General features: G+C 77.1%; 49 protein-coding genes and 2 pseudogenes (1 of these 51 running past the window's edge). 19 read left to right on the top strand and 32 right to left on the bottom strand.

Annotated elements, in window-relative coordinates:
* The 4 genes in view from D5H78_RS16490 to D5H78_RS16475 are tightly spaced (at most 1 nt apart) and all read right to left on the bottom strand, a layout consistent with a single transcriptional unit that may run on beyond the window.
* On the bottom strand, window positions 1–445 hold the start of the coding sequence (locus tag D5H78_RS16490; RefSeq protein ID WP_119951606.1) for a complex I subunit 1/NuoH family protein. 515 nt of this gene lie to the left of the window's left edge; the window shows 445 of its 960 coding nt (coding positions 1–445); its start codon is at window positions 443–445; its stop codon lies beyond the left edge, outside the window.
* On the bottom strand, window positions 438–1103 hold the full coding sequence (locus D5H78_RS16485) for an NADH-quinone oxidoreductase subunit C (RefSeq protein ID WP_119951605.1): 666 nt from the start codon (window positions 1101–1103) through the stop codon (window positions 438–440). The genes D5H78_RS16490 and D5H78_RS16485 overlap by 8 nt, the downstream gene beginning before the upstream one ends.
* 1 nt (window position 1104) lies before the next feature.
* The gene (locus D5H78_RS16480) at window positions 1105–1674 is read right to left on the bottom strand and encodes an NADH-quinone oxidoreductase subunit B (protein ID WP_342782495.1); all 570 of its coding nucleotides are present in this window, start codon (window positions 1672–1674) and stop codon (window positions 1105–1107) included.
* Complete coding sequence (locus D5H78_RS16475) at window positions 1671–2117, bottom strand: NADH-quinone oxidoreductase subunit A (RefSeq protein WP_119951603.1); 447 nt, start codon at window positions 2115–2117, stop codon at window positions 1671–1673. Before D5H78_RS16475 ends, D5H78_RS16480 begins: the two co-directional genes overlap by 4 nt.
* Window positions 2118–2174: 57 nt before the next feature.
* Here D5H78_RS16475 and D5H78_RS16470 point away from each other — a divergent pair.
* The 4 genes and pseudogenes from D5H78_RS16470 to D5H78_RS16455 form a co-directional block, all read left to right on the top strand.
* Window positions 2175–3995: pseudogene (locus D5H78_RS16470) on the top strand (2-oxoacid:acceptor oxidoreductase subunit alpha); the annotation flags it as partial.
* 140 nt (window positions 3996–4135) lie between these two features.
* Window positions 4136–5209 (top strand): 2-oxoacid:ferredoxin oxidoreductase subunit beta, encoded by a 1074-nt coding sequence (locus D5H78_RS16465; RefSeq protein WP_119951601.1) that lies wholly within the window; start codon window positions 4136–4138, stop codon window positions 5207–5209.
* 68 nt (window positions 5210–5277) lie between these two features.
* Window positions 5278–6138: an EamA family transporter RarD gene (gene rarD, locus D5H78_RS16460; RefSeq protein WP_119951600.1), complete on the top strand. Its 861-nt coding sequence runs from the start codon at window positions 5278–5280 to the stop codon at window positions 6136–6138.
* A 132-nt stretch (window positions 6139–6270) separates the two neighbouring features.
* On the top strand, window positions 6271–8397 hold the full coding sequence (locus D5H78_RS16455) for a PhoX family protein (protein ID WP_218566719.1): 2127 nt from the start codon (window positions 6271–6273) through the stop codon (window positions 8395–8397).
* Window positions 8398–9595: 1198 nt separating this feature from the next.
* On the opposite strand, the gene D5H78_RS16450 is transcribed toward D5H78_RS16455, so the two are convergent.
* The 20 genes from D5H78_RS16450 to D5H78_RS16355 form a co-directional block, all read right to left on the bottom strand.
* Window positions 9596–10609 (bottom strand): polyprenyl synthetase family protein, encoded by a 1014-nt coding sequence (locus tag D5H78_RS16450; RefSeq protein WP_119951599.1) that lies wholly within the window; start codon window positions 10607–10609, stop codon window positions 9596–9598.
* 52 nt (window positions 10610–10661) lie between these two features.
* Window positions 10662–12212, bottom strand: coding sequence for an NADH-quinone oxidoreductase subunit NuoN (gene nuoN / locus D5H78_RS16445; protein ID WP_119951598.1), 1551 nt, complete (start codon window positions 12210–12212; stop codon window positions 10662–10664).
* A complete protein-coding gene (locus tag D5H78_RS16440; RefSeq protein WP_218566718.1) occupies window positions 12209–13795 on the bottom strand; it encodes an NADH-quinone oxidoreductase subunit M in 1587 nt (528 codons plus the stop codon). The genes nuoN and D5H78_RS16440 overlap by 4 nt, the downstream gene beginning before the upstream one ends.
* A 1-nt stretch (window position 13796) precedes the next feature.
* Entirely contained in the window at window positions 13797–15731 is a 1935-nt protein-coding gene (gene nuoL / locus D5H78_RS16435) for an NADH-quinone oxidoreductase subunit L (RefSeq protein WP_119951685.1), read from the bottom strand.
* 15 nt (window positions 15732–15746) lie between these two features.
* Complete coding sequence (nuoK, locus tag D5H78_RS16430; protein WP_119951597.1) at window positions 15747–16046, bottom strand: NADH-quinone oxidoreductase subunit NuoK; 300 nt, start codon at window positions 16044–16046, stop codon at window positions 15747–15749.
* 1 nt (window position 16047) lies between these two features.
* Window positions 16048–16905 carry an NADH-quinone oxidoreductase subunit J gene (locus tag D5H78_RS16425; RefSeq protein WP_218566717.1) on the bottom strand — a complete coding sequence of 286 codons (858 nt, stop codon included), beginning with the start codon at window positions 16903–16905 and terminating at the stop codon, window positions 16048–16050.
* Window positions 16902–17474 (bottom strand): NADH-quinone oxidoreductase subunit NuoI, encoded by a 573-nt coding sequence (gene nuoI, locus D5H78_RS16420; protein WP_218566729.1) that lies wholly within the window; start codon window positions 17472–17474, stop codon window positions 16902–16904. Before nuoI ends, D5H78_RS16425 begins: the two co-directional genes overlap by 4 nt.
* Window positions 17475–17517: 43 nt before the next feature.
* On the bottom strand, window positions 17518–18879 hold the full coding sequence (gene nuoH / locus D5H78_RS16415; RefSeq protein ID WP_177891305.1) for an NADH-quinone oxidoreductase subunit NuoH: 1362 nt from the start codon (window positions 18877–18879) through the stop codon (window positions 17518–17520).
* Window positions 18876–21380, bottom strand: a complete 2505-nt coding sequence (locus tag D5H78_RS16410) for an NADH-quinone oxidoreductase subunit G (RefSeq protein ID WP_119951595.1) — start codon at window positions 21378–21380, stop codon at window positions 18876–18878. The genes nuoH and D5H78_RS16410 overlap by 4 nt, the downstream gene beginning before the upstream one ends.
* Window positions 21377–22684, bottom strand: coding sequence for an NADH-quinone oxidoreductase subunit NuoF (nuoF, locus tag D5H78_RS16405; RefSeq protein WP_119951682.1), 1308 nt, complete (start codon window positions 22682–22684; stop codon window positions 21377–21379). Before nuoF ends, D5H78_RS16410 begins: the two co-directional genes overlap by 4 nt.
* A complete protein-coding gene (gene nuoE / locus D5H78_RS16400; protein WP_119951594.1) occupies window positions 22684–23532 on the bottom strand; it encodes an NADH-quinone oxidoreductase subunit NuoE in 849 nt (282 codons plus the stop codon). The genes nuoF and nuoE overlap by 1 nt, the downstream gene beginning before the upstream one ends.
* A complete protein-coding gene (locus D5H78_RS16395; RefSeq protein ID WP_119951593.1) occupies window positions 23529–24890 on the bottom strand; it encodes an NADH-quinone oxidoreductase subunit D in 1362 nt (453 codons plus the stop codon). The genes nuoE and D5H78_RS16395 overlap by 4 nt, the downstream gene beginning before the upstream one ends.
* Window positions 24890–25510 carry an NADH-quinone oxidoreductase subunit C gene (locus D5H78_RS16390; protein WP_425472971.1) on the bottom strand — a complete coding sequence of 207 codons (621 nt, stop codon included), beginning with the start codon at window positions 25508–25510 and terminating at the stop codon, window positions 24890–24892. The genes D5H78_RS16395 and D5H78_RS16390 overlap by 1 nt, the downstream gene beginning before the upstream one ends.
* A 185-nt stretch (window positions 25511–25695) precedes the next feature.
* On the bottom strand, window positions 25696–26289 hold the full coding sequence (locus D5H78_RS16385; RefSeq protein ID WP_119951592.1) for a NuoB/complex I 20 kDa subunit family protein: 594 nt from the start codon (window positions 26287–26289) through the stop codon (window positions 25696–25698).
* A 25-nt stretch (window positions 26290–26314) separates the two neighbouring features.
* On the bottom strand, window positions 26315–26671 hold the full coding sequence (locus D5H78_RS16380) for an NADH-quinone oxidoreductase subunit A (RefSeq protein ID WP_119951591.1): 357 nt from the start codon (window positions 26669–26671) through the stop codon (window positions 26315–26317).
* A 76-nt stretch (window positions 26672–26747) separates the two neighbouring features.
* Window positions 26748–28034 carry a geranylgeranyl reductase family protein gene (locus tag D5H78_RS16375; protein WP_119951590.1) on the bottom strand — a complete coding sequence of 429 codons (1287 nt, stop codon included), beginning with the start codon at window positions 28032–28034 and terminating at the stop codon, window positions 26748–26750.
* Between the two features lie 183 nt (window positions 28035–28217).
* Window positions 28218–28388 (bottom strand): CsbD family protein, encoded by a 171-nt coding sequence (locus D5H78_RS16370; protein ID WP_119951589.1) that lies wholly within the window; start codon window positions 28386–28388, stop codon window positions 28218–28220.
* Between the two features lie 59 nt (window positions 28389–28447).
* On the bottom strand, window positions 28448–29140 hold the full coding sequence (locus D5H78_RS16365; RefSeq protein ID WP_119951588.1) for a VOC family protein: 693 nt from the start codon (window positions 29138–29140) through the stop codon (window positions 28448–28450).
* A 10-nt stretch (window positions 29141–29150) separates the two neighbouring features.
* The gene (locus D5H78_RS16360) at window positions 29151–29846 is read right to left on the bottom strand and encodes a demethylmenaquinone methyltransferase (protein WP_119951587.1); all 696 of its coding nucleotides are present in this window, start codon (window positions 29844–29846) and stop codon (window positions 29151–29153) included.
* Between the two features lie 39 nt (window positions 29847–29885).
* Window positions 29886–30404, bottom strand: coding sequence for a beta-class carbonic anhydrase (locus tag D5H78_RS16355; RefSeq protein WP_119951586.1), 519 nt, complete (start codon window positions 30402–30404; stop codon window positions 29886–29888).
* 94 nt (window positions 30405–30498) lie between these two features.
* On the opposite strand from D5H78_RS16355, the gene D5H78_RS16350 reads away from it, so the two are divergent.
* Both D5H78_RS16350 and D5H78_RS19610 read left to right on the top strand, forming a co-directional pair.
* Entirely contained in the window at window positions 30499–31728 is a 1230-nt protein-coding gene (locus tag D5H78_RS16350; protein WP_425472970.1) for an isochorismate synthase, read from the top strand.
* Window positions 31729–31769: 41 nt separating this feature from the next.
* Window positions 31770–33671 (top strand): serine/threonine-protein kinase, encoded by a 1902-nt coding sequence (locus tag D5H78_RS19610; protein ID WP_119951584.1) that lies wholly within the window; start codon window positions 31770–31772, stop codon window positions 33669–33671.
* A gap of 47 nt (window positions 33672–33718) precedes the next feature.
* On the opposite strand, the gene D5H78_RS16340 is transcribed toward D5H78_RS19610, so the two are convergent.
* Entirely contained in the window at window positions 33719–35230 is a 1512-nt protein-coding gene (locus tag D5H78_RS16340; protein WP_133412084.1) for a PRC-barrel domain-containing protein, read from the bottom strand.
* An 88-nt stretch (window positions 35231–35318) separates the two neighbouring features.
* Here D5H78_RS16340 and D5H78_RS16335 point away from each other — a divergent pair, with 88 nt between their 5' ends.
* Complete coding sequence (locus D5H78_RS16335; protein WP_119951582.1) at window positions 35319–36890, top strand: GGDEF domain-containing protein; 1572 nt, start codon at window positions 35319–35321, stop codon at window positions 36888–36890.
* Between the two features lie 25 nt (window positions 36891–36915).
* Here D5H78_RS16335 and D5H78_RS16330 read toward each other — a convergent pair whose 3' ends face one another.
* On the bottom strand, window positions 36916–37272 hold the full coding sequence (locus D5H78_RS16330) for a GNAT family N-acetyltransferase (RefSeq protein WP_218566715.1): 357 nt from the start codon (window positions 37270–37272) through the stop codon (window positions 36916–36918).
* Window positions 37273–37440: 168 nt separating this feature from the next.
* Here D5H78_RS16330 and D5H78_RS16325 point away from each other — a divergent pair, with 168 nt between their 5' ends.
* The 3 genes from D5H78_RS16325 to D5H78_RS16315 all read left to right on the top strand — a co-directional run bounded on the left by D5H78_RS16325 (window position 37441) and on the right by D5H78_RS16315 (window position 41070).
* Window positions 37441–38991, top strand: a complete 1551-nt coding sequence (locus tag D5H78_RS16325; RefSeq protein ID WP_119951580.1) for an ATP-binding protein — start codon at window positions 37441–37443, stop codon at window positions 38989–38991.
* A gap of 311 nt (window positions 38992–39302) precedes the next feature.
* Window positions 39303–39710 carry a Fe-S oxidoreductase gene (locus D5H78_RS16320; RefSeq protein WP_119951579.1) on the top strand — a complete coding sequence of 136 codons (408 nt, stop codon included), beginning with the start codon at window positions 39303–39305 and terminating at the stop codon, window positions 39708–39710.
* Between the two features lie 67 nt (window positions 39711–39777).
* Window positions 39778–41070: a sensor domain-containing phosphodiesterase gene (locus D5H78_RS16315; RefSeq protein ID WP_119951578.1), complete on the top strand. Its 1293-nt coding sequence runs from the start codon at window positions 39778–39780 to the stop codon at window positions 41068–41070.
* 15 nt (window positions 41071–41085) lie between these two features.
* Here the strand turns inward: D5H78_RS16315 and D5H78_RS16310 are convergent, their stop codons facing one another.
* Complete coding sequence (locus D5H78_RS16310; protein ID WP_133412083.1) at window positions 41086–42354, bottom strand: PP2C family protein-serine/threonine phosphatase; 1269 nt, start codon at window positions 42352–42354, stop codon at window positions 41086–41088.
* Entirely contained in the window at window positions 42351–43271 is a 921-nt protein-coding gene (locus tag D5H78_RS16305; protein ID WP_119951576.1) for an aldose 1-epimerase family protein, read from the bottom strand. The genes D5H78_RS16310 and D5H78_RS16305 overlap by 4 nt, the downstream gene beginning before the upstream one ends.
* Before the next feature lie 92 nt (window positions 43272–43363).
* Here D5H78_RS16305 and D5H78_RS16300 point away from each other — a divergent pair, with 92 nt between their 5' ends.
* Window positions 43364–44365, top strand: a complete 1002-nt coding sequence (locus D5H78_RS16300; protein ID WP_119951575.1) for an ABC transporter substrate-binding protein — start codon at window positions 43364–43366, stop codon at window positions 44363–44365.
* A 52-nt stretch (window positions 44366–44417) separates the two neighbouring features.
* On the opposite strand, the gene D5H78_RS16295 is transcribed toward D5H78_RS16300, so the two are convergent.
* Window positions 44418–44606, bottom strand: coding sequence for a hypothetical protein (locus D5H78_RS16295; RefSeq protein ID WP_119951574.1), 189 nt, complete (start codon window positions 44604–44606; stop codon window positions 44418–44420).
* Between the two features lie 361 nt (window positions 44607–44967).
* Here D5H78_RS16295 and D5H78_RS16290 point away from each other — a divergent pair, with 361 nt between their 5' ends.
* Entirely contained in the window at window positions 44968–45201 is a 234-nt protein-coding gene (locus D5H78_RS16290; RefSeq protein ID WP_119951573.1) for a hypothetical protein, read from the top strand.
* 127 nt (window positions 45202–45328) lie between these two features.
* Here the strand turns inward: D5H78_RS16290 and menD are convergent, their stop codons facing one another.
* Together menD and D5H78_RS16280 are read right to left on the bottom strand one after the other, a co-directional pair.
* A complete protein-coding gene (menD, locus tag D5H78_RS16285) occupies window positions 45329–47095 on the bottom strand; it encodes a 2-succinyl-5-enolpyruvyl-6-hydroxy-3-cyclohexene-1-carboxylic-acid synthase (RefSeq protein ID WP_119951572.1) in 1767 nt (588 codons plus the stop codon).
* Window positions 47092–48075, bottom strand: coding sequence for an o-succinylbenzoate synthase (locus D5H78_RS16280; protein WP_218566714.1), 984 nt, complete (start codon window positions 48073–48075; stop codon window positions 47092–47094). The genes menD and D5H78_RS16280 overlap by 4 nt, the downstream gene beginning before the upstream one ends.
* 17 nt (window positions 48076–48092) lie before the next feature.
* Between D5H78_RS16280 and D5H78_RS16275 the strand changes: the two genes are divergently transcribed.
* Together D5H78_RS16275 and D5H78_RS16270 are read left to right on the top strand one after the other, a co-directional pair.
* The gene (locus D5H78_RS16275; protein WP_119951571.1) at window positions 48093–48992 is read left to right on the top strand and encodes a 1,4-dihydroxy-2-naphthoyl-CoA synthase; all 900 of its coding nucleotides are present in this window, start codon (window positions 48093–48095) and stop codon (window positions 48990–48992) included.
* A 16-nt stretch (window positions 48993–49008) separates the two neighbouring features.
* Window positions 49009–50013, top strand: coding sequence for a flavin-containing monooxygenase (locus D5H78_RS16270; RefSeq protein ID WP_218566713.1), 1005 nt, complete (start codon window positions 49009–49011; stop codon window positions 50011–50013).
* A 16-nt stretch (window positions 50014–50029) separates the two neighbouring features.
* On the opposite strand, the gene D5H78_RS16265 is transcribed toward D5H78_RS16270, so the two are convergent.
* Window positions 50030–50716 carry a dienelactone hydrolase family protein gene (locus D5H78_RS16265; RefSeq protein ID WP_119951569.1) on the bottom strand — a complete coding sequence of 229 codons (687 nt, stop codon included), beginning with the start codon at window positions 50714–50716 and terminating at the stop codon, window positions 50030–50032.
* A gap of 68 nt (window positions 50717–50784) precedes the next feature.
* Between D5H78_RS16265 and menE the strand changes: the two genes are divergently transcribed.
* The 5 genes and pseudogenes from menE to D5H78_RS19865 all read left to right on the top strand — a co-directional run.
* On the top strand, window positions 50785–51960 hold the full coding sequence (menE, locus tag D5H78_RS16260; protein WP_119951568.1) for an o-succinylbenzoate--CoA ligase: 1176 nt from the start codon (window positions 50785–50787) through the stop codon (window positions 51958–51960).
* A complete protein-coding gene (locus tag D5H78_RS16255) occupies window positions 51953–53083 on the top strand; it encodes an amidohydrolase family protein (protein WP_119951567.1) in 1131 nt (376 codons plus the stop codon). The genes menE and D5H78_RS16255 overlap by 8 nt, the downstream gene beginning before the upstream one ends.
* A 59-nt stretch (window positions 53084–53142) precedes the next feature.
* On the top strand, window positions 53143–54015 hold the full coding sequence (locus tag D5H78_RS16250; protein ID WP_119951566.1) for a 1,4-dihydroxy-2-naphthoate polyprenyltransferase: 873 nt from the start codon (window positions 53143–53145) through the stop codon (window positions 54013–54015).
* 110 nt (window positions 54016–54125) lie between these two features.
* Window positions 54126–57119, top strand: a complete 2994-nt coding sequence (locus tag D5H78_RS16245) for a helix-turn-helix transcriptional regulator (protein ID WP_218566712.1) — start codon at window positions 54126–54128, stop codon at window positions 57117–57119.
* 132 nt (window positions 57120–57251) lie between these two features.
* A pseudogene (locus D5H78_RS19865) lies at window positions 57252–57437 on the top strand (alkaline phosphatase D family protein); the annotation flags it as partial.

The raw sequence follows: 57437 nt of genomic DNA, 5'->3' as shown, positions 1-57437 counted from the left end.
CCATGAGCTGGGCGGCGGTCCGCACCCCGCCGAGCAGGCTGTACTTGTTGGCGCTCGCCCAGCCGCCCATGAGGGCGCCGAGCACCCCGACGCCCATGACCGCGAGCACGAAGAACAGCCCCGCGTCGAGGTCCTGGCCCACCAGCCCCGGGCCGAGCGGGATCGCGACGAGCACCACGAGGTAGGGCACCAGGGCGACGCCCGGCGCGAGCTGGAAGACCGCCCGGTCCGCGCCCGCGGGGACCACGTCCTCCTTCTGCGCGAACTTCACCCCGTCCGCCACGAGCTGGGCCCAGCCGTGGAAGCCGCCGGCGTACATCGGCCCGAGCCGGCCCTGCATGTGCGCCATGACCTTGTGCTCGGCCTGGCCCACGAGCAGCGGCAGGGTGAGGAAGGCGCCGAGCACGAGGACGAGGCGCAGCAGGACCTCGAGGGCCTCAGCCATGCGGCTGCCCCGGCCCGTCGCCCGCGCCGAGGGCGGGGTCGCTGGGCGGCCGGGGGCCCCACGACGGGTCGGGGACGCCGGGCGGCAGGGTGCGCCGGCGCCGGGAGGCGCCCCCGCGCCCCGGCCCGGGCGCGCCGGACGCGGCCACGTCGGCGTCGGACTCGCCGGGCTCCTTGGCGCCGGGCCACGCCTTGGCCGCCCGGCTGGCCAGCACGAACTCCTTGCGCAGCGGGTGCCCCTCGAAGCCGTCGGGCAGCAGCAGCGGCCCGGGCGAGGGGTGGCCGTCGAACGCGATGCCGAACATCTCCGCCGTCTCGCGCTCGTGCCACCCGGCGCCGCGGAAGAGGTGCGTCACCGTGGGCAGGCGCGCGGCGTCGCGCGGCACGCGGGTGCGCAGCAGCACCCGGCGCAGGCCCCCGCCCCCGTCGCCGCAGCCGGAGACGTCCCAGAGGCAGGCGACGACCGCGAAGCCCTCCTCCAGCTCGTCGGCGGCCGAGAGCCAGTCGAGGTACGTGCAGCCGAGCTCGTCGCGCGCCCAGGCCAGCAGGTCGGTCCAGGAGCCCGGGTCGACGTGGACGAGCTCGTCGCCGTACGACTCCTCGACCTGCGCCTGCGGGAAGCGCACGAGGACCCGCTCGGCCAGCCGCTCCGGGCCCACCTCAGGGGCCCTCGGGCGGCGGGACGAGCCCGCGGGTCACCGCGCGGGCGTCGGCCCGGGGGTAGCGCTGCGCCAGCGACTCCCCGCCGATCTTCTCCTGGAGCTTGAGGATGCCCTGCAGCAGCGCCTCGGGCCGGGGCGGGCAGCCGGGCACGTAGACGTCCACCGGCACGATCTGGTCGACGCCCTTGGTCACGCTGTACGAGTCCCAGTACGGCCCGCCGCTGTTCGAGCAGGCGCCGAAGGAGATGACGTACTTGGGTTCGGGCATCTGCTCGTAGAGCCGCCGCACCGCCGGCGCCATCTTGTCCGTCACCGTGCCCGAGACGACCATGAGGTCGGCCTGGCGGGGGCTGGGCGCGAAGGGGATGACCCCGAGGCGCATGAAGTCGTGCCGGCTCATCGAGGCGGCGATGAACTCGATCGCGCAGCAGGCCAGGCCGAAGTTGAAGACCCACAGGCTGTAGCGCCGACCCCAGTTGAGCACCACCCGCAGCGGCTCGGGCGCCAGGCGCTGCAGCGGCCCGACGCTGCCGGTGTCGCGCACCTGCGGCAGGGGCAGGTCGGTCAGTCCCACGTCAGGACCCCCCGCCGCCACGCGTAGAGCAGGCCCACCGCGAGGAACCCGAGGAAGACGAACATCTCCACGAGGGTCACCGCGCCGAAGCCGGGGCCGGCGAAGACCGTGGCCCAGGGGAAGAGGTAGACCGCGTCGACGGCGAAGACCACGTAGAGGTACGCGTACACGTAGTAGCGGACGTGGGTCTGCGCCCAGCCCTCGCCGACGGGGTCGACCCCGCACTCGTACGCGAGGACCTTCTCGGCGCTCGCCACGCGGGGCGAGAGCAGCCGCGCGCCGAGGAAGGCGGTGGCCACGAAGGCCGCGCCCGCGAGCACCACGAGGGCGACGAGCCCGTACCCCGCGTAGTAGCCGTCCACAGGCCGCAGGGTAGCCCCGGTCGTCCCCAGGGTGACCTGCGCAACCCCGGGGAAGGACCTACGCCGCCGTAGCATTGGACCCTGGTGGGCGGCGCCCCCGCTCCCCCGCAGGCAGCGACGAGAGGCAGCACGGTGGCCAAGCAGGTCAAGCAGCTCGACCGGGTGATCATCCGCTTCGCGGGGGACTCCGGCGACGGCATGCAGCTGACCGGTGACCGGTTCACGTCCGAGACGGCGTCCTTCGGCAACGACCTGTCGACGCTGCCCAACTTCCCCGCGGAGATCCGCGCCCCGGCCGGCACGCTGCCGGGCGTCTCCTCCTTCCAGGTCCACTTCGCGGACTACGACATCCTCACGCCCGGCGACGCGCCGGACGTGCTGGTGGCGATGAACCCGGCCGCGCTCAAGGCGAACCTGCCCGACCTGCCGCGCGGCGCCGACGTCATCGTCGACACCGCCGACTTCACCAAGCGCAACCTCGCCCGGGTGGGCTACGCGGCGAACCCGCTCGAGGACGGCTCGCTCGAGCCGTGGAACGTGCACGCGGTGGACCTCACCGGCATGACCGTGGAGGCCGTCAAGGAGTTCGGCCTCTCGCGCAAGGACTCCTCGCGGGCGAAGAACATGTTCGCGCTGGGGCTCGTGTCGTGGCTCTACCACCGCCCGGTCGAGGGCACGGAGCGCTTCCTGCGCCAGAAGTTCGCCAGGAAGCCCGAGATCCTCGGCGCCAACCTCGCCGCGCTCAAGGCCGGCTGGAACTACGGCGAGACCACCGAGGGCTTCAGCGTCCGCTACGAGGTCAAGCCGGCCAAGCTCCCCGGCGGCACCTACCGGAACATCTCGGGCAACCTCGCGCTGTCGTACGGCCTCGTCGCGGCGGCCGGGCGCGCCGGGCTGCCGCTGTTCCTCGGGGCGTACCCGATCACCCCGGCCTCGGACATCCTCCACGAGCTGAGCCGGCACAAGCGCTTCGGCGTGACGACCTTCCAGGCCGAGGACGAGATCGCCGGCATCGGCGCGGCGCTCGGCGCGTCCTTCGGCGGCGCCCTCGGCGTCACCTCGACGTCCGGGCCGGGCGTGGCGCTGAAGTCGGAGACCATCGGCCTGGCGGTGTCGCTGGAGCTGCCGCTGGTCATCGTCGACGTGCAGCGCGGCGGCCCCTCGACCGGCCTGCCCACCAAGACCGAGCAGTCCGACCTGCTCATGGCCATGTTCGGCCGCAACGGCGAGGCGCCGGTCCCGATCGTCGCCCCGCGCTCGCCCGGCGACTGCTTCGACGCGGCCATCGAGGCGTGCCGCATCGCGCTGACCTACCGCACGCCGGTGTTCCTGCTCTCCGACGGCTACCTCGCGAACGGCTCGGAGCCGTGGCGGGTCCCGGCCACCGACGAGCTGCCCGACCTGCGCACGGAGTTCGCGACGGCGCCCAACCACGTCGCCGAGGACGGCACCGAGGCGTTCTGGCCGTACAAGCGCGACCCGCAGACCCTGGCCCGCCCCTGGGCCGTGCCCGGCACCCCGGGCCTCGCGCACCGCATCGGCGGCATCGAGAAGGCCGACGGGACCGGGTCGATCTCGTACGACCCGGCCAACCACGACCGGATGGTCCGCCTGCGCCAGGCGAAGGTCGACGGCATCGACGTCCCGCCGGTGCAGGTCGAGGACCCGTCCGGCGACGCGCGCGTGCTCGTCCTGGGCTGGGGCTCGACGTACGGCCCCATCGGCGCCGCCTGCCGCCGGGTCCGCCGCCGCGGCGGCCGGGTGGCCCAGGCGCACCTGACCCACCTCAACCCGTTCCCGCCGGGCCTCGGCGAGGTGCTGCGCTCGTACGACAAGGTGCTCGTGCCCGAGATGAACCTCGGCCAGCTCGCGCTCCTGCTGCGCGGCACCTACCTCGTCGACGCGATCAGCTACACGCAGGTCCGCGGCCTGCCGTTCAAGGCGTCCGAGCTGGAGGGCGTCGTCGCCGGCCTGCTGGAGGAGCTCGACGAGCCCCTGGCGCCGGCGTCCGACGACGTCCCGGCCGACGCCGTCCCGCCGCGCGGCTCCGGCCCCCGCGCACCCCGCACCGTCGAGCAGGAGGCGAGCTCCCGATGAGCGCCCCGTCCGTCGTCCCCACCGGCCTGCAGCCGGGCCGCGCGCTGTCGCTGGTCCCCAAGGCCGACGGCCCGCAGACCAAGAAGGACTTCACCTCCGACCAGGAGGTCCGCTGGTGCCCCGGCTGCGGCGACTACGCCATCCTCGCCGCGGTCCAGGGCTTCCTGCCCGAGCTGGGCCTGCGCCGGGAGAACATCGTCTTCGTCTCCGGCATCGGCTGCTCGAGCCGGTTCCCGTACTACCTCGACACGTACGGCATGCACTCGATCCACGGCCGCGCCCCGGCGATCGCGACCGGCCTGTCGGTGTCGCGCCCGGACCTGTCGGTGTGGGTCGTCACCGGTGACGGCGACGCGCTCTCCATCGGCGGCAACCACCTGATCCACGCGCTGCGCCGCAACGTGAACCTCAAGATCCTGCTGTTCAACAACCGGATCTACGGGCTCACCAAGGGCCAGTACTCGCCGACCTCGGAGGTCGGCAAGATCACCAAGTCGACCCCGATCGGCTCGGTGGACGCGCCGTTCAACCCGGTGTCCCTGGCGCTGGGCGCGGAGGCCACCTTCGTCGCGCGCACCATCGACTCGGACCGCCAGCACCTCACCTCGGTGCTGCGCGCGGCCGCGGAGCACTCGGGCACCGCGCTCGTCGAGATCTACCAGAACTGCAACATCTTCAACGACGGCGCGTTCGAGCTGCTGAAGAACCCGGAGACCCGCGACGAGGCGCTCATCCGCCTCGAGCACGGCCAGCCGGTGCGCCTCGGCGCGGACCGCGGGGTCGTCGCGAACCCGGACGGGACGCTGCGGGTGGCCGACGTCGCCGAGGTCGGCGAGGAGGCCCTCGTCGTGCACGACGCCCAGGCCGGGGACCCGCAGCGCGCCTTCGCCCTGTCCCGCCTCACCCGCGGGTCCGAGCTCGGGCACACCCCGATCGGCGTCTTCCGCGACGTGCAGCGCCCGACCTACGACGAGCAGGTCGCGCAGCAGCTCGCCGACGCCCGCCAGGACCTCGGCGAGGGCGACCTCGACACGCTGCTGCGCGGGCGCGACACCTGGGTCGTGAGCTGAGCACGAGCGGCCCTGCCGCCCCCTCCCGGGAGCGGCAGGGCGTCGGGTACGGCGTCGCCGCGTACCTGATGTGGGGGCTCTTCCCGCTCTACTGGCCGCTGCTCGAGCCGAGCGGCTCGGTGGAGGTGCTGGCCCACCGGATCGTGTGGTCGCTCCTCGTCGTCGTGGTGCTCCTCGGGGCCCGGCGGCGCTGGGGGTGGCTGCGCGAGCTGGGGTGGCGCCGCACCGGGCTGCTCGCGGCGGCCGCGCTCGTCATCGCGGTCAACTGGGGGACGTACATCCACGGGGTGACGACGGACCACGTCGTCGAGACCTCGCTCGGGTACTTCATCAACCCGCTCGTGACGGTGCTGCTCGGCGTGCTCGTGCTCGGCGAGCGGCTGCGCCGTGCGCAGTGGGTGGCGGTGGCCGTCGCCGCGGTCGCCGTCGTCGTGCTCACGGTCGACTACGGGCGACCGCCGTGGATCGCGCTGACGCTGGCCTGCTCGTTCGGCGCGTACGGCCTGCTCAAGAAGAAGGCCTCGGTCGGTGCGCTGGAGAGCCTGACCGTCGAGACGCTCGTGCTGCTGCCGGTCGCCGCCGGCTACCTCGTGGTGCTCGCGGCCGCCGGCGACGGCACGTTCCTCGCCGAGGGCCCGCTGCACGCCGGGCTGCTCGTCGCCAGCGGGGTCGTCACCGCGGTGCCGCTGCTCGCCTTCGGCGCCGCCGCGATCCGGGTGCCGCTGTCCGTGCTCGGCCTCCTGCAGTACCTCGCGCCGGTCATCCAGTTCCTCATCGGCGTCGTGCTGTTCCACGAGGCGATGCCGGCCTCGCGGTGGGCCGGCTTCGCGCTCGTGTGGCTCGCCCTCGTGATGCTCACGGCCGACGCGCTGCGCCACGGGCGCAGCACGCGGCGTGCGGCCGCCACGGCCCGCGTCGCCGTCGGCTAGGGACGCCAGGGCGCTCCGGGCGAGAGGCCCGCGGGACGTCACCTGACGTCCACCTCGCGGCCACCAGGGGTCCCGAGGGCGTGCCTAGGTTGCGGGTCGGCCCAACACGCGGCGATACCCCCTGGAGACCTGGTGAACCCCAGCACGACCCGTCGCCTCCTGCCGATCGTCCCCGGGCACTCCGGCGGCCGGCGCACGGCGATGACCTGCTTCTTCCGCTGCGGCAACGCCTGCGACCACGCGGTGCCGAACCGCAGCGAGAACCCCTACTTCGGCGACGTGGTCGCCGAGGGCATGTCGCGCCGCGGCGTGCTCAAGGCCGGCGCCGCTGCGGCGCTGGCGCTCGGCTTCGCCTCCACGGACCCGCTGGCCTCCCCGGCCGCCGCCGCGACCGGCGACGCGCGCGCGGCGCGGCTGGCCGCGAAGGCCCCGCTGACCTTCCCGTCGGTGCCGCCGAACACCCTCGACACGGTCGTCGTGCCCAACGGCTACGACTGGTCGCCGCTCATGAGCTGGGGCGACCCGGTGCTCCCCGGCGCCCCGACCTTCGGCATCGACCGCCAGTCGGCCGCCGCCCAGGCCCAGCAGTTCGGCTACAACAACGACTTCACCGCGCTCCTGCCGCTCGACGGCGACGACGACCGCGGCCTGCTCGTGTGCAACCACGAGTACACCAACGAGGAGCTCATGTTCCGCGGCTGGACCGGCGCGTCCACCCCGGAGCAGGCCCGCATCGCCATGGCCGCCCACGGCATGAGCGTCGTCGAGGTCGAGCGCGTCGGGCGCACCGGTGAGTGGCGGCGCACGGCCCGCGGCCGCCGCGCGCACAACCGCCGCATCCACGTCGGCACGCCGTTCCGCCTCACCGGCCCCGCCGCCGGCAGCGAGCTCGTGCGCACCACCGCCGACCCCGAGGGCACCACCGTCCTGGGCACCCTCAACAACTGCGCCGGCGGCGTCACCCCCTGGGGCACGGTCCTCTCCGGCGAGGAGAACTTCAACCAGTACTTCGGCGTCAGCGAGGCCGTCACCGACGCCGAGCAGGTCGCCGCGCTCTCCCGCTACGGCCTGCCCTCCGCGGTGACGAGCACCTCGCGCCGCTTCGAGGAGGTCGACGCCCGCTTCGACATCAGCCGCGAGCCGAACGAGGTCAACCGCTTCGGCTGGGTCGTCGAGGTCGACCCGTACGAGCCCGACGCCGCCCCCGTCAAGCACACCGCGCTCGGCCGCTTCAAGCACGAGGGCGCCAACGTGCGCATCGCCGCGGACGGCCGCGCCGTCGCGTACATGGGCGACGACGAGCGCTTCGACTACCTCTACAAGTTCGTGTCGCGCAAGACGTTCCGCAAGGGCAGCTCGGCGGCCGCGCGCCGTCACAACAAGACGCTGCTCGAGGACGGCGACCTCTACGTCGCGCAGCTCACCGGCGACTCCCCCGCCGCGGAGATCGACGGCACCGGCACCCTGCCCTCCGACGGCGCCTTCGACGGCACCGGCCGCTGGCTGCCGCTCGTCCTCGACGGCGAGAGCATGGTCCCCGGCTTCACCGTCGAGGAGGTGCTCGTCCACACCCGCCTGGCCGCCGACGCCCTCGGCCGTCGCGCCGACGGCACGGTCGACGTGCGCCAGGCGCCGACCAAGATGGACCGCCCCGAGGACGTCGAGCCGAACCCGGTCAACGGCAAGGTCTACGTCGCACTGACCAACAACACCCAGCGCGGCACGACGGGCCGCCCCGGCGTCGACGAGGCCAACCCCCGTACGGCCAACCGCCACGGCCAGGTCCTCGAGCTCACCGAGCGCCGCGGCGACGCGGCGGCGGACCGCTTCACCTGGATGCTCTTCGTCGTCGCCGGCGACCCGGCCGACGCGGGCACCTGGTTCGGCGGGTTCGACAAGAGCCAGGTCAGCCCGATCTCCTGCCCGGACAACGTGGCCTTCGACGGCGCCGGCAACCTGTGGATCTCCACCGACGGCAACGCCCTCGGCGCCAACGACGGCCTCTTCGCCGTCGCCGTCGCCGGTCCCGAGCGCGGGCACCTCAAGCAGTTCGCCACCGTCCCGGTCGGCGCCGAGTGCTGCGGGCCGTGGATCACCGAGGACCAGCGCACGGTCCTCATCGCGGTCCAGCACCCCGGCGAGATCGACGGCGCGAGCGTCGACAACCCGCTGTCGACCTTCCCGTACGGCGACATGCCCCGCCCGACGGTCTGCACCATCTGGCGCAAGGCCCCCGGCGTGAAGCGCGTCGGCGCCTGACGCACACCCCGCGCCGCAGCGCGCACCAGGAGGGGCGGGACCCGCACGGGTCCCGCCCCTCCTGCCGTCCCGGGGCCGTCGCGCCGGGTCCCTCAGCGGGCGCCCGCCGCCCGGTGCGCCGCGCGGGCGGCGAGGACGGTCCGCCCCGGGGGCGCACCACCTCGGCTGAGCCCGCGCGTGTCCCGTCCGCGCCCACAGCCGGTGCTCCGCACCCCACCGCGTGCGGCGTGCCACCGCGGTGTCCGCCCCGCACCCACGACGGGTCGCCGCAGACGGCGTGCCGTCCCTGACGGGCCGGGACACGCCGTGCACTGCAGGTGCGAACCGGACAGGGCATGCCTCGCACGGCTCCCCCGCCTCAGCGCAGCCCCTGCGCGGGCACCCGGAGTCCGGGCCTCGCCGGCGGCTCTGCAGGCAGTACGGGCGCTGCCGCCGTCAAGGCGCCCAGCGTCAGCCCCGTGACCTCAGGGCTCGGGCCCCCCGGACGCAGGATCCGGACCCGGCCCCGCGCCGCGGGGCACTGCCCGGTTCACACCCGTCACGGGCCGGCAGGGACGGCGTGCCGCGCCGCTCCGGCCGGGACATCCCCTGTGCTGTGTGCGCGGAGCGGGCAGCGGCGGGCGACCGCCACCCCACCGGCGGCCGCCCGGCCCGCGCGGCCGGGTGGCTGGGGGCACGCGCCCTGCGGCACGACCTCCGCGCATGATCGCCGGCGGGGTACGCGCCCCGCGGCAGGGCGAGTGGGGGTACGCGCCCCGCGGCCCGACTCCGCGCATGATCACGGCCGAGCGGCTGCATGATCACGGCCGAGCGGCTGCATGATCACGGCCGAGCGGCTGCATGATCACGGCCGAGCGGCTGCATGATCACGGCCGAGCGGCTGCATGATCACGGCCGAGCGGCTGCATGATCACGGCCGAGCGGCTGCATGATCACGGCCGAGCGGCTGCATGATCACGGCCGAGCGGCTGCATGATCACGGCCGAGCGGCTGCATGATCACGGCCGAGCGGCTGCATGATCACGGCCGAGCGGCTGCATGATCACGGCCGAGCGGCCGCATGATCACGGCCGAGCGGCTGCATGATCACGGCCGAGCGGCTGCATGATCACGGCCGAGCGGCTGCATGATCACGGCCGAGCGGCTGCATGATCACGGCCGAGCGGCTGCATGATCGCGGCCGAGGGGGCGGGGGGCGTCAGCCCACCCGGCGGACGGTGGCGTCGGCGAGGGCCTGCAGGGCGCGCTTGGCGGGCACGTCGGGCAGGGGGTCGAGGACGGCGCGGGCGTCGCTCCCCCAGCGCAGCAGCTCCCTGCGGGCGGCGTCGACGGCGGCGTGCCCGCGCAGCAGGGCGAGGGCCTCCTCGCGGCGGGCGTCGTCGGTGAGGTCCCCGTCGAGGAGCTCGAGCAGGCGGGCGTCGCCGGGGTCGGACGGGTCGGCGAGGCGGCGGGCCTGCAGGACCGGGAGCGTCTCGACGCCCTCGCGCAGGTCGGTGCCGGGGGTCTTGCCGGACTGGCCGGACTCGCTCGTCACGTCGAGCAGGTCGTCGGCGAGCTGGAACGCGATGCCGATGCGCTCGCCGAAGCGGGTGAGCACGTCGACCGCGGCGTCGTCGGCGCCGGAGAGCATCGCGCCGAAGCGGCCGGAGGTCGCGATGAGCGAGCCGGTCTTGTCGGCGAGGACCGAGAGGTAGTGCTCGATGCGGTCGTCGTCGGGACCCGCGCCCACCGTCTCGCGGATCTGCCCGGTGCACAGCCGCTCGAAGGTGCGCGCCTGCAGGCGGACCGCCTCGGGCCCGAGGTCGGCGAGCAGCTCGGAGGCCTTGGCGAAGAGGAAGTCGCCGGTGAGGATCGCGACGGTGTTGTCCCAGCGCAGGTTGGCGCTGGCGGCGCCCCGGCGCATCGTCGCCTCGTCCATGACGTCGTCGTGGTAGAGCGTCGCAAGGTGGGTGAGCTCCACGACGACCGCAGCGGGGACGACGCCGGGCGCCTGCGGGTCCCCGAACTGCGCGGCCAGCAGGACCATGAGCGGCCGGAAGCGCTTGCCGCCGGCGTCGACGAGGTGCCGTGACGCCTCGGTCACGAAGGGGTAGTCGCTCTTCACCGCGTCGCGCAGCAGCGCCTCGACCTGCTCGACGCCGGCCTGCAGGTCGGCGGCGAGCCCCGCGTCGAGGTCGTGCGCCTCCAGGCCGAAGGGGCCGAGGTCGGGCACGGGTCCTCCAGGACGGGCAGGGCGAGGCGTACGGGCGGCGGGCCGACCGGGCCTAGCGGACGAAGAGCGCCGCCTGGTCCGCGAGGTCGAGGACGACCTGCGGCACGACGCCCAGGGCCACCGTAACGGCAGCGCCCAGCGCGACCGCAACCGTGGTGCCCACACCGGGCACCGCCACGGTCGGGCCGTCCGGCAGCGGGTCGTTGAAGAACATGAGGACGATCACCTTGGCGTAGAAGAACGCGGCCACGGCGGAGGTCAGGACGCCGATGACGACGAGCGACGGGCTGCCGCCCTGGGCCGCCGCCTCGAAGACCGCGAACTTGCCGGTGAAGCCCGCGGTGAGCGGGATGCCGGCGAAGGACAGCAGGAACAGCGCGAAGATCCCGGCGACGAGCGGGGACCGCCGGCCGAGGCCCGCCCACTGCGACAGGTGGGTCGCCTCCCCGGCGGCGTCGCGGACGAGGGTGACGACCGCGAAGGCGCCGACGGTGGCGAAGCCGTACGCGACGAGGTAGAACAGCACGCTCGACACGCCCGCGCGGTCCAGGGCCACGACGCCGCAGAGGATGAAGCCGGCGTGGGCGACCGAGGAGTACGCGAGCATCCGCTTGACGTCGGTCTGGGTGATCGCGACGACCGCGCCCACGACCATCGTCAGGGCGGCGACGCCGTACATGAGGGGGCGCCAGTCCCAGCCCGCCCCGCCGAGCGCGACGTAGAAGACGCGCAGCAGGGCGCCGAACGCGGCGACCTTGGTGCAGGCGGCCATGAAGCCCGTGATGGGCGTCGGGGCGCCCTGGTAGACGTCGGGCGTCCAGGCGTGGAAGGGCACCGCGCCGACCTTGAAGAGCAGCCCCACGCCGACGAGCGCGGTGCCGACGAGGAGCAGGCCGTCGTTGCTCGACGACGAGCTCACCGCCTCGGCGATGCCGCCGAGGCGCAGCGAGCCGGAGTAGCCGTAGAGCAGCGCGGCGCCGTAGAGGAAGAACGCGGAGCTGAACGAGCCGAGGAGGAAGTACTTGAGCGCCGCCTCCTGCGAGAGCAGCCGCCGCCGGCGGGCCAGCGCGCAGAGCAGGTAGAGCGGCAGCGAGAGGACCTCGAGCGCGACGAACATCGTCACCAGGTCGTTGGCCGCGGGGAAGAGCAGCATGCCGCCGACGGCGAACAGGTAGAGCGGGACGACCTCGGTCTGGGTCACCCCCTCGCGGGTGAGGGTGCGCTCGGCGGTGGAGCCGGGGACCGCCGAGGCCTGCGCCGCGAAGGCGTCGCCCTCGGGGTCGAGCGAGCGCTCCCCCACGCTGAGCAGCGCGGTGAGGGCCAGGGCGAGGATCGTCCCCTGCAGGAACAGCGTCGGGCCGTCGACGGCGACCGCGCCCTCGGCGGCCACGTCGACCGTGCCGGCCAGCGCGACCACGGCGACGAGGGCGCCGCCGAGCGCCAGCACCCCCAGGCCCAGCTGCAGCGCGCGGCGCCGCTCGCGGGGCGCGAACGCCTCGATGAGCACCCCGACCACGGCGGCGCCGAGCACGACGATCAGGGGCGAGAGGTGGGCGTACTCGATGGTCGGGCCGTCGACCGCCTCCACGGCGAGCGTGCTCACTCCGGGCTCCCCTCGGCGACGGGCGCGGCGGGCACGCTCGGCGCGGGGTCGTCCTGCGACACCGAGGCGAGCGTGTCGTCGACGCCGTGGTCGATGACGTCGATGAGCGGCCCCGGGACGAAGCCCAGGGCGATGATGACGGCCAGCACCGGGGCGACGACCGCCGCCTCGCGCCCGCGCAGGTCGCGGAAGCCCTCGGTCTCCGGGCGCACCGGACCGCTCAGCGTCCGGGTGACGGTGAGCAGGATGTAGAGGGCGGCGAGCACGATGCCGAGCGTGGCCACCACCGCCGCCGCCTGGTAGCGGGTGAAGGTGCCCACGAGGACGAGGAACTCGCTGACGAAGCTCGACAGGCCCGGCAGGGCGAGGCTCGACAGGCCGGCGACGAAGAACGAGCCGGCGAGCACCGGCGCGACCCGCTGCACCCCCCCGTAGTCGGCGATGAGCCGGGACCCGCGCCGCGTCACCATCATCCCGGCGATGAGGAACAGCCCGGCGGTGGAGAAGCCGTGGTTGACCATGTAGAGGGTCGCCCCGGTCTGGCCCTGGCTCGTCATCGCGAAGATCCCCATGATGATGAAGCCGAAGTGCGACACCGAGGTGTACGCGATGAGGCGCATGAGGTCGCTCTGGCCGATGGCGACGAGGGCGCCGTACACGATGCCGACGACCGCCAGGGCGACGACGACGGGGCGCGCCCACACCGACGCCGCGGGGAACAGCGGCAGGCACAGCGCGATCATCCCGAAGGTGCCGAGCTTGTCCATGACCGAGACCATGAGGACCGCCGCGCCCGGCCGCGCCTCCACCGCCGCGTCGGGCAGCCACGTGTGCAGCGGCCACAGCGGCGCCTTGATGGCGAAGGCGAGGAAGAAGCCGAGGAAGAGCAGCCGCTCGGTCGTCGTCCCGAGCTCGAGCTGCGTCGCGAGCGTCGTGATGTCGAACGTGCCGTCCTCGGCGCCCGGCAGGCCGCGGGACTCCACGTAGAGCCCGATGAGCGCGGCGAGCATGACGAGCCCGCCGAGCAGGTTGTAGATGAGGAACTTCGCCGCCGCGTACGAGCGCTGCGCCCCGCCGTACCCCCCGATGAGGAAGTACATGGGGATGAGCATGACCTCGAAGCAGACGTAGAAGAGGAAGACGTCGCGGGCGCAGAACGCGGCGAGGATGAGCCCCTCGAGCGCCAGCATGAGCGCGAGGTGCGTCTGCGGGCGCCGCGAGGACGCCCGGCCGTCGTCCCAGGAGGCCAGCAGGCACAGCGGGACGAGCACCGCGGTGAGCGCGACGAGCGCGACCGAGATGCCGGTGACGCCGAGCGAGAGGCTCACCCCGAACTGCGGGATCCAGTCGTAGCGGTCGGCCAGCTGGTACGGCGCGTCGGCGCCCCGGTCGAAGCGCAGCGCCACGACGACCGCCACGGCGAGCGTGGCCAGGGCGACCGCGACCGCGAGCCGCTTGGCCGCCTCCGCGGCGCGCGCCGGGACGGCGGCCACGACCGCGGCGCCGACGAGCGGCAGCAGGCAGAGCAGCAGGAGCAGCGGGCCGGACTCCAGGGGGGCCGCGGCGAGGTCGGTGCCGTCCACGTCAGAGCCTCACGATCAGCAGGGCGCCGACGACGAGGGCGGCGCCACCGAGCATGGACAGGGCGTACGAGCGCACGAAGCCGGTCTGCAGCCGCCGCAGGCGCCCCGAGGTGCCCCCGATCGTCGCGGCGACGGTGTTGACGAGCCCGTCGATGCCGCGGTTGTCGCCCCACACCAGGGTCCGGGTGAGGTACTGCCCGGGGCGCATGAGGACGGCCTCGTTGACCGCGTCCTGGTAGAGGTCGCGGCGCGCGGCGGCGGTGAACGGGCTGACCGCGACGGGCGCGGTGAGCGGGATGTCGCGGCCGCGGGCGTACTGGGCGACCGCGAGCGCGACGCCGACGAGCACGACCGCGACGGTCATGAGCGAGATGACCCAGACCGGCACCGGCAGCTCGTGCTCGCTGTGCGGGACCACCGGCTCGAGCCAGTGCACGAGGCGCTCGCCGGGGATGAGCAGCAGACCGGCCAGCGCGGAGCCGGCGGCGAGCACGACCATCGGCCCGGTCATCGTCGAGGGCGCCTCGTGCGGGTGCTGGCCCTGCGTCCACCGCCGCTTGCCCCAGAACGTCATGACCATGAGCCGCGTCATGTAGAACGCGGTCAGCCCGGCGCCGAGCAGGGCGGCGCCGCCGAAGACGTACGCCCGCCACCCCTCCTCGGCCAGCGCGGCCTCGATGATCGCGTCCTTGGTCCAGAACCCGGCGAAGGGCGGGATGCCGATGATCGCCAGCCAGCCGAGGACGAACGTGGCGTGCGTGACCGGCAGGGCCCTGTAGAGCCCGCCGAAGCGGCGCATGTCGGTCTGGTCGTCCATCGCGTGCATCACGGACCCGGCGCCCAGGAACATCCCGGCCTTGAAGAAGCCGTGGGTGAGCAGGTGCGCGATGGCGAAGGCGTACCCGGCGGGGCCGAGGCCCGCCGCCAGCACCATGTAGCCGATCTGGGACATCGTCGAGGCGGCGAGCGCCTTCTTGATGTCGTCCTTGGCGCAGCCGATGACCGCGCCGAACAGCAGCGTCACCGCGCCGACGACCACGACGGCGAGCCGCGCGTCCGGTGCCAGGTCGAAGATCGGCCCGCTGCGCACGATGAGGTAGACGCCCGCGGTGACCATCGTCGCGGCGTGGATGAGCGCCGACACCGGCGTCGGGCCCGCCATCGCGTCGCCGAGCCAGGACTGCAGCGGCACCTGCGCGGACTTGCCGCAGGCGGCGAGCAGGAGCAGCAGGCCGATGACGGTCAGCGTGGTCTCCGACGCGCCGTCCGCGGCGCCGAGGACGCCGGAGAAGGAGAGCGTGCCGAAGGTCGCGAACATCGTCATGAGGGCGATGGACAGCCCCACGTCACCGACGCGGTTGACGACGAACGCCTTGCGGGCCGCGGTCGCGTACGCCGGGTTGTAGCCCCAGAACCCGATGAGCAGGTACGACGCGAGGCCGACGCCCTCCCAGCCGAGGTAGAGCACGAGGTAGTCGTCGGCGAGGACGAGCACCAGCATCGCGGCGACGAAGAGGTTGAGGTACGCGAAGAACCGGCGCCGGTCGGGGTCGTGCGCCATGTAGCCGATCGAGTAGACGTGGATCAGCGTGCCGACGCCCGTCACCAGCAGCACGAAGGCCATGGACAGCGGGTCGAGCCGGAAGGCGGCGTCGACCGAGAAGTCCCCGACCGAGGGGATCCAGGTGTACGCGACCTGGCGCACCACCCGCTCCTCGGCGTCGCGCCCGAGCATCGCCACGAACATGAGCACGGCGAGCACGAAGGACGCGGCGCTGGCGCCCGTGGCGAGCAGGTGCCCCCAGCGGTCGGTGCGCCGGCCGCCGAGCAGCAGCAGGGCGGCGCCCGCCGCGGGCAGGGCGGCGAGCAGCCAGACGAGGTCGAAGACCCCCGTGGCGGGCCCGGCCGCGGTGACGACGGGCTCGGCGGCGAGCAGCACGCTCCCCCTCCCCTAGAACTTCAGCAGGCTGGCGTCGTCGACCGAGGCCGAGCGGCGCGTGCGGAAGATCGTCACGATGATCGCGAGGCCGACGACGACCTCCGCGGCCGCGACGACCATGACGAAGAAGGCGGCGACCTGCCCGTCGAGCGTGCCCGTGGTGCGGGCGAACGTGACGAAGGCGAGGTTCGACGCGTTGAGCATGAGCTCGATGCACATGAAGACGACGATGGCGTTGCGCCGCAGGAGCACCCCGGCCGCGCCGATCGCGAAGAGGACCGCGGAGAGGTAGAGGTAGTTCAGCGGGTCCACGTCAGCGCTCCTCCTCGCCGTCGCCGCGGGCGCGCCGCACCGGCCCCTGGTGCCCGGGCTCGAGCCCGAGCTGGCGCTCGATGGCGCGCCCGTCGTCGGGGGACGGCGTGCGGGTCTCGCCGCGGGCGGTGAGCGTGCGGTTGACCGACACCTCGGCGGGCGAGCCGTCGGGCAGCAGCGCGGGGGTGTCGACCGCGTTGTGCCGGGCGTAAACGCCGGGGGCCGGCAGCGGCGTCGGGTGCCCGCCGGGGGCGAACCGGGCCTTGGACAGCTCGCGCTGCGTCTGGCGCGGGCCGATGCGCTCGCGGTGGGTGAGGACCATGGCGGCGATGGCGGCGGTGATGAGCAGCGCGGCCGTGACCTCGAAGGCCAGCACGTAGCGGCCGAAGAGCAGCGCGGCGATGCCCTCGACGTTTCCGCCGGCGTTGGCCGCGGCGATGTCGCCGGCCGGGTCGACCACCGCGCGCCCGAGGCCGAGCAGCAGCAGGGCGCCGAAGCCGACGCCGGCGACGACCGCCGCCACGCGCTGGCCGCGGATCGTCTCCACGAGCGAGTCGGAGGAGTCGACGCCCACGAGCATGAGCACGAAGAGGAACAGCATCATGACCGCGCCGGTGTAGACGACGACCTGCACGACGCCGAGGAACGGCGCGCTCTGGCCGAGGTAGAGCACCGCGAGGCTGATCATGGTCACCGCGAGCAGCAGCGCGCTGTGCACGGCCTTGCGCACGAGGAGCATGCCGAGCGAGGCGAGCACCGTGACCGGCGCCAGGACCCAGAAGGCCACCGTCTCGGCGGTGCTCGTCTGCACCGTCGTCGTCGCGCCCTCGACGGCCTGGGCGAGCAGGACGCCGCTCACCGCGTGCCCCCGGTGTCGTAGGGCTGCGCGAGCTGCGAGCGCACCTGGCCGCTGGGGGTGGCCGCGCGCCGGGTCGGGTCCTGCGCGTCGGGGTCGCCCGCCGCGGCGGCGGGCGCGGCGCGCACGGTGCCGCGGTAGTAGTCCTCGGCGCTCGTGCCGGGCGCCATGGCGTGCGGCGGCGGGACCATGCCCTGCTGCAGCGGCGCGAGCAGCTCGCCCTTGTCGAAGATGAGGCTCTGGCGGCTGCGGTCGGCGAGCTCGAACTCGTTGCTCATCGTCAGCGCGCGGGTCGGGCAGGCCTCGATGCACAGCCCGCAGAAGATGCACCGCAGGTAGTTGATCTGGTAGACGCGGCCGTAGCGCTCACCGGGGCTGTAGCGCTCCTCCTCGGTGTTGTCCGCGCCCTCGACGTAGATCGCGTCCGCGGGGCAGGCCCAGGCGCACAGCTCGCAGCCGATGCACCGCTCGAGCCCGTCGGCGTAGCGGTTGAGGACGTGCCGGCCGTGGAAGCGCGGCGCGGTCTCCTTCTTCTCCTCCGGGTACTGCTCGGTGACCACCTTCGAGAACATCCGCTTGAAGGTGACGCCGAAGCCGGCGACCGGGGCGAGGGGGTCAGGCACGGGGCTCCTCCTCGGTGGTCCGCGCGCCGGGCGCCGGGGCGCCGGCCGGTACGCGGGGCGGTGCGGGCGGCAGCTGCTGCCCGGGCAGCGGCGGCACGGGGAACCCGCCGGCCATGGGGTCGAACGCGGGCCCCGCGGCGGCCGGCGCGGCGCCGCCGCCCGAACCCGCCGGGCCGGTGGCGCCGGTGGCCCTCGCGTCGCCCCCGTCGCGGGCCTCGTCGTCCTTGCCGGAAGGCCAGAGCAGCAGGCCCGCGAGCAGGACGGCGAGCGCCACGCCGAGGACGGTGAGCAGCTCCTGCCGGCTGACGTCCGTGCTCTGGGTGACCGCGCGCACGGTGGCCACGACGAGGATCCAGGCGAGGGAGGCGGGGATGAGCCGCTTCCAGCCCAGCGCCATGAACTGGTCGTACCGGAACCGCGGGAGCGTGCCGCGCAGCCAGATGAAGACGAACATGACGAGGAAGACCTTGGCGAAGAACCAGACCAGCGGGACCCAGCCCTCGTTGGCGCCGTCCCACCAGCTCAGCGGCACCGGGGCGCGCCAGCCGCCCAGGAACAGCGTGGTCGCCAGCGCCGAGACGGTGACCATGTTGATGTACTCGGCGAGGAAGAACAGCGCGAACTTCAGCGAGCTGTACTCGGTGTGGAAGCCGCCGACGAGCTCGCCCTCGGCCTCGGCGAGGTCGAACGGCGCGCGGTTCGTCTCGCCGACCATCGACACCGCGTAGATGAGGAAGCTCGGGAAGAGCGCGACGGCGAACCACAGCCGCTGCTGCTCGGCGACGATCTGCGAGGTCGACATCGACCCGGCGTAGAGGAAGACCGCGACGAAGGACAGGCCCATGGCGACCTCGTAGGAGATCACCTGGGCGGTCGAGCGCAGCCCGCCGAGCAGCGGGTACGTCGAGCCGGACGCCCAGCCGGCCAGCACGATGCCGTACACGCCGACCGAGGCGATGGCCAGGACGTAGAGCACGCCGACGCTCGGGTCGAACAGCTGCAGGGCCGTCCGCTCGCCGAGGATGGAGACCTCGGGCCCGAACGGGATGACGGCGAAGGCCATGAACGCCGGGACGACCGAGAGCACGGGGGCGAGGACGAAGACCACCTTGTCGGCGGCCTTGGGGATGAGGTCCTCCTTGAGCCCGAGCTTCACGCCGTCGGCGAGGCTCTGCAGCAGCCCGAACGGCCCGTGCCGGTTGGGACCGCTGCGGTGCTGCATCCGGGCGACGACCCGGCGCTCGAGCCAGATGTTGAAGAGCGTGAGGACCACGCACAGGCCGAAGAGCGCGACCGCCTTGCCGACGACGAGCCACCACGGGTCGTCGGCGAGCAGCTCCTGCACGGGGGTCACCGCGGCTCACCGCCCTCGAGGGCGACGACGGTGCCGGGGGCGGCCGCGAGCTGGCGGCGCAGGCCCGGCACGACGGGCAGCCAGACGACCCGGTCGGGCATCGGCACCACCTCCACGGGCAGCCGCACGGCGCCGCGGGCGCCGCGCACGAGGACCCGCTCCCCGGGCGCCACGCCGACCTCGGCCGCCGTGGCCGGGCTCAGGTGGGCCCGCGGTGGGCGGGCGGTGCCGGCGAGGAACGGCTCGCCGTCCTCGAGGCGCCCGCCGTCGAGGAGCAGCCGCCCGGTGGCGAGCAGGGCCTCCCCCGCCCCGGGCGCTGCGGCGGCACCGGGGGCACCGGTGGCACCGGCGGCGGTGCCGGAGCGGAGCGGGAGGTCCACGCGCGCACCCTCCCACGGCCCGAGCTCGTCGAGCTCGCGCCGCGCCCGCGACACGTCGCCGACGCCCAGCGGCGCGCCGAGCAGCCCGGCGAGCCCGTCGAGCACGCGCGCGTCGGACATCGCCGAGGAGTGCGGGAGGACCCGGTCGAAGGGCCGGGGGCGGCCCTCCCAGTCGAGGAACGTCCCCGCCTTCTCGACCACCGGCGCCACCGGCAGGACCACGTCGGCCAGCGCGGTGACAGCGCTCTCCCGCACCTCGAGGCTCACGACGAAGCCGGCAGCGCCGAGCGCCGCCTGCGCCCCGACCGGGTCGGGCAGGTCCTCCACGTCGACGCCGCCGACGACGAGGCCCCCGAGCGCCCCGGCCCCGGCGGCGGCGAGGATCCCCGCGGTGTCGCGCCCGGGGGCCGCGGGCAGCGAGGGCACGCCCCAGGCGGTGGCGACGTCGACCCGGGCGGCGGGGTCGGCGACCGGCCGCCCGCCGGGCAGCAGCGTGGGCAGCGCCCCGGCCTCGAGCGCGCCGCGCTCGCCGGCCCGGCGCGGCACCCACGCCAGGCGCGCCCCGGCCGCCGCCGCGGCGTGCGCGGCCGCGGTGAGGGCGCCCGGCACCTCCGCGAGCCGCTCGCCGACGAGCAGCACCGCGCCCGGCTCGCGCAGCGCGGCCCACGCGGGCCCCGACCCGGTGGCGTCGGCGAGCGCGTCGAGCGCCTCCGCCTCGGCGCCGGGCAGGACCTCGTGCAGCGCCGCCGTGAGCTTCTGCGCGCCCCGGGAGAGGAACGGCGCGAGCACGTGGACGGCCATGCCGCCCCTGCGCGCGGCCTTGCGCAGCCGCAGGAAGACGATCGGCGACTCCTCCTCCGGCTCGAGGCCGGCGAGGACGACCGCGGGGGCCCGCTCGAGGTCGGCGTAGGTCACCGCCCCGGCCGAGCCCACGAGGCGCCCGGCGACGACGGCGCCGAGCACGTCCGCCTCCTCGGCGCTGTGCGGGCGGGCCCGGAAGTCGACGTCGTTGGTGCCCAGCGCGACGCGGGCGAGCTTGGCGTACGCGTACGCGTCCTCGACGGTGAGCCGCCCGCCCGCCAGCACGCCGACGCCGCCCGCGGCGCGGGCGCGCCGCAGCCCCTCGGCCGCGGTCGCCAGCGCGTCGGGCCACGAGGTCGGCACGAGCTCGCCGTCCTCGTCGCGCACGAGCGGGGTGGTGAGCCGGCGCCCGCCGGCGGCCGTGGTGTCGGCGTACCGGAACGCGAAGCGGCCCTTGTCGCAGTTCCACTCCTCGTTGACCTGCGGGTCGTCGCCGGCCAGCCGGCGCACCACCGTGCCGCGGCGGTGGTCGGTGCGCAGCGCGCAGCCCGACGCGCAGTGCTCGCAGACGCTCGGGCTCGACACGAGGTCGAACGGGCGCGCCCGGAACCGGTACGCCGCGCTCGTCAGCGCCCCGACCGGGCAGATCTGGATGGTGTTGCCGGAGAAGTAGCTCTGGAAGGGCTCGTCCTCGTCGATGCCGACCTGCTGCAGCGCGCCGCGCTCGAGCAGCTCGATGAACGGGTCGCCGGCGACCTGCTGGGCGAAGCGGGTGCAGCGCGCGCACAGCACGCACCGCTCGCGGTCGAGCAGCACCTGGGTCGAGATGCGCACCGGCTTCGGGTACGTCCGCTTGACGCCCTCGTAGCGCGTCTCGCCGCGGCCGTTGCTCATGGCCTGGTTCTGCAGCGGGCACTCCCCGCCCTTGTCGCAGACCGGGCAGTCGAGCGGGTGGTTGACGAGCAGCAGCTCCATGACGCCCTGCTGCGCCTTGTCGGCGACGGGCGAGGTGAGCTGGGTCTTCACCACCATGCCGGGCATGACCGTCGTGGTGCACGACGCGGCGGGCTTGGGCATGCCGCGCCCGTTGCCCATGTCGGGCACCTCGACGAGGCACTGCCGGCAGGCGCCGACGGGGTCGAGCAGCGGGTGGTCGCAGAAGCGCGGCACCTGGATGCCGAGCAGCTCGGCGGCGCGGATGAGCAGGGTGCCCTTGACGACGCTGACCTCGTGCCCGTCGATGGTGACGGTGACGAGGTCCTCCTGCGGGGCGACCTCGCCGCCCCCGCCCTTCGTCCCGGGACCGGTGGTGACCGTCATGACGCCCCCAGCAGCTGGTCGGCGAAGCGGGTGGAGCGGGCGGGGTCGAAGGGGCAGCCCCGGCCGCCGAGGTGCGCGACGTACTCGTCGCGGAAGTGCTTGATCGAGGAGGTGATGGGGCTCGTCGCGCCGTCGCCGAGCGCGCAGAACGAGCGGCCCATGATGTTGTCGCAGAGGTCGAGCAGCTTCTCGAGGTCCTCGGCCCGGCCCTGGCCGGCCTCGAGGTCGCGCAGCAGCTGGACGACCCAGTACGTCCCCTCGCGGCACGGCGTGCACTTGCCGCAGGACTCGTGGGCGTAGAACTCGCTCCAGCGCAGCACCGCGCGGACCACGCACGTCGTCTCGTCGAAGACCTGCAGCGCCTTGGTGCCGAGCATCGACCCGGCGGCCGAGACGCCCTCGTAGTCCAGCGGGACGTCGAGGTGCTCGGCGGTGAAGATCGGCGTCGACGACCCGCCGGGCGTCCAGAACTTCAGCTGGTGCCCGGGGCGCACCCCGCCGGTGAGGTCGAGGAGCTCGCGCAGCGTGATGCCGAGCGGGGCCTCGTACTGCCCGGGGCGCACGACGTGCCCGGACAGCGAGTAGATCGTCATGCCCTTGGACTTCTCGGTGCCCATCGCGGAGAACCAGTCCACGCCGTGGCGCAGGATCGACGGCACGCTCGCCACGGACTCGACGTTGTTGATGACGGTCGGGCACGCGTAGAGCCCGGCGACCGCCGGGAACGGCGGGCGCAGCCGCGGCTGGCCGCGCCGGCCCTCCAGGGAGTCCAGCAGCGCGGTCTCCTCGCCGCAGATGTACGCCCCCGCCCCCGCGTGCACGGTGATCTCCAGGTCGAAGCCCGAGCCGAGCACGTCGGCGCCGACGTAGCCGGCGGCGCGCGCCTCCTGGACCGCGGCGAGCACGCGGCGGTAGACGTGCGCCACCTCGCCGCGCACGTAGATGAACGCGTGGTTCGCCCGGATCGCGTAGCAGGTGATGACCACGCCCTCCACGAGCTCGTGGGGGTTGGCCATCATCGTCGGGATGTCCTTGCACGTGCCCGGCTCGGACTCGTCGGCGTTGACCACGAGGTAGTGCGGCTTGCCGTCGCCCTGCGGGATGAAGCCCCACTTCATGCCCGTGGGGAAGCCGGCGCCGCCGCGCCCGCGCAGGCCGGCGTCCTTGACGGCGGCCACGACCTCGTCCGGCTCCATCGCCAGGGCGGCCCGCAGGCCGCGGTAGCCCTCGGCGCGCTCGTACGCGGGCAGGGTCCAGGAGCGGTCCTCGCCCCACGCGCGGGTGAGGACCGGGGTCAGCTGCATCACGGGGCGCCCCCCTCGGCGCGGGTGCGGGACGTGCTCGGGTCGTCGGCGTGCGCCGGCGGCGTGCGGTTGGCCGGGTCGGAGGCCGCGGTCGCCGTCGGGTCGGCGGCGCTGGGGCCGCCGTCGCGGCCGTACCCCGTGCTCAGGCCGGGGCCGGCGTCGGCGGGCTCGCTGCGCCCGATCGCGCCCCCGTCCTCCCGGCCGTCGTCCTGGCGCTGCCGGTGGATCGACACCCCCGCCAGCGAGGCGTGCCCGGCCGAGGGGCCCTCGTCGGCGCGGCCGTCGTAGAAGCCCGCGAGCAGCCGCTCGGTGGCGCGGAAGCCGCGCAGGGGCGCGCCGCGGGTGGGCACGACCTCCTCGCCGGAGCGCAGCCGGTCCACGAGCTCCACCGCGCTCTGCGGCGTCTGGTCGTCGAAGAACTCCCAGTCGACCATGACGACCGGCGCGTAGTCGCAGGCCGCGTTGCACTCGATGTGCTCGAGCGTGATGGCGCCGTCCTCGGTCGTCTCGTCGTTGCCGACGCCGAGGTGGGACTGCAGCCGGGCGAGGATCTCGTCGCCGCCGAGCACCGCGCACAGGGTGTTGGTGCACACCCCGACGTGGTGGCGCCCGACGGGGCGGCGCTTGTACATCGTGTAGAAGGTCGCGACGGCCTGGACCTCGGCCGCGGTGAGCCCCAGCAGCTCGGCGCAGAAGTCGACCCCGCGCTCGCTGACGAAGCCCTCCTCGGCCTGCACGAGGTGCAGCAGCGGCAGCAGCGCCGAGCGCGGCTGCGGGTAGCGCGCGATGACCTCCTGCGCGTCGGCGCGCAGGTGCTCGAACGCGGCCCCCTCGACGGGTGCGCTCACCGGTCCACCCCTCCCATGACGGGGTCGAGCGAGGCGATCGCGGCGATGACGTCGGCGACCTGGCCGCCCTCGCTCATCGCCGCCGTCGCCTGCAGGTTCGTGAAGCTGGGGTCGCGGAAGTGCACGCGGTACGGCCGCGTCCCGCCGTCGCTCACCACGTGCGCGCCGAGCTCGCCGCGCGGGCCCTCCACGGCGGCGTACACCTGCCCGGCCGGCACGCGGAAGCCCTCGGTCACCAGCTTGAAGTGGTGGATCAGGGCCTCCATCGACTCGCCCATGATGTGGCGGATGTGGTCGAGGGAGTTGCCGAGTCCGTCCCCGCCGAGCGCGAGCTGCGACGGCCACGCGATCTTGCGGTCGCCGACCATGACCGGCCCGTCCCCGAGGTCGCGCAGCTTGTCCAGCGCCTGCTCGACGATGCGCAGCGACTGGCGCATCTCGTCCACCCGGATGCGGAAGCGGCCGTACGCGTCGCACGTGTCGCGCACCGGGACGTCGAAGTCGTAGGTCTCGTAGCCGCAGTAGGGCTGGGCCTTGCGCAGGTCCCAGGGCAGCCCCGTCGAGCGCAGCACCGGCCCGGTCACGCCGAGCGCCATGCAGCCGGTGAGGTCGAGGTAGCCGACGTCGACGGTGCGGCCCTTGAAGATGGTGTTCTCGTTGCAGAGCTTCTCGAGCTCGTCGATGCGCCCGGGCATGACCCGCAGGAACTCGCGCACCTGCTCCTCGGCGCCGCGCGGCAGGTCCTGCGCGACGCCGCCGGGGCGGACGTACGCCATGTTCATCCGCAGGCCGGTGATCGCCTCGAAGATGTCGAGGACCATCTCCCGCTCGCGGAAGCCGTTGGTCATGACGGTGAGCGCGCCGAGCTCCATGCCGCCGGTGGCGATGGCCACGAGGTGCGAGGCGATCCGCTGCAGCTCCATCATGAGCACCCGCAGCACGGTCGCCCGCGGCGGCACGTCGTCGGTGATGCCCAGCAGCTTCTCGACGGCGAGGCAGTAGACCGTCTCGTTGAAGGCGTTGGAGAGGTAGTCCATGCGCGTCACGAAGGTGACGCCCTGGACCCAGGTGCGGAACTCGGTGTTCTTCTCGATGCCGGTGTGCAGGTAGCCGATGCCGCAGCGGGCCTCGGTCACCGTCTCGCCCTCGATCTCGAGGATGAGCCGCAGCACGCCGTGCGTCGACGGGTGCTGCGGGCCCATGTTGACGACGAGCCGCTCGCTCTCGACGTCGCCGAGCCCGCTCGCGACGGTGTCCCAGTCCTGGCCGGTCACGGTGTAGACCCGGCCCTCGGTGGTGTCGCGCCCGCCGGCGGCGTAGGGGTCCTGCGCGGCGGCGGTGGTCGCCTCGGTGGCCATCAGCTGTACGCCCTCCTCGTGTCGGGCGGGGGGATCTCGGCGCCCTCGAACTCCACCGGGATGCCGCCCAGCGGGTAGTCCTTGCGCTGGGGGTGGCCCGGCCAGTCGTCGGGCATGAGGATGCGGGTCAGCGCGGGGTGGCCGTCGAACTGGACGCCGAACATGTCCCACGTCTCGCGCTCGTGCCAGTCGTCGGTCGGGTAGACCGCGACCACCGAGGGCACGTGCGGGTCGGCGTCGGGGCAGGTCGTCTCGACCCGCACCCGGCGGTTGTGCGTCATCGACAGCAGCGGCCACACGACGTGCAGCTCGCGGCCCTCGTCCTCGGGGTAGTGCACGCCGCTCGCGCCCAGGCACAGCTCGAAGCGCAGCGACGGCTGGTCCCGCAGGGTCCGCATGACGTCGACGAGGCGCTCGCGGCGCACGACGAGGGTGAGCTCGCCGCGGTCGACGACGACCCGCTCGACGGCGTCGTCGAAGCCGGGCAGCCAGTGCTCGAGCTCGTCGGCGACCTCGTCGAAGTACGACCCGTACGGCCGCTCGGCCTGCCCGGGCAGCTGCACGCGCCGCACGAGCCGGCCGTAGCCGCTGGTGTCGCCGCCGCTCGCCGCGCCGAACATGCCGCGCTGCACGCGCACCGTCTCGCCCTGGGAGCGGTCGGGCCGCTCCCCGAGCGGCGCCGGCGGCGCCTCCGGCTGCTGGGTCTGCGCCGGGGCGCCCGCGGCGGCGCGCTGGTCGGCCGCGCCGCCGGTCGGGCGCGGGGCCACGGCGTCGCGCCCCGCGTCGGGGGTGACGGGGCGCTCGCTCACCGGACCAGCCCGGGCAGCTCGGGGCGCGCGGCCGTCGGCAGCGGCAGGTCGCGCACGCTCGTGGTCGGCAGCGCGGCGAGCGCCGCCTCCTCGGCCAGGCGCGCCGCCCGCTCGCGGTTGACGCCGAGCGGGGCGGCCTGGATCTCCACGTGGAGCTTGAGGATCGCGTCGAGGAGCATCTCCGGGCGCGGCGGGCAGCCCGGCAGGTAGATGTCCACCGGCACGACGTGGTCGACGCCCTGCACGACGGCGTAGTTGTTGAACATGCCGCCGCTGGAGGCGCAGACGCCCATGGCGAGCACCCACTTGGGGTTGGCCATCTGGTCGTAGATCTGGCGCAGGACCGGTGCCATCTTCTGGCTCACCCGCCCCGCGACGATCATCAGGTCGGCCTGGCGCGGCGAGGCGCGGAACACCTCCATGCCGAAGCGGGCGGTGTCGTAGCGCGGCCCGCCCGTCGTCATCATCTCGATGGCGCAGCAGGCCAGGCCGAACGTCGCCGGCCACAGCGACGCCTTGCGCATGTAGCCGGCGAGCTGCTCCACGCTGGTGAGCAGGAAGCCGCTCGGCAGCTTCTCCTCGAGCCCCATGACGGGTCCCCTCTCCCTACCGCCGCTAGTCCCAGTCCAGGCCGCCGCGGCGCCACTCGTACGCGTAGGCGACGCAGATCAGGGCGATGAACAGGGCCATGGCGGCGAGCCCGGCCAGGCCGAGCGCGTCGAAGTGCACCGCCCACGGGTACATGAACACGATCTCGATGTCGAAGATGATGAAGGTCATGGCGGTGAGGTAGTACTTCACCGGGAAGCGGCCGCCGCCGACGGGCTGCGGGGTCGGCTCGATGCCGCACTCGTACGCGTCGACCTTGGCCCGGTTGTAGCGCGCGGGCCCGGACAGCGCCCCCGCCACCACGGAGAACACCGCGAAGCCGAGCGCGATGGCGCCCAGCGCGACGATCGGCAGGTACTCCACCGCGGGCCTCCCTCGGGGTCGTCGCCGGGCTCCGTCGCCCGGTCGGGGGTCGTGCTGGTCGTGCGGGTGGTGCGGGTCAGGCGGCGGGCGCCACCCGGGTCAGGGTGGCGATGAGCCGGTCCATCGCGTCGCCGCCGTGCGGCTCGTGCAGGTTGGCGAGCAGCTTGAGCGTGAAGCGCATGAGGACCGGGTGCGGCAGCCCGTGCCGGGTGGCCAGGCGCATGACCTCGGGGTGCCCGATCGCCTTCACGAACACCCGGCCCAGCGTGTAGTAGCCGCCCCAGGCGGCGCGGACCGCCCGCGGGTACGCAGCAAGCGCTTGCTCCCGACCGGCGTCGCTCGTGCGGGACAGCGCTTGCACCACGGCGTCGGCGGCGAGCCGCCCCGACTCCATGGCGTACGCGATGCCCTCGCCGTTGAACGGGTTGACCATGCCGCCGGAGTCGCCGACGAGGACGACCCCCCGGGTGTAGTGCGGGGTGCGGTTGAAGCCCATCGGCAGGGCGGCGCCGCGCACGGGGGCGGTGCGGTTCTCCTCGCGGAAGCCCCACTCCTCCGGGGTCGCGTCGAGCCAGGTGCGCAGGAGCTGGCGGTAGTCCGTGCGGCCGAACGCGCTGCTCGTGTTGAGGATGCCGAGGCCGACGTTGGAGGTGCCGTCGCCCATGCCGAAGACCCAGCCGTAGCCGGGCAGCAGCGCGTCCTGCGAGCCGTCGCCGCCGGAGCGGTCCCACAGCTCGAGCCAGGACTCGAGCCAGTCGTCGTCGTGCCGCGGGCTGCGGTAGTAGGTGCGCACGGCCACGCCCATGGGGCGGTCGTCGCGCTTGTGCAGGCCGAGGGCGAGGGAGAGCCGCGAGCTGCCGCCGTCGGCGGCGACGACCACCGGCGCGCGGAACTCCAGCGGCTCGCCGTCCTCGCCGCGCGCCGCGACGCCGACCACCCGTCCGGAGCGCCCGATCAGCGGTCCGGTCACCGAGGTGCCCTCGTGCAGGCGGGCGCCCGCCTCGACCGCGGTGCGGGCGAGGGTCTCGTCGAGGTCCGCCCGCGGGCGCACCAGACCGTACGACGGGAAGCTCGGCGACTCGGGCCACTCCAGGTGCAGGCGCATGCCGCCGCCGAGGATGCGCAGCCCGCGGTTGCGCAGCCAGCCCGCCCCGGGGCTGGTGTCGACGCCCAGGGCGACGAGCTCGCGCACCGCGCGGGGCGTCAGGCCGTCGCCGCAGACCTTCTCGCGGGGGAAGCGCGACTTCTCGAGCAGCACGACGTCGGCGCCGCTGCGCGCGAGGTGCGCGGCGGTCGTCGAGCCCGCGGGGCCCGCACCGACGACGACGACGTCGGCCTCGGACACCCGGCCGTCCTGGGCCATGGCGCACCTCCTCCCGCTTGTGATGCGTTTCACGAAGTCCGTCCACCGCATCCTATGCCTGCCGCGGCACGACGTCGCCCGCACCCGTCCCCCGGCACGCCGACGACCCCGCCCTCGCTGCGGAGGACGGGGTCGTGACGGTGCGTGCCGGTCCGGGCCCGCCCGGGAACCGGCCCGCCGGGGCTACTTGAAGGCGTCCTTGAGCTTCTCGCCGGCCTGCTTGAGGTTCGCCTTGCTCTCGTCGGCCTTGCCCTCGCGCTGCAGGTCCTCGTCGCCGGTGACGGAGCCGACCTGCTGCTTGGCCCGGCCCTGGATCTCGTCGACCTTGTTCTGCGTCTTGTCCTCGCCGCTCACGGCGCGCTCCCTCCGTCGTCGTGCCCGCAGGCTGCCCGCGGCGGCGCGGGGGCAACCGCTCAGCGCGGGACGGCCGCGCAGAACTCGTTGCCCGCCGGGTCGGCCAGCACGCGCCAGTGCTCGTCGCCCGGGTAGCCCGGCAGCACGCGGGCGCCGCGCTCCAGCAGGGCGTCGAGGTCGTCGCACCAGACGTCCCAGTGCACCCGGTTCTTGCCGGTCCGGGCGTCGTCGACCGGCACGAACTTCCAGACGTCCCACGGCAGCCCCGGCACCGCGGACAGCCACCGCGGACGCCCGTCCGGGCCCTCGACGACCTGCGCGCCCAGTACGCCGGCCCACCAGGCGGCGTCGGCCACGGGGTCGAGGCTGTCGACGACGAGCGCGGTGGGCACCGCGGGCGCCGCGTCCTGCACCGGTGCGAAGGCGCACAGCTCGACGCCCCCGGGGTCGGCCAGCACGTCCCAGCGCAGGCCGCGCTCCCCGTGCTCCGCCACGCGGGCGCCGCCCGCGGCCAGCAGGGCGTCGACCTCCGCGGCCGCGAGGACGAGGTCGAGGTGCGCGCGCGACTTCCCGGTCTTGGGCTCGGGGACCCGGTTGAGCCACACCACCCGCTCCGGCGGGTCGCCCGCGAGCTTCGTGAGGTCGTCGCCCCGCGGCTCCGCGCGCAGGCCGAGGGCGAGGGCCCAGAACGCCGCGGCCCGCGCCGGGTCGGCGACGTCGATGCACAGGTCCTTCCAGCGGGCGAGGGCCACGCCGCGGACCCTAGCCCGCGCGGACCCCGTGGTGCAGGGCCACGACCCCGCCGGTGAGGTCGCGCCAGCGCACCGACCCCCAGCCGGCCGCGGCGAGCCGGCGCGCGAGCCCCGCCTGGTCCGGCCAGGCGCGGATCGACTCGGCGAGGTACGCGTAGGCGTCGGGCTCGCTCGAGACCGCACGGGCCACGCGCGGCAGGGCGCGCATGAGGTACTCCACGTACACGGTGCGGAAGGGCGCCCACGTCGGGTGGCTGAACTCGCAGACGACGAGGCGCCCGCCGGGGCGCACGACGCGCAGCAGCTCGCGCAGGGCGGCGTCGACGTCGGCGACGTTGCGCAGGCCGAAGGAGATGGTCGCCGCGTCGAAGGCACCGTCCGCGAAGGGCAGCCGCAGCGCGTCGCCCGCCACGAGCGGCAGGTGCGGCTGGCGCCGCTTGCCGGTGCGCAGCATGCCGAGGGAGAAGTCGGTCGGGACGACGAAGGCACCGGCGGCCCGCAGCGGCTCGCTCGAGGTGCCGGTGCCCGCGGCCAGGTCGAGGACCCGCTCCCCCGGGCGGACGTCGAGCGCCTCGCGCACGGCGCGCCGCCACAGCCGCGCCTGCCCGAGGGACAGGACGTCGTTGGTGAGGTCGTACCGCTCGGCGACGCCGTCGAACATCGCGGCGACCTCGTGCGGCTGCTTGTCGAGCTGGGCGCGGGCCATGGGGCCATCCTCGCGCGCCCCGGGCGGGCGCGCCGCGCCCTACTCCTCGAGCGGCTCCACCCGGCCGGTGTCGACGTCGTACACCGCGCCGGCGACGGGCAGCCCGGACGGCAGGTAGGGCCAGGAGCGGATGCGCTGCAGGTCGCGGCGCAGCCCCTCCCGCACGTCCTCGGTCGTGCGCAGCTCGAGGCTGCGCGTGTCCATGCCCGAGCGCTCGCGCAGCGCCGCGTGCAGGTCCTCCTCGCGACCGGTCATGCGGCAGCGGGTGTGCGGCACGACGAGGACGCGCGTGACGCCCAGCAGGTGCGCGCCGAGGGCGAGGGTGCGCAGCACGTCGTCGGTCACCCGCCCGCCCGCGTTGCGCAGGATCTTGGCGTCCCCGGGGCGCAGCCCGAGCATCGCCAGCGGCTCGATCCGCGAGTCCATGCAGGTCAGCAGCGCCAGGCCGCGCCCCGCGCGGGCCTCGAGGCCCTGCAGGGAGAAGCCCGCCGCGTACTCCTGGTTCGCCGCGAGCAGGTCGTCGAAGGCGCCGCCCGGCGCTCCGGTGCCGTCCGTCACGGCCCCGGACCCTACCGCCCGCGCCACCCGGGCGCCGCCCCGCGTACGGCGTGCGCTCGCCCGCCGGCCACCTACGCTTCCTGGGGTGAGCACCCTGCCCCTGACCGCCACCCTCGTGCGCACCCGGGCCGTGCCGGACCCCGGCCCGCTCGTGGGGCGGCTGCCGGGCGCGGGCGGGCTGGCCTGGGTGCGCCGGGGCGACGGCCTCGTGGCGTGGGGCGAGGCCGCGCGGCTCGAGGTGAGCGGGCCGGACCGGTTCGCCGAGGCGGCCCGGTGGTGGCGGGAGGTGTGCGCCACGATCCTCGTCGACGACCCGGTCGGGCTGCCGGGGACCGGCGCCGTCGCGCTGGGCTCCTTCGCGTTCGGCGACGACGACGGCACCCGCTCGGTGCTCGTCCTGCCCCGCGTGGTGCTGGGCCGGCGCGGCGGGCGCGCCTGGCTCACCACGGTGGGTGACGCGCCCGAGGCCGACGCGGTGCCCGAGCCGGTGGCGGCGCCCGTCGGGGTGGTCTACGGCGAGGGGGCGGTGTCCCCCGTGCGCTACGAGGAGGCGGTCGCCGAGGCGGTCCGGCTCATCGCCGCGAGCCCGCTGGAGAAGGTGGTGCTGGCCCGCGACCTGCTGGCCGTCGCCGAGCAGCCGGTCGACCCGCGGTGGCTCCTCGGCCGGCTGGCCACCCGCTACCCCGCGTGCTGGACGTTCGCCGTCGACGGCCTCGTGGGCGCGACGCCCGAGCTGCTGGTGCGCCTCGAGCGCGGCCTCGTGACCTCGCGGGTGCTCGCGGGCACCATCCGGCGCACGGGGGACGACGACCGCGACCTCGTGCTGGCCGCGTCGCTGGCCCGCAGCAGCAAGGACCTCGAGGAGCACGAGTACGCGGTCCGCTCGGTCGCCGACGCCCTCGCCCCGCACTGCACCGGCATGAACGTGCCCGAGACGCCGTTCGTCCTGCACCTGCCGAACGTCATGCACCTCGCGACCGACGTCGCCGCCGTCGCCGCGGACCGCTCCTCCTCGCTGGAGCTCGCCGCCGCCCTGCACCCGACGGCGGCCGTGTGCGGCACCCCCCGCGACCTCGCCCTCGCCGCGATCGACCGCCTCGAGGGCCTGGACCGCGGCCGGTACGCCGGTCCGGTCGGCTGGGTCGACGCCACCGGCGCCGGCGAGTGGGGCATCGCCCTGCGCAGCGCGGCGCTCGACCCCGACGACCCCCGCCGGCTCACCCTCTACGCCGGCTGCGGCATCGTCGCGGGCTCCGACCCCGAGGCCGAGCTCGCCGAGTCGCAGGCCAAGCTCGTCCCGATGCGCGACGCGCTCGGCGCCTGAGCGGCGGGTGCGCCCCGCGCCCCCCGGGGTAGGGACGGCGGATGGCACCCCCGACGACGCAGGACCCGACCCCGGACCCCGGACCGCGCGGCGACGGGCGGCTGGTCGTCGGCCGCTACCGGCTCCTGCAGCCGCTGGGCCGGGGCGGGATGGGCGTCGTCTGGTCCGCGCGCGACGAGGTGCTCGGCCGCGGCGTCGCCGTCAAGGAGGTCACCCCGCCGCCGGGCCTGACGCCGGAGCAGGCCGAGCAGCTGCGGGTGCGGACGCTGCGCGAGGCCCGGGCGGCCGCGCGGATCCGCAGCACCGCGGCGGTCACCGTGTTCGACGTGGTCGAGGAGGACGGCCGGCCGTGGATCGTCATGGAGCTGCTGCGGCCGCGGTCCCTGGCCGACGTCCTGCGCGAGGAGGGGCCGCTGGCGCCGCAGGACGCGGCCCGCACCGGCCTGCGCGTGCTCGACGCCCTCGTCGCCGCGCACGCGGCGGGCGTCCTGCACCGCGACGTGAAGCCGGCCAACGTGCTCTTCGACGCCGTCGGCGGCGCGGTGCTCACGGACTTCGGGATCGCCTCGCTCGAGGGCGACCCCTCCCTGACGACGACGGGGACGATCGTCGGGTCGCCGGGGTACGTCGCCCCCGAGCGCGCCCGCGGGCAGGTCCCCACCGCCGCGGCCGACCTCTGGTCCCTCGGCGTGACGCTGGCCGCCGCGGTGGTCGGCCGCTCGCCGTTCGAGCGCGACACCCCCATGGCCACGCTCGTCGCCGTGCTCGAGGACCCGCCCCCGGACCGGGCGCTCGCCGGCTCGCTCGGCGCGGTGGTCGACGGGCTGCTGCAGAAGGACCCCGCCGAGCGGCTGGACGCGGCCACCGCCGGCGCCATGCTCCGCGAGGTGGCCGCCGGCCCCCCGCCCGCCCCGGCCGCACCGGCGGTCGCCGCCGCGGCCCCGTCGCCGGGCTCGGCGCCGGGCCCGCGGCTGGAGGAGGACGAGGGCGCGGCCCGTACGCAGGCCCTGCCCCTACCCGTGCCCCTGCCCGTCGCGGCCGGCGGGCACGACGGCGACCGCGCCGCTCGCGGCGGGGGGTCGCTCGGCGCGCGCCGCGGGGGGCGCCGCCTGCGCCGGGCGCTCGCCGCGGGCGGGCTCGCCGCCGTCGCGGCGGCCGGGGCCGTGGCGCTCGTCCTCGACGAGGACGACCCCGGGACCACGGCGTCGCCCGCCCCGCCGGCCACCGGCTCGCCGTCACCGTCGGCGCCCTCCGGGCCCTCCGAGCCGTCCGAGCCCTCCGGGGCCGCACCCGGCGGCACGGGCGGCGGGGCGGGCGGCGGGGCGGGCGGCGGCGCGGACGACGGGACCACCGGCGAGGGGGGAGGCAGCGGCGGGAGCGGCACCGCGGACGACGGCGCCGGGCAGGGGACCGGCGGCACCGCGGACGAGGGCGGTGCCGCGCAGGAGGGCGCTGGCGACGAGGACGGCGCGACGGGCGAGGGCGGCGGCCCGGACGGGGCGGCGAGCGGGGTCCCGGAGGATTTCGAGGTCCACGAGGACGACGGGTTCCGGGTGGCGGTGCCCGAGGGCTGGTCCGCGAGCACCGACGGGGGCCGCACGACGTTCTCCGACCCCGCCTCGCGGCGGTTCTTCTTCGTGGAGGGCGGCGGCGCGCCGGTCGGCGACCCCCTCGAGGACTGGGAGCGCCAGGAGGCGACGGTGTCGCAGCGCCTCCCGGGCTACCAGCTCCTCGGCATCCAGCGGGTCGACCACCCGGAGTTCGACCTCGCCGACTGGGAGTTCACGTACGAGGCGGACGGCGGGCCGCTGCGGGTCCGGAACCGGAACCTCGTGGCGGACGACAGGGCGTACGCGCTGTACGCGGCGGCGCCGCCGGAGGAGTGGGCCGCGAGCGAGCCCGTCTTCGACGACATGGCGGGTTCCTTCGCGCCCCGCGGCTGAGCCGCCGCGGGGCGGGCCCTCCCCGCGTCAGCCCGCGTCAGCCCGCGTCAGCCCGCGTCACCGCCGCCGGCTAGCCCCACGTGCCCGTCCGGGCCGACCACGGGTGCCGCTCCTGCCGGCGCGCCGCCCGCGGGCGCTGCGCCACCGGTCCCCCCGCCCCCCGGGCCGGCCCCGGAGCCCGCCGCCCCGGTGACCTTCGCGATGACGGCGTCGACGCCCTCCTGCGCCCGCTGCACGACCCGCTCCACCTCGGGGCGGTGCAGCAGCGGCTCGGCGCGGCCCTTGAGCTGCTCGTACCGGCCGCGCCCGGCGCGCGCCCCGAGGACGTAGCCCCCCGCGAGCCCGGCGAGCAGGGCGAGCCGGCGCTGCGTGCGGCGCCACGTCGAGACGACCGCCGCGGCGCTGTCGGCCGCGGCGTCGGCGACGTCCGCCGCCGCGCCGCCGAGGGCGGCGCCGGCGGAGCGGGCGCCGGCGGCCGCGACGAGGCCCGCGGTGCCGGCCTCGGTGGCGACGGTGCGCGCCGCCTCCGCGACCCGCTGCGCCGCCTGCCCGGCGACCGGCGAGGCGGCCGCCCCGAGCTCGGCCGCGCGGCTCCCCAGCTCCGCGGCGCGCCCGGCGAGCGCGGCGCCCTGCGCGGCGACGACCGGCCGGGCGGCCGTGAGGGCGGCGCCGCCGGACCCGGCGAGGGCGTGGGCGCCGCCCGCGACGGCCGCGCCCCCGGCGGCCAGCGCCCCGCCGGCGTGGCCGGCGGCGCGGGCGAGGCCCTCGGCGGCCCGCTCCGCGGCGGGTACGGCGGCCTGCCCGCCCATCACGGCGAGCGCGGCGGTGGTCGTGGCGGCGCCGAGCGCCCCCTCGCCGGCGCGGCGGGCGACCTCGCCGGTGCGCTCCGCCGCCGCGGCGAGCGCCGGGGCCGCGGTGCGCCGGAGGTCGCGGGTCGCGTCCTGGGCCGAGGTGGCGCCCTGGCGGGCGAGGACCTGCGCCGAGGCGGCCGAGCTCCGGGCGAGCGAGGCGGCCCGCTCGGACTGCAGCCGTGCGGCGGCGGCGATCCGCTCGGCGGGCGTCGCCGGCCGGCGCCGGGCCCGGACCGCGACGACCACGCCGACGGCGGCCGCTCCGAGGGCCAGCGCCACGGCGGCCGCGCCCGCCGCCTGCGCGCGGTGGTCCCGCACCGGGGCGCCGAGCCGGGCCGGGCCCGTGGCAGGCGCGCTCTCGACCGCGGGGAGCACGGTCGGCGAGGCGGCCGTCGAGGCGGCCACGCCGTAGTGCGCGTAGAGCGAGCGCTCCTGCTCGGCGCTGACGTGCTGGTCGGAGAGGTCGGCCGGCGCGTCGACGACCGAGCGGCGGGTGACGCTGACGCGCACGGCGTCGGCCGAGGGCGTGGCGTCGACGAGCGGGACGATGCGCCGGGTGCCGTCGGGGAGCTCGGCCGACAGCCACTCCGGGGTCCCGGTGGCGTCGTCCGCGAGCACCCGCACGCAGGTGCCGACGGACTCGCCGTCGCGGTCCAGCACGGGGCGGCCGATCCAGCTGCTGGCGGCGTCGAGGTCGGGGAGCGTCATGCCGCTCCCCGTCCCCGGGCGCCCCCCGCGGGAAACGCGCGCCGGCCGGGGGCTCCAGGCCGGGCCCCCTCCTGCCGATGCCCCCTGCGTGAGCCAGCACACGGCGGCCGCACCGGACGCCGCGCCGCCGCGGCCGCGCGCCCGCCCCTGGCGCACGGGCGCGCTGCTCGCCGTGCTCGCCGGCGCCCTGCACCTGCTGGTCCTGGGCGCGCTCGCCGACGCGCCGCGGCGCGCCGTCCTCGCCGTCGACGACCTGACCCAGCTCGCGGCCGCCGCGACGGCCTGCGTCGCCTGCGTGCGCGCCGCGGCCCGGCGCAGCGGGACCCGGAGGCGGGCCTGGCTGCTCGTGGCGGCCGGCACCGGCAGCTGGACGGCCGGCCAGGCGCTGTGGTCCTGGCAGGAGGTGGCCCGCGGGCGCGAGCTGCCCTTCCCCTCGCCATCCGACGCCGGCTTCCTCGCCTTCCCCCTGCTCACCGCCGCCGGCCTGCTGCTCTGGCTGCACTCCGGCTCGGCGGCGCGCGAGCGCGTGCGCGACGTGCTCGACGGGGCCCTCATCGCCGGCGCCCTGCTCATGCTCTCCTGGGCCGCCTGCCTCGACACCGTGCTCGGGGCCGGCGGGCCGCTGCTGCCGCTGGCCCTGTCGACGGCGTACCCGGTCGGCGACGTCGTCCTCGCGACCCTCGTCCTGCTGGCCCTGAGCCGCTCCACCGCGCAGAGCCGGGGGCCGCTGCTCCAGCTCGCCGCGGGCCTGGGCTCCCTGGCGGTCGCGGACTCGCTGTACGTCTACCTCGGCAGCACGGGCTCGTACGCGACGGGCAGCGCGACCAGCGCCGGCTGGGTGAGCGGCTTCCTCCTCGTCGCGTCGGCGGCGGGGACCGCGCGCCGCCTGCCCGCGTGCCTCCCCCTGCGCGAGCCGGGTGACCCGGCGCTCCAGGCGGGGTGGCTGCGCCTCGCGCTGCCCTACCTGCCCGTCGTCGGGGCCGAGGCCGTGCTCGTGGACCGCCTCGTGGAGGACGCCGCCGCGGCGCCGCTGTGGATGGTGCTGCTCGGGCTCGTCCTCGTCGTCCTCATGCTGGTGCGGCAGGCGCTGGTGCTCCTGGACCACCGCGCCCTCGTCGAGCGGCTGCGCGCGCGCGAGGCCGAGCTGCAGCGCCTCGCGTTCCACGACCCGCTCACCGGCGCCGCGAACCGCGCCCTCTTCCTCGACCGCGTCGAGCGGCTCGTCGAGCAGCACCGCCGCGACGGCGGCGGCGGGGCCGTCCTCTTCGTCGACCTCGACGGCTTCAAGCGGGTCAACGACACCCTCGGGCACGCCGCGGGGGACGCGGTGCTCGTCGAGGTCGCGGCGCGGCTGCGCACGCAGGTGCGCGCCGTCGACACCGTCGCGCGCCTCGGCGGCGACGAGTTCGCCGTGGTGCTCGCCGCCGGCTCGTGCCCCGCGGTCGTCACCGGCCGGCTCGCCGCGGCGCTCGTGCCGCCGCTGCGGGTGGACGGGCGCGACGTCCCGCTCGCGGCCAGCGTGGGCGCCTGCGACCTCGCCGACGTGCCCGACGAGGGGCCGGCGGCGGCCGTCGCGGAGGCGCTCGTGCGCGCGGCGGACCGGTCCATGTACGCCGTCAAGGCCCGCCGGCGCGCCGGGCTCGCCGAGCGCTGGGGCTGAGCCCCCCGGCGGGCCCGCCGGCGCCTCAGTCCGTGCCGCGCGACGCCGGGGCGCGGTAGACCACGTCCCGGTACTCCGGGTGCCGCGCGATGTACGCGCCCACGAACGGGCAGAGCGGGAGCACCGCGGTCCCCTGAGCGCGCAGGTCGTCGAGCGCGCCGCGCACGAGCGCGGACCCCAGCCCGCGGCCCTCGTACGCGGGGTCGACCTCGGTGTGCGTCATCACCACCAGCCCGCGGGCGCGCTGGTACGCGGCGAAGCCCGCCAGCCGCCCCTGCTCGTCGTGCACCTCGTAGCGGTCCCGCTCCGGCGCGTCGCGCACCACGGGGGCCCCGCCGCCCTGGTCGCCCGCCTGCCCGCTGCCCTGCTCTCCGTCGGCCACGGGCCCATCCTGCCCCGCCCGCCCCCGGCTCGCGGGCGGACGGGCGGGTGCGAGGGGTGGCGCGAGGGGTGGCGGGGTGGTAGGCGGGGTACGTCCGTGCCGCGGACCGACCCGGTGCGCACAGGTCGAGCAGCCGGCCTGCCTCATCGCCCGAGGAGCCACGGACCCATGGGGTCGGACCCGCACGCCCTGCTCGCCCTCGTGGCCGGCGCCGCTGAGCGCCTCGCCGCGACGGGCCGCGACGCCGCGGTCACGGCCGACGTCCTGCCCTCGCTCGTCCGCGCCCTCGCCGCCCGCGGGGCGGTGCTGGCCCTGGGCTCGGCCGACGGCGACCTGCGCGTGGTCGCGACCGAGCCCCCCGGCGCGCCCCCGCCGCTCGACGGCACCCTGGTCCGGGCGGCGCGCGACGGCGTGGCGCAGTGGCCCGGCGGCACCGGCCCCGGCCGGGCGGCGGTGCCCCTGCTGCGCGAGGGCGAGGTCGTGGGCGCGCTGGGCCTGTCGTGGGACGGGCCGCACCCGGCGGACGGCCCGGAGCGCCACGCGCTCGGCGCGCTCGCCGCCCTCGTCGCGGCGGTCGCGCCGGCCCCCTCCCCGCTCGGGCGCGGCCTGCGCCACCACGCGCACCCGGCACCCGCCGGCGTCGGGGTGGCGTGCGCGGCGCGCCCCGGCGGGGCCCGCTGCGCGGTCAGCGCCCCCGGCGCCCACGGCGACGCCTTCGCCACGCTGCTGGACAGCCCGCTGGGCCTCGGCTCGGCCCCGCTGGACGCGGTCCGGGGCGTGCTCGCCCTCGCCCGGCGCCGCAGCACCCCTCCGGCGCTCGTCGGCAAGGCCGTCGCCGAGCTGGCGCCGGACCTGGACGCGGAGGTCTTCGGCGCGCACGTGGAGGCGTGCCCGGACAGCGCCTGGCTCGCCGTGGCCCCGCTCGACCACGCCGTCGTCGTCGCGACCACCCCCGGGGGCGAGGGGGACCCGCGCCCGCCCGCGGCGGACCGCCTGGCCGGCGAGCGGCTGCTGCTCGCCCGCGCCGAGCCGGTCGCGGTGGCCGCCGCGGCGATCGACCCGGGTGCCGACGCCGGCACCGCGCAGGCCGTCCACGACGTGCTCGCCGGCTGCCTCGCGCGCCCGCTGCGCCCCGCCGAAGCCCAGCCCGAGCCCCCCGCCGGCGCGCCCGCCCCGGCCGCCGGCGCGCCCGACCCCGCCGCCGACCTGGCGCTCGACCTGGCCCACGACCTCGAGCGCGCGCTGGCGGCCGCCGGGCTCGACGCCCCGGTGCGCGGCCTCCTGGTCGTCGTGGCGTCGGGACGCCCGGACCTGCGGCGGCGCGGGCGCACGCTGCCCTCGAGCCCGGTCGCCGCCCGGCTCGGCCGGCAGTTCGTGGCCGCCGCCCTCCCGGCCGACGCTCCCCCCGGGGTGCGCGACGAGGTCTCCCTGGCCGCGGCGGAGCTGCTGTCCAACGCGGTGCGCCACGCCCACGAGCAGGTCGAGGTCGTCGTCGAGGACGAGCCCGACGGGCTGCTGCTGTCGGTCACCGACGACGACGAGCGGGTCCCCGAGCCGGCCGCGCGCGCCGGCGACGGCTGGGCCGAGACGGGGCGCGGCCTCGCCGTCCTCGCCGCGCTCGTCGACGAGCACGGGACGACCCCGCGCCCCGGCGGGGGCAAGGAGGTCTGGGCCCGGGTGCGCTGGCGCCGGCGCACGGCCGGCGCCGCCCGCGCCTGACGCACCGGCGCACGGGCGCGAGCCGGGCCCGGGCGACGCACGCGGTCCTGCGGCCGGGAGCCGGCGGGGAACGGCACGGTGAGCAGGGACGCGACGAGCACCTGCGCGCCCGTCGTGGCGACGGCAGCCCCTGCAGCAGCTCCATGAGCTCGCGGTCGACCCGCTCCTCCCGGTCGTCGTCCACGTCCGCCCCCCTGCTCGCGCGTCCCCCGCGCCCGCCCCGCGCACGGCCGCGGGGAGGTCGACGGTGCACCCGCGCGGCGCCGCCGGCCAGGGCCCTCGCCGCGCCGCGCGCGGGCTACGGTCGCCGGGTGGCGGCACGGGACCGGGCGGCGCAGCGGCGGGCGGGCCGGGCTGCCCGACGGGCGGCCCGTCGGGCCCGGCAGGCGGCCCGCGTCGGGCGGGCGGCGCGCGCGTACGCGCTCCTGCTGGGCGCCCGCGAGGAGCGCCACGGCGACCTCGTGGTGCTCTGGGGGCTGCCGCGCCGGGCCTACCCCCGCGGCGGCGTGACCTGGGGGGACGCGTACCTCACGGGCGACCGGCCCGCGGCGCGGTCCCCCGCGCGGCTGCGCCACGAGGCCGTGCACGCGCAGCAGTGGCGCCGGCACGGCTACCGCTTCGCGCTGCTCTACCTGCTGGCCGGCCGGTCCGCCGCCCGCAACCGGTACGAGGTCGAGGCCGGGCTGGAGGACGGGGGCTACCGCCCGCGTGCGCACTGACCGGTGACCATGGCACCCTGTTACTCGAAGCACACGCTGCGTAGACGATCGAGTGCCAGGGGGGCCGGTGTCGGACGTGGAGGAGCAGGGCGGCTGCGCGACGGCGCTGGCCGACGAGCCCGGGCCGGCGCCGGGCGCCGGACCCCGCCCGGACCTGCCGCAGCCCGCCCGCCCCGGGAGCGCCCTGGGCGCCCTCGCCGGCGGCGGGGACGACAGCGACGTCGTGCAGGTCATGCTCGCCGCCGCCCGCAGCCACCTCGGCATGGAGATCGGCTTCGTGGGCCGGTTCGCCGACGGGCGGCGCACCTTCCGCTTCGTCGACGCCGTGCCCGGCGCCCCCGCGGGCGTGCGGGTCGGCGCCTCGGACCCGCTCGAGGAGACGTACTGCCAGCGCGTCGTCGACGGGCGCCTGCCGCGCCTCGTGCGCGACCCGCGCGAGCACCCGGAGGTGCGCGACCTCCCCGTGACCACCGCGTTCCCCGTCGGGGCGCACGTCAGCGTCCCGATCCGGTTCAGCGACGGGCGGGTGTACGGGACCTTCTGCTGCTTCAGCACCGCGCCGGCCCCGCAGCTGCGCGAGCGGGACCTCGCGGTGGTGGAGATGCTCGCCGAGCTCGTCGCCCCCGCCCTCGAGCGCCTCGAGGAGGCGGAGCTCACGAGGTCCCGCCGCGTCGCGCGGGTCGAGCAGGTCCTCGAGGACGGCCTGCTGACCACCGTCTTCCAGCCCATCGTCGACTTCTGCTCGGGGCGCACCGTCGGGTACGAGGCGCTGAGCCGCCTGCCGGACGCGACGCGCCCCGACGTCTGGTTCGCCGAGGCCGAGGCCCTCGGCCGCGGCACCGAGGCGGAGGTGTGCGCGGTCCGCCACGCGCTCGCGCGGCTCGACGAGGTCCCGGCGGGCTGCTACCTCAGCATCAACGTGTCACCGCGGGCGCTGCTCGACGACGCGCTCTGGGAGGCGCTGGACGGGGCGCCCCTGGAGCGGGTGGTGCTCGAGCTCACCGAGCACGTCGTCGTCGAGGACTACCCCTCCATCGAGCGGGTGCTCTCCGCCTTCCGGGCGGGCGGCGGGCGCCTCGCGGTGGACGACGCGGGGGCGGGCTACGCGAGCATGCGCCACATCCTGCTGCTGCGCCCGGACCTCATCAAGCTGGACATCAGCATCTGCCGCGACGTGGAGGCCGACCCGGCCCGGGCGGCGATGGTGCGCTCGTTCGTCGACCTCTCGGACAGCCTCTGCGCGCGGCTCGTCGCGGAGGGCGTCGAGACCCCGCCGGGGCGCGACGCGCTCCAGCAGCTCGGGGTGCCCCTGGGGCAGGGCTTCCTCTTCGCCCGACCGGGCCCGCTCCCCGCGGCCTGACCCCGCCGGCACCGCTCAGCCGACGGGCTGGCGGGCCCGGCGGGGCAGGGCCGGCACCAGGGTGCGCTCGTGCCCGCCGCGCCACTCGAGCAGCAGGGCCGTCGCGTCGCCCGCGAGCGCGCTGCCCGGGCCGAGCACGGCGTGGCGCAGCCGCCGCAGCGTCTCCGCCGGGCCCTGCGCGGCGTCGTACCGCTCCACGAGCCGGCACAGCGCGTCGCGGTCGAGGCGCTCGCCCTGCGGCGTCGTGGCGGTCGCGAGCCCGGGGGTGTGCAGCAGCAGGCGGTCGCCCGGCTCCAGCGCCCAGCGGACGACGGCGGGCTCGCCGGCGCGCACGGCCCCCGCGCCGGCACCGAGCGGGGGGCCCGCCGGGGCGTCCCCGGCCCGCACCGGTCGCCCGCCGCGCAGCAGCGACGGTGCGGCGTGCCCCGCCGACAGCCAGCGCAGCTGGCCGGAGCCCAGGTCGAGCTCCGCGAGCACCGCGGTCACCGGGCGGGGCGCCGCGGTGAGCGCGCCGTCGACGAGCGACCAGGTCTCCTCGAGCCCGAGCAGCGCGCGCCGCCCACTGCGGTACGCCGCGAGCGCCAGCGCCGTCGACGTCGCGGCGGCCACGCCCTCGCCGTGGGCGCTGAGGACCGCGAGGTGGGCGGTGTCGCCGTTGGCCGCGTAGTCGTAGCCGTCACCGCCACCCGCCTCGACCGGCTCGAGCAGCGCCGCGAGCGCCAGCCGGTCGGTGGCGAAGGTCGCCGGCGGCAGCTGGGCGCGCTGGAGCTCGCCGGCGACCGACAGCGGGCGGGTGCGCCGCACGAACTCGACGATGTCGCCGTACGCGGCCTTGCTCACCGAGACCTGCGCCAGGAGGTGCACGTAGCGCTCGCAGGCCTCCACGAGCGCGTCCGACACCTCGCCCAGCGCGGGCCGCAGGCCGACCTCGACGACGCCCAGCCGGTGGGTGCCGTCCAGCAGCGGGATCCACAGCCGGGTCTGCAGCGGACTACCGCTTCCCACCTCGAGCACGGAGCTCGTGCTGTACGCGCGCCCGCCGAGCGTCCCCTCGACGGACAGCGGTTGCCGGTCCGCGGTGTGCCGGCCGGGCATGGGCACCAGCGTGCGCTCGACGTGGTCGGCGAGGTAGATGACCAGCTCGTCGACACCGAGGGCCCGCGCCTCCTCCACGGCGATGGTGGTGAAGTCCGCGGGCGAGCAGAGGTGCGCCCTGCGCAGCAGACCGCCGTGCGCCCGCGCCGCGGCCGACTCCACCCAGCCGCTCCCCGTCGCGTACCTCACAGCGCCGCCACGCCCCACCGCAGCGCGAGGGTCTCCCCCGGAGCGAGGACCTGGAGGCCCGTCCCGCTGGCAAGCGCGTTCCCGGGCGCGGTCATCGGCTCCACGGCCACACCGCGTCGCCGCCGCCCCTCGGCGAGCGTGTCGCCGGTGAACACCTGCAGCCAGCCGGCCGGCCGCTCGGTCCACAGCACCGTCCCCGAGCCGTCCGGCCCCCGCAGCTCCACGCGCACCCGGCCCGACTGCCCCGGGACGAGGTCCGTGAACGTGTCGTCCACCACCTGCTCACCGAGCGCGCGCCCCTGCCGCAGGTCGTACGGCGTCCCCTCGACCGCCTCGCGCCCCACCGGGGTGCCGCGGTCGTCGACGACGAGGCGGGTGGCCGCGGGCACGGCGAGGCGGCACCCGTCGACGGTGCCGCCGCCGGGCGCGGCGAGGTACGGGTGCTGGCCCAGCGCGACGGGGGCCTCCTCGTCGCCGGCGTTCGTCGCCGCCAGCTCGACGGCGAGCCCCTCGACGGCGTCGACGGCGTACGCCGCCCGCAGGTCCAGGCGGAACGGGTAGCCCGGCTGCGGGTGCAGCCGGTGGGCCAGGACGACGCGCTCCGGCGAGCGCTCCAGGGCGCTCCACCCGGCCCAGCGCACGAGCCCGTGGTTCGCGGTCGCCCGGGCCACCTCGGTGAGGGGCAGCTGCAGGGTGCGGCCCCGCCAGGTCCAGCGCCCGTCGCGCAGCCGGTTGGGCCACGGCGCGAGCACCTGCCCGCGCCCGCCGTCGGGCAGGGCGTCCTCGGCGTACCCGTCGAGCAGGTCGCGCCCGTCGTGCACCAGCGACCGGATCCCGCCGCCGACCTCCACCGCCACCGCGCGGTACGGCCCGGCCGCCAGCGCGTGCTGCTCCCCCGTGGGCGTGCCCCTGTGCATGGGACAACCTTCCCCCACCGGGCGCCGGAGCACCCGTCGAGGTGTGGGTAAGGTGAGCCTCACCTGAGTTCCTCGAGCCTGGAGAGCCCCGCATGACCGCACGCCGTCCCGCGCCCCGCCTCGCCGGCGCCGCCCTCGCCGCCCTGCTGCTGGCCGCCTGCGGCGGTTCCGACGACACCACCGGCAGCGCCGCGGCCGGCGGGGAGGCCACCGGCTGGTCCTTCACCGACGACCTCGGCACGACGCTCGAGCTCGACGAGCGGCCCGACCGCGTCGTCGCCCTCACCGACGTGGCGGCCAGCCTCTTCGCGTACGACGTCGCCCCCGTCGCCACCTTCGGCTGGAGCGCCCTCGCGGCGGACAGCCGCTTCGAGGGCTTCGACACCTCGGGGACCACCGACCTCGGCACGGCCTACGGCGAGATCGACCTCGAGCAGCTCGCGGCCGCCGACCCCGACGTGATCGTCACCCACGCCTACCCGGTGGACAGCGAGGGGACGATCGACGACACCAAGCCGCTGTACGGCTTCACCGACCTCGCCCAGCAGGAGGCGGCCGCCGAGATCGCCCCGATCGTGGCGGTCGCGATGCGCGGCAGCGCCGTGGACGTCGTGGAGCGCACCGAGGAGCTCGCGGTGTCGCTCGGGGCCGACCGGGCCGACGTGGACGCGGCCCGCGAGGAGTACGCCGCCGCGGCCGAGCGGCTGCGCGCCGCCGGCGAGCGCGACCTCGACGTGCTCGTCGGCGCCGCCTACCCGGGCGAGGGCGTGTACGTCGCCAAGGCGCAGGACGACCCGGTGCTGCGCGCCTTCGGCGACCTGGGGGTCGACTTCGTCGACCCGGGCGGCGAGGGCTACTACTGGGAGACGCTGAGCTGGGAGAACATCGGCACCCTCCCCGCGGACGTGGTGCTGGAGTCCGAGCGCGCGATGCCGGTCGAGGAGATGCAGCGCCAGCCCACCTTCGCGCGCACCCCCGCCGCGTCCTCGGACCAGGTCCACCGCTGGGTGTTCGCCGCGCTGGACTCGAAGGCCCAGGCGGCGTGGGCGCAGGAGCTCGCCGGCCACCTGGAGCAGGCGCGCGACGTCGCCTGAGCGGCGCCGGGCGCCCGGCCCGGGCGGTCCGCCGCCCGGGCGGCCCGGGCGCCTACAGGTAGAGGTCGAGCCGGTCGCCGACCCGCTCGACCCGCTCGACCCGCGGGGTCCCCGCCCGCACCACCGGTGCGGCGGGGACCGCCGCGACGGTCAGCGAGCCGTCGGCGACGGTCCGCGGCCCGTCGAGGGCCCGGCGCAGCACGATGAGCTGGACGGTGTCCGGGGTCGCGGCGACGAACATGTCACCCAGGGTGCCTGCGGGGGCGCACCCGCGCATCACCCGTCCGGGTGATCCAGCAGCGGCGGGCGGTCGCCGACGGCGGCGCGGGAAAGCCGTGGCGCCCCGCGCCGGGCGGGGCGTACGGTCCTGCGCATGATCAGCTGAGCCACCCGGGGGCGTGAGGCCACCGCCCCGACCGGCACCGGCGCGCAGGCCGGTGACCCGCACCGCTCGTCGCACCGCGCCGCACGTCCCTGCGGGCCCGACCACCGGGCCCGGGACGGCGCGGCGCCCCCGCGCCCCAGGCGCTCCCCCGCGCGCAGCGCCCGCCCCGGCGGGCGCCGGCGCTGCCGCACCGTCCTCGCTGCCCGAGGAGGCCCGCATGGCTGCCCGTCCCGTCCCGCACCTGCCCACCACCGAGCTCACGCTCACCCCCACCGCTCCCGACGCCCGGCCCGCCCCGGGCCCCGACCGCCCGGTGCTGCCGGGCCTGGCCGCCGCACCCGCCCCCGCGGGGCGGGGCGGGCGCGGGCACCGGCGCGAGGGCGCCGCCGGGCACCCGAGCACCTCCCCCGCCGGCGGCGGGCGGCGCGCGTACGCGTTCCGCCGCCACTGAGGGGCCCTCGACCCCGACCCGCGCCCGACCGGTGCCGGTGCCTCGTCCGGTGCCGCCGGACGAGGCGCACGGGTGCCCCACGAGGCCTCCTGGCCTCGCGGGGCACCCGTACGGGTGCCTCACGTGGTCACGAGCACCAGCCGGGCGGGGAGACGGCCGCGGCGACGGCGGCGCGGAGCCGCGCGTGCAGGGCGCGGGTGGCCGAGCGGTCCACGGGCACCTCGACGAGGCGCAGCCCGGGGGCCGGGGCGAGCGCGGCGCGCAGGGCGTCGAGGTCGCGCACGAGCTCGTACCGCGTGCCGTGCGCCAGGCACAGCGCCTCGAGGTCCACGCCGGTCGGGGTGCCGAAGACCCGCTCGAAGCCGGCGGCGTGCTCGGGCGCGCCCTGCTCGAGCTGCGTGAAGATGCCGCCGCCGTCGTCGTTGACGACGACGAGGACGAGGTCCGGGCGCGGCTCCTGCGGCCCGAGGACCAGGCCGTTCGCGTCGTGCAGGAGGGTGAGGTCGCCGAGCAGGGCGTACGCCGGGCCGCGGTGCGCCAGGGCCGCCCCGAGCGCGGTGGACACCGTGCCGTCGATGCCCGCGAGGCCCCGGTTCGCGAGCACCGCGAGCCCCTCCCGCGGCGCCGCGGCGAGGTCCACGTCGCGCACCGGGCTCGACGAGCCCAGGACGAGCAGCGAGCGGTCCGGCAGCGCCTCGACGAGCGCGCGCGCCACCGCCGGCCCGCTCAGCGGGGCGTCGTCCAGCACCTGCGCCACCGCGCGCGCGGCCGACGCCGCCGCCTCCTGCCAGCGCCGGGCCCACGCCGCGTCCGCGACCGCCGGGTCGCCGGCGAGCGGGCGCCACGCCCCCGGCGGCGGCTCCGCGGGCTCGCGCAGGCCCGCCGCGACCCACGAGGGGTGGTGCACGGCCGTCGCGACCGCGCCCGGGTCCGCCCAGCGCGGCGACGACGTGACGACCTCGACGACCACCTCGGGGTCGCGCAGCAGCCGCTGCACCGGGCGGGCGAGCGTCGGGCGGCCCACGACGAGCACCCGGTGCGGGCGCTCGGCCGCGACGAACGCCTCCGCCCCGAGCAGCAGCGGGCCGTGCGCCAGCGCCTGCGGCACGCCCGCGCTCGGCTCGGCCACCACCGGCCACCCGCGCCGCTGCGCCAGCAGCCCGGCGTCGCGCGCCAGCTCCGGCGGCGCGTCCCCGACGACGACGAGGGTGCGCTCGAGCCCGGTGCCCAGCGCGCGCGGGCCGTCGAAGGGGCCGGTCCACACCGGCGGGGCGATGGACACCCGGGTCCACGGCCCGCCGTCGGCGCGCCCGTCGAGCGGCTCGGGCCAGGCGTCGGTGCCGTCGGGCAGCAGGGGCTCGCGGAAGGCGACGTCGAGGTGCACCGGGCCCGGGTCGTCGTCGAGCTCGCCCGCCGCGGCGGCCAGGACGCGGCAGACGGTGGCGCGCCACGGCGCCACCTGCCCCGCGCGCGCCTCGGGCGCCGGCAGGTCGACGGCCAGGCGCACCGCGGCGCCGTACACCCCGGGCTGCTCGGTCGTCTGGTTCGCCCCCGTGCCGCGCAGCTCCGCCGGGCGGTCCGCCGTCACCGCGACGAGCGGCACCCCGGCGTGCGAGGCCTCGAGGACGGCCGGGTGCAGGTTCGCCACCGCCGTGCCCGAGGTGCAGACGACCGGGACCGGCACCTGCGAGGCCTTGGCCAGCCCGAGGGCGAGGAAGCCCGCCGAGCGCTCGTCGACGCGCACGTGCAGGCGCAGGGCCCCCGCGGCGTCGGCCGTGTGCAGGGCGACGGACAGCGGGGCGTTGCGCGAGCCGGGCGACAGGACGACCTCGCGGACGCCGCCGCGGACCAGCTCGTCGACGAGGACCCGGGCGAGCGCGGTCGACGGGTTCACGCGGCGCCGCCCCCGGCGGCGGCGCGCCCGACCGCGTCCAGGCGCTGGCGCCACCGCCAGCCCGCGTCGACCCCCGCGTCGTGCTCGGCCAGCCGCGCCGGGGACGGCTGCGGGCGGCGCACCGCGAGGGCCCCGTCGACCGGCAGCAGCGGGTCGTCGACGAGGTCGTGCCGCAGCAGCTGGACGGTGGCGAGCCCGCAGGCGTACGGCAGCTCGGGCAGGGCCGCGGCGAGGGCGACGCCGGCGGCGATCCCCACGCTCGTCTCCAGCGCCGACGACACGACCACGGGGAGGCCGCAGCGCTCGGCGAGCTCGAGGCAGGCCCGTACGCCGCCCAGCGGCTGCACCTTGAGCACCGCGACGTCCGCGGCCCCCGCGAGCGCCACGAGCAGCGGGTCCTCGGCCCGGCGGATCGACTCGTCCGCCGCGACCGGCACGTCGACGGCGCGGCGCACCCGGGCGAGCTCGTCGAGGGTGCGGCAGGGCTGCTCGACGTACTCGAGCCCGCCGGCCGCGCGGTCGTACGCGGGCAGGCGCCGCACGGCCTCGTCGACGTCCCACAGGCCGTTGACGTCGATGCGCACCCGCCCGGCCGGGCCGAGCGCGTCGCGCACCGCCTCGAGCCGGGCCAGGTCGTCCGCCTCGCCCTGCCCGGGCTCGGCGACCTTCACCTTCGCCGTGGTGCAGCCGCCGGACTGCGCAACGACCTCGTGGGCGCGCTCGGGACCGACCGCCGGGACGGTGGCGTTGACCGGCACCCGGTCGCGGACCGGCGGCGGGAAGCCGTCGTACGCCGCCTCGCGGGCCGCCCGCAGCCAGGGCGCGGACTCGCGCGGGCCGTAGTCCCAGAACGGGCTGAACTCGCCCCACCCGGCCGGCCCGCGCAGCAGGACCCCCTCGCGGACCAGCAGGCCGCGGAAGCGGGTGCGCATCGGGAGCGCCCACACGTGCTGACCGGGCTGACCGGGCGCCTCGCTCACCGCACTAGCCTAGGGCCGTGGTCAGCCCCCTCTTCGACGCAGGCTCCTGGCGGGCGGTGCAGGGCTTCGACCTCACCGACGTGACCTACCACCGGCACGTGGACCTCGGTGCCGTGCGGGTCGCGTTCGACCGGCCGGAGGTGCGCAACGCCTTCCGCCCGCACACCGTGGACGAGCTCTACCGGGTGCTCGACCACGCCCGGCGGTCCCCCGACGTCGGGTGCGTCCTGCTCACCGGCAACGGACCGTCGCCGAAGGACGGCGGCTGGGCGTTCTGCTCCGGCGGCGACCAGCGCGTCCGCGGACGGGCCGGCTACCAGTACGCCGCGGGCGAGACCGCCGACACCGTCGACCCCGCCCGCGCCGGGCGGCTGCACATCCTCGAGGTGCAGCGGCTCGTGCGGTTCATGCCCAAGGTCGTCATCTGCCTGGTGCCCGGCTGGGCCGCCGGCGGCGGGCACTCGCTGCACGTCGTCTGCGACCTCACCCTCGCCTCGCGCGAGCACGCCCGGTTCAAGCAGACGGACGCCGACGTGGGCTCCTTCGACGGCGGGTACGGCTCGGCGTACCTCGCCCGGCAGGTCGGCCAGAAGCTCGCCCGCGAGGTGTTCTTCCTCGGCCGCGAGTACGACGCCGAGGCCGCGCACCGCATGGGCATGGTCAACGAGGTCGTCCCGCACGAGGACCTCGAGCGGGTCGGCGTCGAGTGGGCCCGCGCGGTCCTCGGCAAGTCGCCGACGGCGCAGCGCATGCTCAAGTACGCCTTCAACGCGGTGGACGACGGCATGGTCGGCCAGCAGGTGTTCGCCGGCGAGGCGACCCGGCTGGCGTACATGACCGACGAGGCGGTCGAGGGCCGCGACGCGTTCCTCGAGAAGCGCGCCCCGGACTGGTCCGGCTTCCCGTACTACTACTGACCGGGAGGTGGGGCCGGTGCTCGACGTGCTCGTCGTCGGCGCCGGCCAGGCCGGGCTCGCCGTGGGCCGGGCGCTGGCCGACCGCGGGGCCGACCTGCTGCTCGTGGACGCCGCCGGCGCCGTCGGCGACTCCTGGCGCGCGCGGTGGGACTCGCTGCGCCTCTTCACCTCCGCCGAGCACGACGCGCTGCCCGGGCGGGCGTTCCCCGCGCCCCGCGGGTCGTACCCGGGCAAGGACGCCGTGGCGGGCTACCTCGCGGCGTACGCGCAGGGGCTGCCGGTGCGGACCGGGACGCCGGTCCACCGGCTCGCCCCGGCACCGGGCGGCTTCGCCGCCGAGACCCCCACGGGCACGGTCCGGGCCCGCCAGGTGGTCGTCGCCACGGGGCCGTTCCAGGTCCCGCGCGTCCCGGCGCTCGCCGCGGGCCTGGACGTCCCGCACCTGCACACGGGCGCGTACCGGCGCCCGTCCGACGTGCCGGGGCGGCGCGTGCTCGTCGTCGGGGCCGCCAACAGCGGCCTGCAGGTGGCGCTGGAGCTCGCGCGCGCCGGGCGGGTCGTCACGGTCGCCGTCGGCCGACGGCTGCGCCGCGTGCCGCAGCGCCCGCTCGGGCGCGACCTCTACTGGTGGCTGACGCGCACCGGCCTCGTCACGCGCCCCTCGGACGCGCCGGGCCCGCGCATCCCCGACGTCGTCGTGGGGCCCTCGTGGCGCGCCCTGGGCCGCGAACTGGCGCTGCGCGGGAGGGCGGTCGCGGCCCGCGGGCGGGTCGTCGAGCTCGCCGACGGGCCGGTCGAGGCCGACGCCGTCGTCTGGGCCACCGGCTGGCGCACCGAGCACGGCTGGTTCGACGTGCCCGGCGCGGTGCGCGGCGGCCGCCTCGTCCACGAGCGCGGCGCGGTCCCGGTGCCCGGGCTGCACGTGCTCGGGCTCCCGGGGATGCGCATGCGCGGCTCGGCGCTCCTCGGGTTCGTCGGGCACGACGCCGCGTGGGTGGCGCGGCGGGTGCTCGCGCGATGACCACGCGGGGCCGGGGTCAGCGCACGTGGTCGCGCAGGAACGCGACCGCCCGCCCCCAGGCGATCCCCGCCTGCTCGGGGTCGTACGTGCCGATGAGGTCCTCGTCGTTGTAGAACGCGTGGCCCGCCGGGTACGTGTGCAGCTCGGCCTCGACCCCGGCGCCGCGCATCGTCGCGAAGGCCTCGCGCACCGCGTCGAGCGGGACGCTCCCGTCCTGCTCGCCGTAGTGGCCCTGCACCGCGCCGCGGATCGCGGTGAGGTCCGCGCCCTGCGGCAGCCCGTAGAACGGCACCGCCGCCGACACGCGCTCCCCCTGCTGCGCGGCGAGCGACAGCACGAAGCCGCCGCCCATGCAGAAGCCGATCGCGCCCACCGTCGGGGACGTCACCGCGGGGTGCCCGACGAGGTGGTCGACCGCGCCCGCGAGGTCGCGCGCGGCCCGCTCGGGCGGCAGCTCCTGCATCATGCGCATCGCCTCGGGGGCGTCGTGGGTCGTCGCCCCGCCGTAGAGGTCCGGCGCCAGCGCCACGAAGCCCTCCGCGGCCAGGCGGCGCACGACGTCCGCGACGTGCGTGGTGAGGCCCCACCACTCCTGGACCACCACGACGCCCTGGCCGCTGCCGGACTCGGGCAGCTCCAGGTAGCCGTGGGCGGTGGTGCCGCCGCTGGGGAAGGTCGTGTTCTGCTGCGCGCCGTCGGCCACGTCGTCTCCCGTCTCGAGCTCGTCCCGCCCGGCCTACCCCGATCCGTCCCGACCTAGGCTGGTCCGCCGTGCCGCCCGCGCCCCCCGCGCCGCCCCTCGCCGAGCTCCCCCGCGACCCGCGCGCCGCCCTCGCCGCCGTCGCGCGCGCCCTCGACGGCGGGCCGGCGCTGCTCGCCCTGCCGCCGGAGCCGGCGGCCGCGCGGGCCCTCCTGGACGCCGTACGCCCCGACGAGCCGCTCGAGCACCCCGGTGCGGCCCTCGTCGTGGGGACGTCGGGCTCGACGGGCGGGCCGAAGGGGGTCGTCCTCACGGCCGCCGCGCTGCGCGCCTCCGGCGCCGCGACGGCCGCCCGCGTCGGCACCGGGCGCTGGCTGCTGGCGCTGCCGCTGCACCACGTCGCGGGGCTCCAGGTGCTCTGCCGGTCGGCGCTCGCCGGGACCGCGCCGGTGGTGCAGGACCTCGCCGGCGGCTTCACCGCGGCGGGCTTCGCCGCGGCGACGGACCGCCTCGGCGGCGGGCCGCGCCTCACGTCCCTCGTCCCCACCCAGCTCGGGCGCGTCCTCGACGACGCCGCGGGGCGGCGGGCCCTCGCGACGTACGACGCGGTGCTCGTCGGCGGCGCCGCCGCCGCCCGCCCCCTGCTCGAGCGGGCGGGCGACGCGGGGGCGCGGGTCGTGACGACGTACGGGATGAGCGAGACGTGCGGCGGGTGCGTCTACGACGGGGCACCGCTCGACGGGGTCGACGTCGCGCTGCGCGCCGACGGGCGGATCACCCTCGCCGGGCCGGTGCTCATGGCGGGCTACCGGCTGCGCCCCGACCTCACCGCGCAGGTGCTGCACGGCGGGCGGTTCACCACGGGCGACCTGGGGCGGTGGGGCGCGGACGGGCGCCTGGAGGTGCTCGGCCGCGCCGACGACGTGCTGGTGAGCGGCGGGGAGAACGTGCCGCTGGCCGCGGTCGAGGCGGTCGTCGCCGAGCACCCGGGCGTGCGCGAGGCGTGCGCGGCCGGGCTGGCGGACCCGGAGTGGGGGCAGGTGGTCGGGGTGGCGGTCGTCGCCACGGCGGGCGACCCGCCGGACCTCGACGCCCTGCGCGCCCTCGTGGCCGGCCGCCTGGGCCGGGCGGCGGCCCCGCGCGCGCTCGCCGTCGTCCCCGCCCTGCCGCTGCTCGGGGTCGGCAAGCCGGACCGGCGCGCCGTCGCGGCCCTGCTCGCGGCTGGCAGGATGCCGGACCGTGGCTGACTCCGGCGCCGAGGTCCTGCACGTCCGCGGCGGGGTGCTCGTCGGCCCCGACGACGTCCGGCCCGAGGCCTGGGTGGTCGGGGGCCGGGTCACGTACGAGCGCCCGGCGCTCCCCGCGCGGCGCGTCCAGCCGGTCGACGGGTGGGTGCTGCCCGGCCTCGCCGACGCGCACTGCCACGTCGGCCTCGCCGCGCACGGCGCGGTCGACGAGGCGACGACGGAGCAGCAGGCGCTCACCGACCGGGGCACCGGCGCGCTGCTGCTGCGCGACGCGGGCTCCCCCGCCGACACCCGCTGGGTGCAGGGGCGCGAGGACCTGCCGCGCCTGGTGCGGGCGGGGCGGCACATCGCGCGCCCCCGGCGGTACCTGCGCGGCTACGCCCACGAGGTCGAGCCGGAGCAGCTGGCGGCCACGGTCCGCGAGCAGGCGCGGGCGGGCGACGGCTGGGTGAAGGTCGTGGGCGACTGGATCGACCGCGACCTCGGCGACCTGGCCCCGCTGTGGCCGCGCGACGCGCTCGAGGCCGCGATGGCGGCCGCCCACGAGGAGGGCGCGCGGGTCACGGCGCACACCTTCAGCGAGGACGCGCTGCGCGACCTGCTCGAGGCCGGCATCGACTGCCTCGAGCACGCCACCGGGCTCACCGACGAGACGCTGCGGCTCGTCGTCGACCGCGGCGTCGCGATCGTGCCGACGCTCGTCAACATCGGCACGTTCCCGGGCATCGCCGCGCGGGGCGAGGCGAAGTTCCCGCGCTACGCCGCGCACATGCGCCGCCTGCACGCCCGGCGGTACGACACCGTCCGCACGGCGTGGGAGGCGGGCGTGCCGGTCTACGCCGGGTCGGACTCCGGGGGCTCGCTGCCGCACGGGATCGTCGCCCACGAGGTCGCGGAGCTGGTCCGCGCCGGCCTGCCGACGCGCGCGGCGCTCGCCGCCGCGACGTGGGACGCGCGCGCGTGGCTCGGGCACCCCGGGCTCGAGGAGGGCGACCCGGCCGACCTCGTGGTGCTCGACGCCGACCCGCGCGAGGACGTGCGGGTCCTGCAGCGCCCGCGCCTCGTCGTGCTCCGCGGGCGGGCCCTCCCCGGCGCGGCCGCCACCGCCGTACCCGCCCCCTGACGCGCACCCGGCAGACTGGGGCGGTCCGCCGCCGCCGCACGTCAGGAGCACCGCGCCGCATGGCCACCGCCGCCCAGTGGGTCGAGGGGGCCCGCCCCCGCACCCTGCCCGCGGCGGTCGCCCCGGTCGCCGTCGGCACCGGCGCGGCCGTGCACGTCGACGGCGCCGTCTGGTGGCGGGCGGGCGTCTGCCTCGTCGTCGCCCTCGCGCTGCAGGTCGGCGTCAACTACGCCAACGACTACTCCGACGGCGTGCGCGGCACCGACGCCGACCGGGTCGGCCCCCTGCGGCTCGTCGGCTCCGGGGCGGCGGCCCCGGCCGCGGTGAAGCGGGCGGCCCTCGCGAGCTTCGCGGTGGCGGCGGTCGCCGGGCTCGCCCTCGTGGTGGCCTCGGGCGCCTGGGCCCTGCTGCTCGTCGGCGCCGCCTGCATCGCCGCCGCCTGGTACTACACCGGCGGCAGCCGCCCCTACGGCTACTCCGGCCTCGGCGAGGTCAGCGTCTTCGTGTTCTTCGGCCTCGTCGCGACCGTGGGCACGAACTACGTGCAGACGCTCGACCTGCACGCCGCCGAGGTGCTCGGCGGCGTCGGCTGCGGGGCGCTGGCCTGCGCGGTGCTCGTCGCGAACAACCTGCGCGACATCCCCACCGACGCGGTGGCCGGCAAGCGCACCCTCGCCGTGCTGCTCGGCGACACCCGCACCCGCGTCCTGTACGCCGCGCTCGTCGCGGTCGCCGCCCTCGTCGTGCTCGCCGCCGGGGTCCTCTCGCCCTGGTCGCTGCTCGGGCTCGTCCCGTTCGCCCTGGCGGTGCGCCCGGTGCGCGCCGTGCTCGCGGGCGCTTCCGGGCGCGACCTCGTCCCGGTGCTCGGCGGCACCGGCCGCCTCCTCCTCGCGTACGGCCTCCTGCTCGGCCTCGGGCTCGCCCTCGGCTGAGCGCCCGCCCTCCCCGCACGACCACGGCAGGAAGCGCCTGCGGTGATCGTGCGGGGGCGCGGCGGGAACGCCGGTGCGGGGTGCCGGGGGGCGGTGGCACGATCCTGCGCGTGCCGCGGCCCGGGGCGACCCCGCTCGTCGGCCGCGAGCGGGAGCTGTCCCGGCTCGCGGCCGGGCTCCGCGCCGCCCGTGGGGGGCGGGCCGGGCTCGTGCTCGTCGGGGGCGAGGCGGGCGTGGGCAAGACGCGGCTGCTGGGGGCCCTCGCCGACCGGGCCCGGGCCGAGGGTGCGGCGGTCCTGGTCGGGCACTGCGTGGACCTCGGCGGCGCCGGGCTGCCCTACCTGCCCGTGGTCGAGGCCCTGCGCGGCCTCGCCGCGGCGTCGGCGGCCCGGCCCGCGCTGGCGCAGGCCCTGGCGCGCCACCCCGCGGCGCAGCGGCTGACCGGCGGCGACCGGGCCCCCGGGCCCGAGGACGGGGCGGTGCGCCTGCAGCTCTTCGAGGCCGTCGCGGGCCTGCTCGGCGAGGCGGGCGCCGACGCGCCGGTGCTCCTGGAGCTCGAGGACGTGCACTGGGCCGACGGCTCCACGCTCGACCTGCTGCGCTTCCTCGGCGCCCGGCTCGCCGACGAGCGGGTGCTGGTCGTGGCGTCCTACCGCACCGACGAGCTGCACCGGCGCCACCCGCTGCGCCCCCTCCTGGCCGAGGCGCGCCGGCTGCCGGTCGTCGAGCACCTCGAGGTGCCGCCGTTCGACGACGACGAGCTGCGCGAGCACCTGACGGCGCTGCACGGCGGCCCGCTGCCGGGCGGGCTGCTGGCCGAGGTCGCACGGCGCAGCGAGGGGAACGCGTACTACGCCGAGGAGCTGCTCGCGGCCCGCTCCGGCGGCACCGGGGGCCCGCTCCCCGACGGCCTGGCCGACGTGCTGCTGGCCCGGGTCGAGCGGCTGCCCGCGCCGGCGCAGGAGGTGGTGCGCACCGTCGCCGTCGCCGGCCGGCGGGTGGGCGACGCGCTGCTGCAGGCCGTCGCGGGCACCCCGGCCGTGGAGCTCGAGGCCGCGCTGCGCGAGGCGGTGGCGGGGCAGGTGCTCGTGGCCGACGGCGAGGGGTACGCCTTCCGCCACGCGCTCCTGCAGGAGGCGGTGCACGGCGACCTGCTCCCCGGCGAGCGGGTGCGCCGGCACGCCGCCTTCGCCGCCGCGCTGCAGGGCGCGGCGGGCGCCGGGGTGGCCGCCGCGGAGCTGGCGCACCACGCGCTCGCCGCGCGCGACCTGCCGCTCGCCCTCGTCGCGGCGGTCCGCGCCGCCGACGAGGCCGCCGCGCTGCTCGCCCCGGGCGAGGCCCTGCGCCAGGTCGAGCAGGCCCTCGAGCTGCTGCCCGCGGTCCCCGCCGCGGCGGCGCGGGACGCCCTGCGCGCGCCGCTGGGCCGGCTCGAGGAGCGGCTGCGCCCGGTCGTCCTCGCCGGGCCCGCCGACGAGGGCCTGCGCCTGGCGCTCGTGGCCGCGGCGCTGGCCAGCCGCTGCGGCGAGCCCGAGCGCGCGGTGGCGCACGCCCGCGACGCCGCGGAGCGCGCCCCCGCGGGCTCGCCCGCCGCGGTGGCGGCGCGCTACGTCCTCGTGCACCACCTCACCGACGCCGAGCACGACGCCGAGGCGCACGAGCTCGCGCGCGAGGCGCTCGCGCAGGACGGGCCGCCGTCGGCGGCGCGCACCTGGACCCGCGCCGCCCTGGCGCGCGTCGCGCTCTTCCTCGAGCGGTACGACGAGGCCCGCGCGGCGGCCGAGGAGGGGCTGGAGGTGGCGCGCGCGCAGGGGCTACCGGACGCCGAGGCCGACCTGCTGGCGACGCTGGCCGTGCTCGACGAGGGCGCCGGGGACGTCGCGGCCGCGGCCCGGCACCTGCAGGCCTCGCTGGAGCGGGCGGTCGCCGCCGGCGACGCGACGACCGAGGTCCGCGCCCACTACAGCCTGGCCGCCCACCGGTGGTACGCCGGGGACGTCGCCGGGGCGCTCGCCGCCCTCGCCGCGGGGGTGCCGCGCTCGGCGGCCCTGGGCCTGGCCTGGAGCCCGTACGGCATCGAGCTGCGGGTGCTGCAGGTCGTCGCGCTCGCCGTGGCGGGGGACCTCGCGGGCAGCGAGCGCGCGGCCGACCTCGCCGGCCCGGCCGGGGACCGCCCGCCCGTCCCGGTGCTGGCGCGCCTCGCCGCGGCCCGGCTGCACGCGGCCGTGGCCCGGGGCGCGCCTGACGCGGCCGAGCAGGTCGAGCGGCTGCGCGACGCCTGGCACCACGACCCGCAGATCGCCCTCATCGCCGGCGGCTGCGAGGCGGACCGGCGCACCGCCGAGGGCGACCTCGCCGGGGCCCTCGACGTGGTGCAGGAGGCGCTCGACGCGGTGGAGCGGGAGTGGGGCGCCTGGTCGCTGGGCGGCATCTGGCTGTGCGCGCTCGGCCTGGCCGCCCTCGCCGACGCGGCGGCCCGCGCCCGCACCCGCGGTGACGCGGCGGCGCTGGCCCGGGCTCGGGCGCAGGGCGACGCGCTGCTGCTGAGGGCCCGGACGACCGCGGAGCGGGGGCGCCCGCGGGCCGGCCGGCTCGGGCCCGAGGGCCGGGCGTGGCTGCGCCGGGCGGAGGCGGAGCACGCGCGCCTCGTCGACCCGGCGGCCGCGGTCCCGGCGTGGCGCGCGGCGCTCGAGGCGTTCGGGTACGGCCACGCGCCCGAGACCGCCCGCACCCGCTGGCGGCTCGCCGAGGCGCTGCTCGAGGCGGGCGAGCGCGAGGCCGCGGCGCGCGAGGGCACCGCCGCGCTGCGCGAGGCGCGCGCGCTGGGGGCGGAGCCGCTGCGCCGCGCGGTGGAGGCGCTGCTGCGCCGGGGTCGGCTGGCGCCGGTCGAGGCACCGGCGCCGGCGCCGGCGGCCGGTCCGCTCACGGCGCGCGAGGCGCAGGTGCTGGCCCTCGTCGCGCAGGGCCTCACCAACCGGCAGGTCGGGAGCCGGCTGCGGATCAGCGAGAAGACGGCGAGCGTGCACGTCTCGCGCATCCTGGCCAAGCTCGGCGTCGCCAGCCGCGCGGAGGCGGTGGGCGCCGCGCACCGGCGCGGGCTGCTCTGAGGCCGCGGGCCACTCGTCGCGCTGCGTGTCGCCAGCTGTTCGCCCCGTGTTGACCCGGGGAGGAAGCGGGCGTTCCCGGCACCGCGCCAGAGTCCTCGGCCGTAGCCCCTCGCCGAGCCGGAGGAACCTCCCGTGCAGCAGACCCCCCTCCCCGCCCTGTCCCGTCGCGGCTTCCTGGTCGCCGGTGCCGGCGCCGCCGGTGCGGCCGCGCTGGGCGCCGGTGCCTCCACGCCCGCCACAGCCGCTGCTGGTGCGGGTGCGCGTTCGCGGCGGCTGGTCGGTGACCCGTTCACCCTCGGGGTGGCCTCCGGGGACCCC

The sequence above is a fragment of the Vallicoccus soli genome, assembly GCF_003594885.1.
Lineage (GTDB): Bacteria > Actinomycetota > Actinomycetes > Motilibacterales > Motilibacteraceae > Vallicoccus > Vallicoccus soli.
This window is presented reverse-complemented; position numbering and strand designations above follow the sequence as displayed.

What these genes read in the sequence shown, in the direction of transcription:
- D5H78_RS16325 (WP_119951580.1), top strand. Translation starts at nt 37,441, where the DNA reads ATGGGGTCGGACCCGCACGCCCTGCTCGCCCTCGTGGCCGGCGCCGCT.
- nuoF (WP_119951682.1), bottom strand. Translation starts at nt 22,684, where the DNA reads ATGCAGCTGACCCCGGTCCTCACCCGCGCGTGGGGCGAGGACCGCTCC.
- D5H78_RS16360 (WP_119951587.1), bottom strand. Translation starts at nt 29,846, where the DNA reads ATGGCCCGCGCCCAGCTCGACAAGCAGCCGCACGAGGTCGCCGCGATG.
- D5H78_RS16290 (WP_119951573.1), top strand. Translation starts at nt 44,968, where the DNA reads ATGGCTGCCCGTCCCGTCCCGCACCTGCCCACCACCGAGCTCACGCTC.
- D5H78_RS16395 (WP_119951593.1), bottom strand. Translation starts at nt 24,890, where the DNA reads ATGGCCACCGAGGCGACCACCGCCGCCGCGCAGGACCCCTACGCCGCC.
- D5H78_RS16410 (WP_119951595.1), bottom strand. Translation starts at nt 21,380, where the DNA reads ATGACGGTCACCACCGGTCCCGGGACGAAGGGCGGGGGCGGCGAGGTC.
- D5H78_RS16340 (WP_133412084.1), bottom strand. Translation starts at nt 35,230, where the DNA reads ATGACGCTCCCCGACCTCGACGCCGCCAGCAGCTGGATCGGCCGCCCC.
- D5H78_RS16295 (WP_119951574.1), bottom strand. Translation starts at nt 44,606, where the DNA reads ATGTTCGTCGCCGCGACCCCGGACACCGTCCAGCTCATCGTGCTGCGC.
- D5H78_RS16300 (WP_119951575.1), top strand. Translation starts at nt 43,364, where the DNA reads ATGACCGCACGCCGTCCCGCGCCCCGCCTCGCCGGCGCCGCCCTCGCC.
- D5H78_RS16390 (WP_425472971.1), bottom strand. Translation starts at nt 25,510, where the DNA reads ATGTTCGGCGCGGCGAGCGGCGGCGACACCAGCGGCTACGGCCGGCTC.
- D5H78_RS16375 (WP_119951590.1), bottom strand. Translation starts at nt 28,034, where the DNA reads ATGGCCCAGGACGGCCGGGTGTCCGAGGCCGACGTCGTCGTCGTCGGT.
- D5H78_RS16250 (WP_119951566.1), top strand. Translation starts at nt 53,143, where the DNA reads ATGGCCACCGCCGCCCAGTGGGTCGAGGGGGCCCGCCCCCGCACCCTG.
- D5H78_RS16305 (WP_119951576.1), bottom strand. Translation starts at nt 43,271, where the DNA reads ATGCACAGGGGCACGCCCACGGGGGAGCAGCACGCGCTGGCGGCCGGG.
- rarD (WP_119951600.1), top strand. Translation starts at nt 5,278, where the DNA reads ATGTGGGGGCTCTTCCCGCTCTACTGGCCGCTGCTCGAGCCGAGCGGC.
- D5H78_RS19610 (WP_119951584.1), top strand. Translation starts at nt 31,770, where the DNA reads ATGGCACCCCCGACGACGCAGGACCCGACCCCGGACCCCGGACCGCGC.
- D5H78_RS16465 (WP_119951601.1), top strand. Translation starts at nt 4,136, where the DNA reads ATGAGCGCCCCGTCCGTCGTCCCCACCGGCCTGCAGCCGGGCCGCGCG.
- nuoI (WP_218566729.1), bottom strand. Translation starts at nt 17,474, where the DNA reads ATGTTCTCGAAGGTGGTCACCGAGCAGTACCCGGAGGAGAAGAAGGAG.
- D5H78_RS16385 (WP_119951592.1), bottom strand. Translation starts at nt 26,289, where the DNA reads ATGGGGCTCGAGGAGAAGCTGCCGAGCGGCTTCCTGCTCACCAGCGTG.
- D5H78_RS16475 (WP_119951603.1), bottom strand. Translation starts at nt 2,117, where the DNA reads ATGCTACGGCGGCGTAGGTCCTTCCCCGGGGTTGCGCAGGTCACCCTG.